This window comes from Paenibacillus sp. (assembly GCF_031177825.1).
Taxonomy (GTDB): domain Bacteria; phylum Bacillota; class Bacilli; order Paenibacillales; family YIM-B00363; genus Paenibacillus_AE.
Genome location: NZ_JAPSKE010000020.1, coordinates 56,284 through 103,403 on the forward strand (window position 1 = coordinate 56,284; position 47,120 = coordinate 103,403).

General features: G+C 63.3%; 48 protein-coding genes and 1 pseudogene (1 of these 49 running past the window's edge). 33 read left to right on the plus strand and 16 right to left on the minus strand.

Annotation, left to right across the window (positions count from 1 at the left end; all coding sequences use genetic code 11):
- The 3 genes in view from RIN49_RS20200 to RIN49_RS20210 are tightly spaced (at most 18 nt apart) and all read left to right on the plus strand, a layout consistent with a single transcriptional unit that may run on beyond the window.
- Positions 1 to 79: the end of a WD40/YVTN/BNR-like repeat-containing protein gene (locus tag RIN49_RS20200; RefSeq protein WP_309121956.1), read on the plus strand. It extends 1,019 nt beyond the left edge of the window; only the last 79 of its 1,098 coding nucleotides appear in the window; the start codon falls outside the window, past its left edge; it ends in the stop codon at positions 77 to 79.
- Positions 80 to 84: 5 nt separating this feature from the next.
- Complete coding sequence (locus tag RIN49_RS20205; protein ID WP_309121957.1) at positions 85 to 360, plus strand: MoaD/ThiS family protein; 276 nt, start codon at positions 85 to 87, stop codon at positions 358 to 360.
- 18 nt (positions 361 to 378) lie between these two features.
- On the plus strand, positions 379 to 1,404 hold the full coding sequence (locus tag RIN49_RS20210) for a ThiF family adenylyltransferase (protein WP_309121958.1): 1,026 nt from the start codon (positions 379 to 381) through the stop codon (positions 1,402 to 1,404).
- Between the two features lie 278 nt (positions 1,405 to 1,682).
- Here RIN49_RS20210 and RIN49_RS20215 read toward each other — a convergent pair whose 3' ends face one another.
- Positions 1,683 to 2,951 (minus strand): MDR family MFS transporter, encoded by a 1,269-nt coding sequence (locus RIN49_RS20215; protein WP_309121959.1) that lies wholly within the window; start codon positions 2,949 to 2,951, stop codon positions 1,683 to 1,685.
- Positions 2,952 to 3,063: 112 nt separating this feature from the next.
- The gene (locus tag RIN49_RS20220) at positions 3,064 to 3,987 is read right to left on the minus strand and encodes an AEC family transporter (protein ID WP_309121960.1); all 924 of its coding nucleotides are present in this window, start codon (positions 3,985 to 3,987) and stop codon (positions 3,064 to 3,066) included.
- A 123-nt stretch (positions 3,988 to 4,110) separates the two neighbouring features.
- Between RIN49_RS20220 and RIN49_RS20225 the strand changes: the two genes are divergently transcribed.
- Genes RIN49_RS20225 through RIN49_RS20240 form a run of 4 tightly spaced genes read left to right on the plus strand, consistent with a single transcriptional unit; the run spans position 4,111 to position 7,797 of the window.
- Positions 4,111 to 4,773 carry a YIP1 family protein gene (locus RIN49_RS20225; protein ID WP_309121961.1) on the plus strand — a complete coding sequence of 221 codons (663 nt, stop codon included), beginning with the start codon at positions 4,111 to 4,113 and terminating at the stop codon, positions 4,771 to 4,773.
- Positions 4,774 to 4,832: 59 nt separating this feature from the next.
- A complete protein-coding gene (locus RIN49_RS20230) occupies positions 4,833 to 5,918 on the plus strand; it encodes an efflux RND transporter periplasmic adaptor subunit (protein WP_309121962.1) in 1,086 nt (361 codons plus the stop codon).
- Positions 5,915 to 6,601: an ABC transporter ATP-binding protein gene (locus tag RIN49_RS20235; protein WP_309121963.1), complete on the plus strand. Its 687-nt coding sequence runs from the start codon at positions 5,915 to 5,917 to the stop codon at positions 6,599 to 6,601. The genes RIN49_RS20230 and RIN49_RS20235 overlap by 4 nt, the downstream gene beginning before the upstream one ends.
- Positions 6,598 to 7,797, plus strand: coding sequence for an ABC transporter permease (locus RIN49_RS20240; RefSeq protein ID WP_309121964.1), 1,200 nt, complete (start codon positions 6,598 to 6,600; stop codon positions 7,795 to 7,797). The genes RIN49_RS20235 and RIN49_RS20240 overlap by 4 nt, the downstream gene beginning before the upstream one ends.
- 31 nt (positions 7,798 to 7,828) lie before the next feature.
- Here RIN49_RS20240 and RIN49_RS20245 read toward each other — a convergent pair whose 3' ends face one another.
- Complete coding sequence (locus tag RIN49_RS20245; protein ID WP_309121965.1) at positions 7,829 to 8,617, minus strand: class I SAM-dependent methyltransferase; 789 nt, start codon at positions 8,615 to 8,617, stop codon at positions 7,829 to 7,831.
- A gap of 271 nt (positions 8,618 to 8,888) precedes the next feature.
- On the opposite strand from RIN49_RS20245, the gene ppnP reads away from it, so the two are divergent.
- Positions 8,889 to 9,203: a pyrimidine/purine nucleoside phosphorylase gene (gene ppnP / locus RIN49_RS20250; protein ID WP_309121966.1), complete on the plus strand. Its 315-nt coding sequence runs from the start codon at positions 8,889 to 8,891 to the stop codon at positions 9,201 to 9,203.
- A 586-nt stretch (positions 9,204 to 9,789) separates the two neighbouring features.
- On the opposite strand, the gene RIN49_RS20255 is transcribed toward ppnP, so the two are convergent.
- Both RIN49_RS20255 and RIN49_RS20260 read right to left on the minus strand, forming a co-directional pair.
- Positions 9,790 to 10,824 (minus strand): anthranilate phosphoribosyltransferase, encoded by a 1,035-nt coding sequence (locus RIN49_RS20255; protein WP_309121967.1) that lies wholly within the window; start codon positions 10,822 to 10,824, stop codon positions 9,790 to 9,792.
- Positions 10,821 to 11,489 carry an ANTAR domain-containing response regulator gene (locus RIN49_RS20260; RefSeq protein ID WP_309121968.1) on the minus strand — a complete coding sequence of 223 codons (669 nt, stop codon included), beginning with the start codon at positions 11,487 to 11,489 and terminating at the stop codon, positions 10,821 to 10,823. The genes RIN49_RS20255 and RIN49_RS20260 overlap by 4 nt, the downstream gene beginning before the upstream one ends.
- A gap of 314 nt (positions 11,490 to 11,803) precedes the next feature.
- Between RIN49_RS20260 and RIN49_RS20265 the strand changes: the two genes are divergently transcribed.
- The 8 genes from RIN49_RS20265 to RIN49_RS20300 all read left to right on the plus strand — a co-directional run bounded on the left by RIN49_RS20265 (position 11,804) and on the right by RIN49_RS20300 (position 21,099).
- Positions 11,804 to 13,018, plus strand: a complete 1,215-nt coding sequence (locus tag RIN49_RS20265; protein ID WP_309121969.1) for an MFS transporter — start codon at positions 11,804 to 11,806, stop codon at positions 13,016 to 13,018.
- Positions 13,019 to 13,048: 30 nt separating this feature from the next.
- Positions 13,049 to 15,493, plus strand: a complete 2,445-nt coding sequence (nirB, locus tag RIN49_RS20270) for a nitrite reductase large subunit NirB (protein ID WP_309121970.1) — start codon at positions 13,049 to 13,051, stop codon at positions 15,491 to 15,493.
- 65 nt (positions 15,494 to 15,558) lie between these two features.
- Positions 15,559 to 15,891 (plus strand): nitrite reductase small subunit NirD, encoded by a 333-nt coding sequence (gene nirD, locus RIN49_RS20275; RefSeq protein WP_309122000.1) that lies wholly within the window; start codon positions 15,559 to 15,561, stop codon positions 15,889 to 15,891.
- Positions 15,888 to 17,999, plus strand: a complete 2,112-nt coding sequence (locus tag RIN49_RS20280; protein WP_309121971.1) for a molybdopterin oxidoreductase family protein — start codon at positions 15,888 to 15,890, stop codon at positions 17,997 to 17,999. The genes nirD and RIN49_RS20280 overlap by 4 nt, the downstream gene beginning before the upstream one ends.
- Positions 17,996 to 18,301 (plus strand): hypothetical protein, encoded by a 306-nt coding sequence (locus RIN49_RS20285; protein WP_309121972.1) that lies wholly within the window; start codon positions 17,996 to 17,998, stop codon positions 18,299 to 18,301. The genes RIN49_RS20280 and RIN49_RS20285 overlap by 4 nt, the downstream gene beginning before the upstream one ends.
- 86 nt (positions 18,302 to 18,387) lie before the next feature.
- Positions 18,388 to 18,984 (plus strand): TetR/AcrR family transcriptional regulator, encoded by a 597-nt coding sequence (locus RIN49_RS20290; RefSeq protein WP_309121973.1) that lies wholly within the window; start codon positions 18,388 to 18,390, stop codon positions 18,982 to 18,984.
- Between the two features lie 58 nt (positions 18,985 to 19,042).
- A complete protein-coding gene (gene fabF, locus RIN49_RS20295) occupies positions 19,043 to 20,287 on the plus strand; it encodes a beta-ketoacyl-ACP synthase II (protein ID WP_309121974.1) in 1,245 nt (414 codons plus the stop codon).
- A gap of 29 nt (positions 20,288 to 20,316) precedes the next feature.
- Complete coding sequence (locus tag RIN49_RS20300) at positions 20,317 to 21,099, plus strand: MerR family transcriptional regulator (RefSeq protein WP_375295268.1); 783 nt, start codon at positions 20,317 to 20,319, stop codon at positions 21,097 to 21,099.
- 275 nt (positions 21,100 to 21,374) lie between these two features.
- On the opposite strand, the gene RIN49_RS20305 is transcribed toward RIN49_RS20300, so the two are convergent.
- Positions 21,375 to 21,968 carry a TetR/AcrR family transcriptional regulator gene (locus RIN49_RS20305; protein WP_309121975.1) on the minus strand — a complete coding sequence of 198 codons (594 nt, stop codon included), beginning with the start codon at positions 21,966 to 21,968 and terminating at the stop codon, positions 21,375 to 21,377.
- A 168-nt stretch (positions 21,969 to 22,136) separates the two neighbouring features.
- Between RIN49_RS20305 and RIN49_RS20310 the strand changes: the two genes are divergently transcribed.
- Positions 22,137 to 22,766, plus strand: coding sequence for a DUF2306 domain-containing protein (locus RIN49_RS20310; RefSeq protein ID WP_309121976.1), 630 nt, complete (start codon positions 22,137 to 22,139; stop codon positions 22,764 to 22,766).
- A gap of 90 nt (positions 22,767 to 22,856) precedes the next feature.
- On the plus strand, positions 22,857 to 23,522 hold the full coding sequence (locus RIN49_RS20315) for a SanA/YdcF family protein (protein ID WP_309121977.1): 666 nt from the start codon (positions 22,857 to 22,859) through the stop codon (positions 23,520 to 23,522).
- A gap of 9 nt (positions 23,523 to 23,531) precedes the next feature.
- Here RIN49_RS20315 and RIN49_RS20320 read toward each other — a convergent pair whose 3' ends face one another.
- From RIN49_RS20320 to RIN49_RS20335, 4 genes are all read right to left on the minus strand, one after another.
- Positions 23,532 to 24,302 (minus strand): CPBP family intramembrane glutamic endopeptidase, encoded by a 771-nt coding sequence (locus RIN49_RS20320; protein WP_309121978.1) that lies wholly within the window; start codon positions 24,300 to 24,302, stop codon positions 23,532 to 23,534.
- Between the two features lie 110 nt (positions 24,303 to 24,412).
- Positions 24,413 to 24,574 (minus strand): hypothetical protein, encoded by a 162-nt coding sequence (locus RIN49_RS20325; protein WP_309121979.1) that lies wholly within the window; start codon positions 24,572 to 24,574, stop codon positions 24,413 to 24,415.
- Positions 24,571 to 25,455 carry a 3'-5' exonuclease gene (locus tag RIN49_RS20330; RefSeq protein WP_309121980.1) on the minus strand — a complete coding sequence of 295 codons (885 nt, stop codon included), beginning with the start codon at positions 25,453 to 25,455 and terminating at the stop codon, positions 24,571 to 24,573. The genes RIN49_RS20325 and RIN49_RS20330 overlap by 4 nt, the downstream gene beginning before the upstream one ends.
- A 126-nt stretch (positions 25,456 to 25,581) precedes the next feature.
- Positions 25,582 to 27,330 (minus strand): alpha-glycosidase, encoded by a 1,749-nt coding sequence (locus RIN49_RS20335; protein WP_309121981.1) that lies wholly within the window; start codon positions 27,328 to 27,330, stop codon positions 25,582 to 25,584.
- 204 nt (positions 27,331 to 27,534) lie between these two features.
- Between RIN49_RS20335 and RIN49_RS20340 the strand changes: the two genes are divergently transcribed.
- Entirely contained in the window at positions 27,535 to 28,170 is a 636-nt protein-coding gene (locus tag RIN49_RS20340; RefSeq protein ID WP_309121982.1) for a bifunctional 4-hydroxy-2-oxoglutarate aldolase/2-dehydro-3-deoxy-phosphogluconate aldolase, read from the plus strand.
- 90 nt (positions 28,171 to 28,260) lie between these two features.
- Here the strand turns inward: RIN49_RS20340 and RIN49_RS20345 are convergent, their stop codons facing one another.
- Positions 28,261 to 28,629, minus strand: a complete 369-nt coding sequence (locus tag RIN49_RS20345) for a hypothetical protein (protein WP_309121983.1) — start codon at positions 28,627 to 28,629, stop codon at positions 28,261 to 28,263.
- 163 nt (positions 28,630 to 28,792) lie between these two features.
- On the opposite strand from RIN49_RS20345, the gene RIN49_RS20350 reads away from it, so the two are divergent.
- Genes RIN49_RS20350 through RIN49_RS20360 form a run of 3 tightly spaced genes read left to right on the plus strand, consistent with a single transcriptional unit; the run spans position 28,793 to position 31,405 of the window.
- Positions 28,793 to 29,575 carry an ABC transporter permease gene (locus tag RIN49_RS20350; RefSeq protein WP_309121984.1) on the plus strand — a complete coding sequence of 261 codons (783 nt, stop codon included), beginning with the start codon at positions 28,793 to 28,795 and terminating at the stop codon, positions 29,573 to 29,575.
- Positions 29,572 to 30,363, plus strand: coding sequence for an ABC transporter permease (locus RIN49_RS20355; protein WP_309121985.1), 792 nt, complete (start codon positions 29,572 to 29,574; stop codon positions 30,361 to 30,363). Before RIN49_RS20350 ends, RIN49_RS20355 begins: the two co-directional genes overlap by 4 nt.
- Positions 30,364 to 30,406: 43 nt before the next feature.
- Entirely contained in the window at positions 30,407 to 31,405 is a 999-nt protein-coding gene (locus RIN49_RS20360) for an ABC transporter ATP-binding protein (protein WP_309122002.1), read from the plus strand.
- Here the strand turns inward: RIN49_RS20360 and RIN49_RS20365 are convergent.
- Entirely contained in the window at positions 31,378 to 32,040 is a 663-nt protein-coding gene (locus tag RIN49_RS20365) for a LysE family transporter (protein ID WP_309121986.1), read from the minus strand. The two genes, RIN49_RS20360 and RIN49_RS20365, sit on opposite strands and share 28 nt — an antisense overlap.
- A gap of 78 nt (positions 32,041 to 32,118) precedes the next feature.
- On the opposite strand from RIN49_RS20365, the gene RIN49_RS20370 reads away from it, so the two are divergent.
- From RIN49_RS20370 to RIN49_RS20385, 4 genes are all read left to right on the plus strand, one after another.
- Positions 32,119 to 32,547 carry a hypothetical protein gene (locus RIN49_RS20370; RefSeq protein WP_309121987.1) on the plus strand — a complete coding sequence of 143 codons (429 nt, stop codon included), beginning with the start codon at positions 32,119 to 32,121 and terminating at the stop codon, positions 32,545 to 32,547.
- Between the two features lie 77 nt (positions 32,548 to 32,624).
- A complete protein-coding gene (locus RIN49_RS20375; RefSeq protein WP_309121988.1) occupies positions 32,625 to 33,476 on the plus strand; it encodes an RNA polymerase sigma factor in 852 nt (283 codons plus the stop codon).
- A 31-nt stretch (positions 33,477 to 33,507) separates the two neighbouring features.
- Positions 33,508 to 34,089, plus strand: a complete 582-nt coding sequence (clpP, locus tag RIN49_RS20380; protein WP_309121989.1) for an ATP-dependent Clp endopeptidase proteolytic subunit ClpP — start codon at positions 33,508 to 33,510, stop codon at positions 34,087 to 34,089.
- Between the two features lie 181 nt (positions 34,090 to 34,270).
- The gene (locus tag RIN49_RS20385) at positions 34,271 to 36,463 is read left to right on the plus strand and encodes an alpha-galactosidase (protein ID WP_309122003.1); all 2,193 of its coding nucleotides are present in this window, start codon (positions 34,271 to 34,273) and stop codon (positions 36,461 to 36,463) included.
- Between the two features lie 89 nt (positions 36,464 to 36,552).
- On the opposite strand, the gene RIN49_RS20390 is transcribed toward RIN49_RS20385, so the two are convergent.
- On the minus strand, positions 36,553 to 37,875 hold the full coding sequence (locus RIN49_RS20390) for a hemolysin family protein (protein ID WP_309121990.1): 1,323 nt from the start codon (positions 37,873 to 37,875) through the stop codon (positions 36,553 to 36,555).
- Positions 37,876 to 37,995: 120 nt separating this feature from the next.
- Positions 37,996 to 38,400, minus strand: a complete 405-nt coding sequence (locus tag RIN49_RS20395; RefSeq protein ID WP_309121991.1) for a CBS domain-containing protein — start codon at positions 38,398 to 38,400, stop codon at positions 37,996 to 37,998.
- Positions 38,401 to 38,547: 147 nt separating this feature from the next.
- Between RIN49_RS20395 and RIN49_RS20400 the strand changes: the two genes are divergently transcribed.
- The 6 genes from RIN49_RS20400 (at position 38,548) to RIN49_RS20425 (ending at position 44,630) form a co-directional block, all read left to right on the plus strand.
- Positions 38,548 to 39,099, plus strand: coding sequence for an NADPH-dependent FMN reductase (locus RIN49_RS20400; protein WP_309121992.1), 552 nt, complete (start codon positions 38,548 to 38,550; stop codon positions 39,097 to 39,099).
- Complete coding sequence (locus RIN49_RS20405) at positions 39,096 to 39,308, plus strand: hypothetical protein (RefSeq protein ID WP_309121993.1); 213 nt, start codon at positions 39,096 to 39,098, stop codon at positions 39,306 to 39,308. The genes RIN49_RS20400 and RIN49_RS20405 overlap by 4 nt, the downstream gene beginning before the upstream one ends.
- Positions 39,309 to 39,705: 397 nt before the next feature.
- Entirely contained in the window at positions 39,706 to 41,637 is a 1,932-nt protein-coding gene (locus RIN49_RS20410; protein WP_309121994.1) for an endonuclease MutS2, read from the plus strand.
- An 84-nt stretch (positions 41,638 to 41,721) separates the two neighbouring features.
- Positions 41,722 to 42,366, plus strand: a complete 645-nt coding sequence (gene rnhA, locus RIN49_RS20415) for a ribonuclease H (RefSeq protein ID WP_309121995.1) — start codon at positions 41,722 to 41,724, stop codon at positions 42,364 to 42,366.
- A gap of 37 nt (positions 42,367 to 42,403) precedes the next feature.
- Positions 42,404 to 43,210, plus strand: a complete 807-nt coding sequence (locus tag RIN49_RS20420; RefSeq protein WP_309122004.1) for a Cof-type HAD-IIB family hydrolase — start codon at positions 42,404 to 42,406, stop codon at positions 43,208 to 43,210.
- Positions 43,211 to 43,223: 13 nt separating this feature from the next.
- Positions 43,224 to 44,630, plus strand: a complete 1,407-nt coding sequence (locus tag RIN49_RS20425) for an NAD-dependent malic enzyme (RefSeq protein ID WP_309121996.1) — start codon at positions 43,224 to 43,226, stop codon at positions 44,628 to 44,630.
- A gap of 50 nt (positions 44,631 to 44,680) precedes the next feature.
- Here RIN49_RS20425 and RIN49_RS20430 read toward each other — a convergent pair whose 3' ends face one another.
- Positions 44,681 to 45,595, minus strand: coding sequence for an ArsR/SmtB family transcription factor (locus RIN49_RS20430; protein ID WP_309121997.1), 915 nt, complete (start codon positions 45,593 to 45,595; stop codon positions 44,681 to 44,683).
- 289 nt (positions 45,596 to 45,884) lie between these two features.
- On the opposite strand from RIN49_RS20430, the gene RIN49_RS20435 reads away from it, so the two are divergent.
- A complete protein-coding gene (locus tag RIN49_RS20435; RefSeq protein WP_309121998.1) occupies positions 45,885 to 46,445 on the plus strand; it encodes a hypothetical protein in 561 nt (186 codons plus the stop codon).
- Positions 46,446 to 46,651: 206 nt separating this feature from the next.
- Here RIN49_RS20435 and RIN49_RS20440 read toward each other — a convergent pair.
- A pseudogene (locus RIN49_RS20440) lies at positions 46,652 to 47,120 on the minus strand (hypothetical protein); the annotation flags it as partial.

Sequence of the window (47,120 nt, forward strand, 5' to 3'; positions counted from 1 at the left end):
CCGAGGGCGGACGTGGACGCGCCTGCCGGGTCAGCTGTCGCGCATCCTGTCGGTGAAAACCTGGGTGCTGGAGGCGTAGCGGGAATGCTCATCGAGGTCAGCGTGCCGATGCTGCTCAGCGACTGCACGAAGGGAAAGACGCGGTTCCCGCTGGAAGCGGAGACGCTCGGGGAGGCGCTCGATCGATTGGCTTCGGACTACCCTCTGCTGAAGCGCCACCTGTATACGGAGCAAGGGAAGCTGAGACAGCATGTGCTCCTCTTCCTGAACGATGATAATATAGAGTGGTTGGAACGGTTCGACGTCCCTCTGCAGGCGGGGGACAAGCTGCGCGTGCTGCAGGCCGTCTCCGGCGGATAAGGGAGGAGGCGCGGGACCGTGGCGGATTTGGAACGGTATTCGAGGCAGATGCGGTTCGCGCCGATCGGCGCGGCGGGACAAGAACGTCTCGGCGCTTCCGGCGCGTTGATCGTCGGCATGGGGGCGCTCGGCGCCGTCCTCGCGAGCCATATGGTTCGCTCCGGCGTCGGGCTCGTCCGGTTTGCGGACCGCGATTACGTAGAGAAGAGCAATCTGCAGCGGCAGATGTTATACGACGAGGACGACGCGGAGGCCGGGCTGCCGAAGGCGGTCGCGGCGGAGCGCAAGCTGTCGCGCATCAACTCCGGCGTCCGGCTCGAGCCGGTCGTGGCGGACGTGACGGGGGCGAACGCGGAGGCGCTGCTCGACGGCGTCGACATCGTGCTCGACGGGACGGACAACTTCCGCACGAGGCTGTTGCTGAACGACGCTTGTTATAAGCATGGCAAGCCGTTCGTGTACGGCGGCGCGGTCAGCTCGCAGGGCATGACCGCCGTCTTCGTGCCGGGCGAGACGTCGTGTCTGCGCTGCCTGATCGGGTCGGACCCGGACGGCGGGGGCGAGACGTGCGATACGATCGGCGTCGTCTCGCCGATCGTCGATATCGTCGCGTCGTTCCAGGCGATCGAAGCGCTGAAGCTGCTCGTCGGCGCCTCGGAGGCGCGGCGGAGGAGCTTGTTGTCGCTGGAGATATGGCGGCATCAGCTGTTCGACATGAAGCTTCCGCCTTCGAAGCTCGATTGCCCGACGTGCGGCGCCGCCGGTTCGCGCCGGTATCCGTCGCTCGACGCGGCGGAGAGCGAGACGACGACGCTGTGCGGGCGGGAGACGGTGCAGGTGCGCGCGTCGAAGCCGTTCGATCTGGAACGGCTCGCGGAGCGGCTGGCGCCGGTGTGCGCTTTGGAGCGCAACCCGTTCCTGTTGCGCGCGACGCTGCCGGAAGGGGAACGCCTCGTGCTGTTCCCGGACGGGCGGACGCTCGTGCAGGGCACGGAGGACGTGGCGCGGGCGAAGAGCTTGTACGACCGGTATGTCGGCGGATGAACGCGCAAAGACCCAGGGAGCTCGGATGGACCGAGCTTCGCCTGGGTCTTTGTTTTGCGTGGAGCGGGCGGGCAGTAGCGGGGATCTACGAACGGGAAAAGTTCCCGTTACTTTCATGGCCGATGCCGAAATTGGCCGCCTGAACGGGAAAACCTCCCTCTCATTTGCCTGAAATGGACCGATAAGCCCGGATTCAGCAAAATGAGTGGGAGGTTTTCCGTTTCCCAACGGATTTGACGGGCGAAACTCACGAATGAGCGGATCTGTTCCCTCTCGCCTCACGCCTCGGCGGCCGGCTTCAGCGCGCCCTTCTCCGAGGCGCTCCGCGGCTTCGAGATGCCGCGGACGAGTCCGTACTGCGCGACGCCCGCGACGAGCAGCAAGCCGGCGATGACGCCGAACGCGGCCGCCCCGCCCCACAGCTCGAAGACGACGCCGAAGGCGACCGGCCCGAGGCCGCGGGACAGCTGCATGTTCATGCTGTACACCGAGAAGTACCGGCCTCGCATATGTTCCGGAGCGATCATCGAGACGGCCTTCTGCAGATGCGGGCCGCTCAGCATTTCGCCGAAGGAGAAGAGGACCTCGGCGAACAGCAGCAGCGCGAACCACGGCGCGAAGCCGTACCCGAGCGCGACGCAGGCGAGGAGGCCGTACGAGAGCAGCACTACGCGGTGGGTCGCCCACGATTCGGTCCAACGCGCCACCGGAATTTGCAGCAGCATGACGATCAGTCCGTTCATCGACAGCATCGTCGTGAGCATCATCTTGTAGTCGTCCGCGAACGTCGTCTGCAGGTGCAGCGGCAGCACCGTTTCTACTTGCGCATACAGCAGGCTGATCGGAATGACCAAGCCGGTCATCGCGAACAGCAGCCCATGGCCGCGGAACGTCAGCCGTTCCGACGGTCCGGCCGCCGCCGCGCCCGCCGCGTCCGCGCCGGCTCCCGCCGTCTTCGGCGGCAGCGTCTCGGGGATGTACCGCAGCACGAGCGCCAAGTACGCGACGAAGGTGACGGCCGAGAAGGCGAATACGATCTTCGGCTCCCACGTGAAGACGAGCAAGCCGAGCATCGGCCCGAAGGCGGCGCCGACGTTGAACGCCGCGTGCAGCGCGGCGAACACCTCGGCCCGGCGCTCCGGCCCGACGATGTCGGCGACCTGGGCGTTCGCCGCCGGATAGAACAGGCTCATGCCCACGCCGTTCAGGATCGAAAACAACGCGAAATGCCACAGCTCCTCGGACGCCGCGAAGCCCGCCATCGCCGCCGCGTTGACGATCAGCGCGCCGACCATGAGCGGCTTGCGTCCGTATTTATCGGCGAGGCCGCCGCCCCATAAGCCGACGAACATCGATGTCAGCGGCTGCAGGCCGACGATCAGCATCGGCAGCAGCACCGAGCCCTCCAGCTTGTCGTACAAGTAAAGCACCATGAACGGGCGAATCATGAAATTCGCGACGGTCGTCAGCGCGGTGCCGACGAGGCGAATCCAGATCGCGCGGTCGTAGCGGCCGGCGAGGCCGGCGAAGCGTCCTCTTCTCCACATACTCTCCCACACCCCGTGTTCTCTCTATAAGCGATTCAACTATTGTGTTTCATTATATCGGGGCGGAAAGAAACAAAAAGAGTAATTTCGCGAACGGGGATTTCCCCTTTTTCTACAAGCCGCCGATCAGCGCAATGACGACGGCCACCGTAAAGATGCTGAAGACGGTCGACGAAAATACCGCTTGCGAAGCGAAGTCCGGTTCGTTGTCGAATTCGACGGCGAGCAGTACGCTGCTCAGCGACGTGGGCACGGCGCACGACAGGACGAGCGCCTGGGCCAGCAAACCCTCGTACCCGAGCAGCCAGACGGCGAGGAAGCCGAGCGCGGGCGAGACGAGCAGGCGCAGTCCGTTCGAGAAGAAGACGAGATCGAACTTCGAGAGGCTCCACTTCATGTTGCCGAGCTGGGCGCCGAGCGTGAGCAGCGCGGTCGCGATGAACGCCTGCGCGATGTATTCGAGCGGCGTATAGATCGGCGAAGGCACCGGCACGTCGAAGCCCTTCATCAGGAGCGCGACCGGGACGACGTAGATGGCCGGGAACGTGAAGACGACTTTGAGCGCTTGTTTCAGTTCCATTTTCCGAGCGTTGATCGTGAAGATGCCGAACGTGTTCGGCAGCAGGCTCTGGATGACCATGATAATGAGCTGAATCGACATCGTGAACGGGTTGCTGGCGAAGACGAGCTGGTTGAGCGGGATGGCGAAGTTGGCGCTGTTGTAGAAGATAACGCTGTTCCGCATCGCGGACGGCATGCCTTCCTTCAACCCGCGCAGGCGGATGAACAGCTCGACGACGGCCATCAGCATCGCATAGAACACGGCGAAAAAGAGCAGCGTCCGAAACGCGGTATCGGTCGTGAACGTAGATTCATAAAGCATCGTAAACAGCATGGCCGGCGAGAAGAAATAGAAGTTCAGCTTGGACAGCGTCCGGATATCGAGCTTGAACGCGCGCTGCAGCGCGACGCCGAGGCCGATCATAATGGACAACGGAACGACGTTATTGAGCAGGATGTGCGTAAAGATCGTCATGATGGGTTCTCCACGTTCTCTCGTTTGATTTGTAAGTGCCATTATACCATGGGTTAGCGGCGGGCGACGCCCGCTATGTTATAATTCTAGCAAGGATTGGTAGATTTCTATGGAGGGATGAAAATGGCATTTTTCCAAGTATTAATCTCCCCGACGGCGGCGTTCGAGCGGCTGCGGGAACGAGGGGGCTGGATCGTCGCGCTCCTGCTCGTGTCCGCGTTGTCCGTCGCGGCGACGTATTTGCAATGGCCCTTGATCGAAAAGGAAATGCTCGCGCAGTTCGAGGCGCAGCAGCAACCGCTTGGAGCGGCCGAGATGGAGACGATCCTGAATATTTCCCGCGTGACGGCCTGGATCACCGGAGCGGTCATGCCGGCCGCGCTCATGTTTTTCGTCGGTCTTCTGCTCTTCTTGCTGAACATGATCGTTCGCGGCGAAGGAACGTACATGCAACTGTCCAAGGTTTCCTTGTATTCGATGATCCCCGGTTTGCTCGGCGGGCTGTTGACGACCGCGCTGGCGAAGGCGTTCGACGCCGATTCGATCACCGACGTCATGCTCAACGGCGGGGTACTCTTCACGGAGAAAACGGGGTTCCTCTTCACGCTCGTCTCGTCCGTGCTGGATCCGTTCGGCCTGTGGAGCCTCGTGCTGACGGTCGTCGGGGCCGCGGTCATGATGCGGAAATCCCCGAAGTCGGTCGCATTCTGGATCGTCGGCGCTTGGCTGCTCGTTCGTCTCGGCACGTCGCTCTTCGCGCTCATTCCGGCCGCGCCGGCGGCGTAATTCGCGGTCGCGGAGCACTCGAATCCTACAGAATCCTACATACGAAAGGTTGACCCTTCATGCGGAAGAAATGGCTATGGCTGCTTGCGCTCGTCCTCGTCGTCGGCGGCCTCGCGGCCGTGAACGTCATGAGGCTCGGATCGAGTCTGACGGTGGAGCTGGCGACGGCGGAGACGGGCGTGATCGCGGAATCGGTGTTCGCGAACGGGCGCTTCCATCCGGCGTCCGAACGAACGGTGTACGCGGATCGGGCGGGACGGGTCGCCGAGGTGCACGCGAAGCCGGGCGACGCGGTGAAGGCGGGCGACCCGCTCCTGACGTACGACACCGCGGAATGGCGAAGGCAGCTCGAGGCGGAACGCAATCAGCTGGCGATCGCGGCGTTGACGCGGGAGGCGGAGCGCAAGCGCAGCTTCGAAGCGGTGCGCGGGCAGACCGACGCCGCGGAAGCGGAGAAGGTGATGGACGCCGAAGCGAGCGCCGATCGGCTGCACGCGCTGCAGACGGCGTCGACGGAAGCGAGCATCGCAGCGTTGGAGCGCAATATCGAGAGGTCCGTCGTCCTCGCGGAGGCGGACGGCGTCGTGGCGAGCGCCGCGGTGCAGCCGGGCGCTTACGTATCTCCGGGCGCCGAAGCGTTCCGGCTCGCCGACGTGTCGCAGCTGCTCGTGAAGGCGGCGCTGAACGAGCTGGACGCCGGCAAGGTGCGGCCGGGGATGAAGGCGATCGTCTCCGGCGACGCGTTCGAGACGACGTTCGAAGGCGAGCTGACGTACGTAGCTCCGGTCGCTAGGCCGGCGGGCGTCGACGGGCTCGATTACGAGGTCGAGATCGAAGTGTCGCTGCCGCGCGGCGAAGTGCCGCCGGAGGTGGCGAAGCCCGGCTTCGCGGCGACGCTGGAGTTCGTGCTCGCGGGGGAGGAGCGGGTTCTCGTCCCGATCGACGCGGTGCGCTACTCCGGGCAGGACGCTTATGTGTTCGGCGTAACGGACGGGGCGGCCGTGCGGCTGCCGGTGACGGTAGGCAAAGACGACGGCGAACGCATCGAAGCGCTGAGCGGGCTCGCGGCGGGCGACGCTTACGTCTATCCCGTGCCGGAAGGCTTGACCGAAGGCGACGCCGTGAAGACGGGTGCGGACGAATGATTCGGCTCGAAGGCGTCTCGAAGACGTATCGGAACGGGGCGGTCGAGGTGCTAGCCTTGAAGCCGCTCGATCTCGCGATCGAGAAAGGCGAATACGTGGCGATCATGGGGCCGTCCGGCTCGGGCAAGTCGACGCTGATGAACATATTAGGCTGTCTCGATACGCCGACGAGCGGGACGTATACGCTCGACGGCGAACGGGTGGAGACGCTCGACGAAGAACGACTCGCGCTGGTGCGCAATAAGAAGATCGGCTTCGTGTTCCAGAACTTCCATCTGCTTCCGCGGCAGAGCATTTTGCGGAACGTAGAGCTGCCTTGCGTATACGGCGGCGTGCCTCGTTCGCAGCGGACGGAGCGAGCGAGGGAGCTGCTCGGGAAAGTCGGCCTCGGCGATCGCGTCCACCACCGGCCGAACGAGCTGTCGGGCGGGCAGCGGCAACGCGCGGCGATCGCGCGGGCGCTCGCGATGGAGCCGTCCGTGCTGCTCGCCGACGAGCCGACGGGGAACCTCGACGCGAAGTCGTCCGAGGACATCATGCGGCTGTTCGGGCGGCTGCACGCGGAAGGGGCGACCGTCATCTTGGTCACCCACGAGGCGGACATCGCGGCGCACGCGAATCGGGTGCTCCGGTTCGGCGACGGCGACATCGTCTCCGATACGAGGACGGTGAGCGAGCGATGACGATTTTCGAAAATTTGGCGATCGCGCTGGACAATTTGCGCGGCAACAAAATGCGGTCGTTCCTGACGATCATCGGCATCGTCGTCGGCATCGCCGCCGTCGTGACGGTCGTCTCGATCGGCCAGGCGGGCCAGTCGTCGATCGTCTCCGACATCGCGAAGTACGGGAAAGGCTACTTCGTCGTGCTGCCGGGCGGCGAAGGCGGAGGGACGGATGCGGATCTATTGATCACTTCGTCCGATCTGGACGCCGTCCGCAAGCTCGACGGCATCTCCGCCGCCGCGGGCACGACGTCCGCCCGCCTGACGACGACGATCCGCTCGACGGATTATCGGCTGGACGTGACGGGGACGCCGGCGGAGTACGCGAAGCTGGCGGGGCTGGACTATGCGGCGGGCGGCTACTTCACCGCGGCGGAGGAACGGTCGCGGCAGCGGGTGCTCGTCGTCGCGGACAAGTTCGCGACGGAAGCGTTCGGCAGCGCTCAGGCCGCCATGAACCAACGGTTGAAATTCGGCGGGCGCGTGTACCGCATCATCGGCGTATACGTGACTGAGGAGTCGCTGCTGAGCGGACTGGGCGGCACGGTGTACGGCGCTTACGCGCCGTCCGGCTCCTTGCCCGGCGCCTCCGCCTCCGTTCGGTACGGGTATGTGGAGCTGCTCGCGAACACCGGGGATACGGAAGAGCTTCGGGATATCGTCGCCGATGTGAAGGAGCTGCTCGCGAAGCGGCACAACGCTTCGCCGACCGACTATTTGTCCCAGACCGGCGAGGAAGCGCAGCAGCAGGTGTCTCAGGTGTTCTCGATCCTGCAGGTCATTATCGGCTCGATCGCGGGGATCTCCTTGTTCGTCGGCGGCATCGGCGTCATGAACATCATGCTCGTCTCGGTTACCGAACGCACGAGGGAGATCGGCATCCGCAAGGCGATCGGCGCGACGCCGGGGCTCATCATGGCGCAGTTCATGATCGAGGCGGTCATCTTGACGGTATTGGGCGGCTTGCTCGGCGCCGCCGTCGGGCTGCTGGCGTCGTGGGCGTTCTCGGTCGCGACGCAGTGGCCGTTCCTCGTGTCTTGGTGGGCCTTGCTGCTGGCCGTCGGCTTCTCGACGGTCGTCGGCGTCTTCTTCGGTCTGTATCCGGCAAGCAAGGCGGCCCGCATGCAGCCGATCGAATCGTTGCGCTACGAGTAAGTACCGGTCGGCCGCGGCGCTTGCCGCGAGGTTAGCTGCGGGACGGCTTGCGGGCGACGACGCGGATGCGACGGTACGGGGCCGTCCATACGCGTCGTTCTTCGTCGTACAGCCGGGGCGCCAGACGTTCGGCGATGTCGTTCTTCATATCGGCCGCGTCCGCCTCGGCGAAGGCCGCGAAGAACGGCGTCGCGAAGACGGCGAGCCAGGCGTGCAGCCCGTCCGGACCGTCGAGCGCGGTCGGCCGATCGTACAATTCGGCGTATTCGACGTCCCAGCCGCACGATTCGAGCACGGACGCGTATTCGCCGACCGTCGGGAAATACCACGGGTCGAGCGGGGCGGCGTCGACGCCTCGCTCCGCGAGCGCGCGCTTGATCGCCTCGGCGATTGCGCCGACATTGCCCTTGCCCCCGAATTCGGCGACGAGGCGTCCGCCGGGCTTCACCGCGTCGAACATACGCGCCGCCGCGCCTCGCGCGTCGGTCACCCAATGGAGCGCCGCGTTCGAGAACGCGGCGTCCGCTTGCTTCTCGAGGGCGAACGCCTCCGCCCGCGCGACCCGGAAGTCGATCCCGGGGTGCTTCGCCTTCGCGGTCTCGATCATGGCCGGCGACGCGTCGATGCCGACGACGGCCGCGCCGCACTCGGTGATCCTTCTCGCCAGATCGCCGGTGCCGCAGCCGACGTCGAGCACCGTCTCGCCGGCCTGCGGTTGCAGCAGCCGGATCAAGTCCGCTCCGTATTCCGAGACGAAACCTAACTTTCTGTCATACAGGGAAGCGTTCCAATCGGTCTTGTTCGTTCTTCGATCGCTCATTCGTTCATTCGCTCCTTCGCGTACCGTCGTACGGTAATGGTAAACGATGGAGTGATGATAGGTGAAATATATAAAACCTATGTTGGTTATAGGTATTATGAATATGAAGCGATGTTATGCACGGATCGGTTCGACGTTTCGGCAGCCCGCTCTCTTTCAGCTTGGCCGCGACGGCGTCACCATTCGTAACATGCAGCATGACAGGATTCCTCACTTGTGGTAAAGTTAGCGGATACGCGCGAAAATCGGCGAATGGGAAAGGATGAGCGACATGACGCAGTTTACGAACGTGACGGTGGAGAAGAAGGCGAACGTGTACTTCGACGGGAAGGTGACGAGCCGGACGGTGTTGTTCGCGGACGGCACGAAGAAGACGCTCGGAATCATGCTTCCGGGCGAATACGAATTTTCTACTTCCCAGAAGGAAGAGATGGATTTCTCGGCCGGCAAGCTCGAATATAAGCTGCAAGGACAAGAGTGGAAGTCGATCGACGGCGAAGGCGTATTCATCGTGCCGGCAAACGAGAGCTTCCAGCTGAAGGTACATACGGTAGCCGACTACTGCTGCTCCTATTTTAACGAATAATCGGGAAATCTTCCCGTACAAGTTCCCGCCTGCGCTTTCTTGGCTCGGGCGAACCGAAAAGCCTCCCACTGATTCCGCGCCAATGCCCGATTGTCGGCCTTGGTGCGGAAGGAGCGGGAGGTTTTTCCTTTTCATCCGGGGGTTCCGCGAGGAGGAAGGGGGCTCTCTTGGCGGCTCTTGTCCTCGATTTCCCTTCGCTCAGCTAATTCCGCAATTGGGGAGGAGTTCCCCAATTTTCGACCCGCGCCGCCGCGAAATTCGAGGAGCCCCGCCACAATTGAGCCCCCGCGCCGACCGCCGCGACATGCTACTTCGGTGAAGTGGGGTGGAGTTCTCAATAAACGAATTGCATCGTCCCGATGTTCGAGGATTGCGCTACAACGTTGGAGGCGAAGCGGCTGAGCGAAGGGAAGACGGGGAGAAGGACGGCGGGAAGAGAAGGGCCTGCCCGGGGAGCGGGGCGGCGTGGAGGCAGGGGCTCGGCCAGGGGCGGGCCTGACTCCGAAGTAGAAGGCGCCTAAACGCAGTACAAGAAAAGCCGCCCCGACGGCCCGCCGTAGCAGGCCGCGGAGCGGCGGCAAAAGACTTACGAAGGACGCGCGAGGACGATTTCCTTCCACTGCATGAATTTCTTGTACGCTTGCCCGGAGGACAAGGTGACTCGAGCGAGGTCGAGTCCTTCTTCGATCGTGCCGGCCGCGCCGGTCAGCCACAGTCGGACGCCGGCGTTCAGAATCGTCATGTCGGTGTACGGCAGCGCCGCGGCGCCCCGGAGTACGGCGAGGCAAGTCGCCGCTTGGCGCTCCGCGGTCCACTCCGTATCGTCGTCGGCTTCGCCCTGCAGCTGATACACCTCCGGGTCGACGATCATCAGCTCGGAGACGCCGCCCTGCACGAGGAACAGGCGGGAGCGCTTGTGCACCGGCAAGTCCTCGGAGCCTTCGCTGCCCTGTACGATGATGACGCGGCGGTAGCCGAGGCTCGAGACGAGCTGCGCCATCTTGTCGAACACGGTGCCGTGGAAGACGCCGAAGACGAGATAGGGCGCTTCGGAGTAGCGGACGAGCTTCTCCGCGCTGTTGAACACGGTGCGTAAGCCCAGCTGCGTCCGTATCTCGCGCACGCGCGCCAGCTTCGGACAGCCGAGCTCCGCCGGCACGAACAGGAAGCCGCTCGCGTCCGCCGCGCGGAGGAGTCGCTCGAGTCCTTCCGGCGTCTCGACGTCCACGCCCCATTGCGCGACGACGTCCGGCAGCGTCACGCCCCACTTGGGCGGCAGCGAGCGCGAGCCATGCAGCGTCGACGGGACGCCGCAGGCGGCGAGGACGAACGACGTCGGCAGCGTCGCATAAAACGACTTCGTCCGGCCGTCGTACGGACCCGCGCAATCGATGGCGCCGTCCATCGGATGCTTCAGGCTGCCGCGCCGCAGCGCCTCCGCGAACGCCGCGATTTCGTCGGTGCTTTCCATCTTGATCCGTTCGGCCACGAGGAAGGCGCCGATCTGGGCGTCGGTCGCTCCTCCTTCGAGAATCAGCTTCGCGGCGCCGGCCGCTTCGTCATACGTTAGATCTCTAGCGCCGCGTTTGCCTCTGCCGACTTCCTTTAAGTATTCGATCATCGCGAACGCCCCCTGGGATTTTGCTCTCGGAGTAAAGAATATACTTTCACGATCGAGACGGCAACATCGACCAGACGCCGCCGCTCGTTCATCGCTTGCTTGCGAAGGAATTCGTACGCCTCCGCCTCGGTAATGGACTTCACCTCGCTCAGAATCGACTTCGCCCGGTCGATCCACTTCCGGTCCTCGAGCTTGGCGATCAGCTGCTCGCGTTCCTGCTTCCACTGCGTCCGCGACAAGTAATGCTTGGAGGACAGCAGCAGCGTCCAATGCAGCTCCGCCGTCGTCATGCCCGGGTACAGGATGCCGTCCACGGAATCGGCCAAGACGCAGTTATGCACGACCGGTTCGTTGTCGCACCACCAAAGCAGCGGAGGACCGGTGGGGGCTTCCAATGCCCGCGTCCAAGCGAGCAGGTTCGGATACGACGTGCAAAACAAGATGGCGTCAACATTCTTGACACCGAGTTCGGGCGACGGCTCCGGAAGATTCGATTCCTGCGTGCGGAGCCCGGCGGCGTCGAGCAGCGCGGTCGGCGAGTCGAAGCGGGCGCCTTCCGCGTAGGCGGGCTCCTCGTCGTCGAAGCCGAACGGAAAGCCAAGAACAGGCGCGGGAGACGATTTCGCCGCGGGGCGGTCGCGTACGATAAGGAACGATTGCAGCATAAAATTCACTTCCTATCCGCAAATAAATGTATATGTGACATTATAAGTAACGCAAATATAACATAAAACGCCGAAAACTTCGACCAAAATTTTTGTTTGTGATAGTAGTTGACATGTAAGGTCGTCCGCTTCTATAATTAAGCCAAGTCACAAAGGTGTGGCGACGCAAACAATCGAATCCAAGGCGGGCACAACGATGTGCCGCCATAGGCAATGAGGCCGTAGATCGCTCCGGGGACGTTCCCCCGGATGCGGTGTGCGGCCTTTTTTCATCCAAAAAGAGAGAAACGACAAATCAAGGGAGTGGAGAAACGATGGAAGCGAAAGGGTTTATGAAAGCAGGGCATAAGCCGTCCTTGTTCAGCGCGTTCTTATACTTCGATGTGAGCTTTATGATTTGGGTATTGCTCGGACCGCTCGCCGTCATCATCGCTTCGGATTTCGAGATGGACGCCGCGCAGAAGGCGAATCTGGTCGCGCTGCCGGTGCTCGGCGGTTCCATCCTGCGGCTCGTGCTCGGCTGGATGACCGACTTCATCGGCCCGAAGCGGACGTCGCAGATCGGCATGATCCTGACAATGATTCCTCTCGTCTGGGGCTGGCTGTTCGCGTCGACGCTCGGCGAGCTGTACGTCGTGGCGCTGCTGCTCGGCGTCGCCGGCGCCAGCTTCGCGGCGGCGCTGCCGCTCGCGAGCCGCTGGTATCCGCCGCAATATCAAGGGCTCGCGATGGGCATCGCGGGCGCCGGCAACAGCGGCACCGTCTTCACGACGCTGTTCGCGAACCGGATCGCGCAGCATTACGGCGACTGGCACGTCGTGTTCGGCTTCGCGCTCATTCCGATCGCGATCGCGTTCCTTCTGTTCACGTTTCTTGCGAAGGACAGTCCGAACCAGCCGGCGCCGAAGAAGCTCGCCGATTACGCATCCGTCTTGAAGCTGAAAGACACCTGGGTGTTCTGCGTCTTGTACAGCGTTACGTTCGGCGGGTTCGTCGGGATGACGAGTTACTTGACCATTTTCTATAACACGCAATACGGACTCGACGCGGTTCGAGCGGCCGACTTCACGACGCTTCTCGTCATCGCCGGCAGCTTCTTCCGCCCCGTGGGCGGCTGGCTCGCCGACAAGCTCGGAGGCATCCGCATGCTGCTCGTCTTGTATGGCATCGTCGCGCTGATGATGGCCGGCATCTCGACGCTGCCGGCGATCGGGCTCACGACCGCGATGCTGTTCGTCGCGATGATGGCGCTCGGCATGGGCAACGGCTCGGTGTTCCAGCTCGTGCCGCAGCGCTTCGCCAAGGAGATCGGCGTCATTACGGGCATCGTCGGCGCCGCCGGCGGGCTGGGAGGATTCTTCCTGCCGAAGATTCTCGGCAACTTAAAGCTTGCGACCGGCTCCTTCGCGCCGGGCTTCCTGACGCTGAGCGCCATCGCCTTGACGTGCATCGTCGTCGTCGCCGTCGCGCAAGTTCGATGGAAGCGGACGTGGGTCGGCGAAGGCGGCCGGGCCGCGGCCGAAGCGTAATTTCATTCAACGAGAGGGGACGGGGACGTCATGGGAAAAGAGAAGCTGCTGCTCATCGGCAACGGGATGGCGGGCGTGAACGCGATCGAACATCTGAAGAAGCTCGCGCCGGACAAATACGACATCACCATCTTCGGCGCGGAGCCGTATCCGAACTATAACCGGATTATGCTGTCTTACGTCCTGGCGGGAGACACGAAGCAGGAAGACATCTATATCAACGACTACGACTGGTACGAAAAGAACGGCATCCGTCTATACACCGGACAGCGGGTAAGCTCGATCGATCCCGCCGCGAAGACAGTGACGAGCGAAGGGGCGGCGGGCCCGATGACGACGTCCTACGACAAGCTCGTGATCGCCACCGGCTCGAACGCTTTCGTCATCCCGATCCCGGGCTCGCAGCTGCCGGGCGTCATCGCGTACCGGACGATCCGGGATACGGAGCTGATGCGGGAAGCGGCGAAGAAATATAAGAAAGCCGTCGTCATCGGCGGCGGCCTGCTCGGCCTCGAAGCCGCGCGCGGCCTGCTGAATCTCGGCATGCAGGTCGAGGTCGTCCATATCGGCGACAGCTTGATGGAGCGCCAGCTCGACAAGACCGCTTCGAAGCTGCTGCAGGCGTCGCTCGAACAGCAAGGCATGAAGTTTTTGATGGAGAAGTCCTCCGCCGAAATTCTCGGCAAGGAGCGCGCGACGGGCCTGAAGTTCGCCGACGGCACGTGGACGGAAGCGGACCTGATCGTCATGGCGGTCGGCATCCGTCCGAACGTGTCGCTCGCGAAAGAAGCCGGGCTCGACGTCGTGCAAGGCATCACCGTCAACGACTGGCTCGAGACGAGCGCGCCGGACGTGTACGCGGTCGGCGAATGCGCGCAGCACCGCGGCGTCGCGTACGGCCTCGTCGCCCCGCTTTACGAGCAGGGCGCGGTGCTGGCGAAGCGGCTCGCCGGCGTCGACGGCGCCCCGTACGAAGGCTCCGTCGTCTACACGAAGCTGAAGGTGTCGGGCGTCGACGTGTTCTCCGGCGGCCAATTCATCGAAGACGCGGAGACGAAGGCGATCCGCGTGCACGACGACTGGTCCGGCATCTATAAGAAGGTGCTCGTGAAGGGCTCCAAGATCGTCGGCGCGGTGCTGTTCGGCGACACGTCCGAGAGCACGCGGCTCATGCAGCTCATCAAGTCCCAAGCGGATATTACGAAAATGGAAATCACCAAGCTGCTGCAAGAATCCGGCGCGGAAGGCGGAGGAGGCGGCGGCACGGAAGGCATGGTCGCCGCCATGGCGGACGACGCGGTCGTCTGCGGCTGCAACGGCGTCAGCAAGGGCACGATCTGCTCCGCGATTCGCAGTAGCGGCCTGACGACGGTCGAGGGCGTCAAGGATGCGACGACGGCGTCGCGCTCGTGCGGCGGCTGCAAGCCGCTCGTCGCGGCGCTGCTCAAGACGACGCTCGGCGACGAGTTCGACGCCGCGGCTTCGGCGAAGGCTTCGATCTGCGGCTGCACGACGCTGTCGCGGGAAGAGGTCGTGGCGGGCATCAAGGAGAAGGGGCTCACCCACGTTCGCGAGGTCATGCACGTGCTCGGCTGGAAGGAGCCGGAAGGCTGCTCCAAGTGTCGCCCGGCCGTGAACTATTACTTGTCGATGATCAACCCGTCGACGTACAAGGACGATCGCACGTCTCGATTCGTGAACGAACGGATGCACGCGAACATTCAGAAGGACGGCACGTATTCGGTCGTGCCCCGGATGTACGGCGGCGTGACGACGCCGTCCGAGCTGAAGAAGATCGCCGAGGTGGCGGAGAAGTATAACGTCCCGACCGTCAAGCTGACGGGCGGCCAACGCATCGACCTGCTCGGCGTGAAGAAGGAAGATCTGGTCCCGATGTGGACCGATCTCGATATGCCGTCCGGCTACGCGTACGGCAAGGCGCTCCGCACGGTGAAGACATGCGTCGGAGCGGACTTCTGCCGCTTCGGCACGGCGGATTCGATGGGCATGGGCATCGCGCTCGAGAAGAAGTTCGAGCGGCTGAACACGCCGGCGAAGGTGAAGATGGCCGTCTCCGGCTGCCCGCGCAACTGCGCGGAGTCCGGCATCAAGGACATGGGCATCGTGGCGATCGACGGCGGCTGGGAGCTGTACGCGGGCGGCAACGGCGGCGTGAAGGTGCGGGCCGGCGACCTGCTCGCGACGGTGAAGACGGAGCAAGACGTGATGGAGTACATCGCTGCGTACCTCCAGTACTACCGGGAGACGGGCAATTACGGCGAACGGACGTCCGAGTGGATCGTGCGGGTCGGCCTCGACCACGTTCGAAGCGTCGTCGAGGACGGAGACCGCCGGCGCGAGCTGTGCGAGCGGATGGACGAAGCGCTCGCCGCGACGCGAGACCCATGGAAGGAAGCGGTCGAGACGGCGGCGATTCGCAAGGATTTGTACGAAGTGATCGAGACGGCGAAGTAAGGGGAAGTCGTTTTCGGAAGAGATAGAGAGATTTCGGACTGGAGAGGGAGGCGCTGAGCATGGCGATGGGGAGCGTAAAGCAGGTCGCGGCGAGCCGCGTAAAGCTGGCGAGGTTGGACGAATTGCCGCTGGGCACGGGCAAGACGGTGAGGCTCGGCGCTTTGGAGCTGGCGGTGTTCCGCCTCGGGGACGACACGGTGCGGGCGGTCGAGAACCGGTGTCCGCACAAGAACGGCGTATTGGCGGAGGGCATGGTCAGCGGCCACTACGTGTTCTGCCCGATGCACGATCGGAAGATCGACTTGAACGACGGACTCGTGCAGAAGCCTGACGACGGCTGCGTCAAGACGTTCGGCACATGGATCGAAGACGGCGTCGTATGGGTGGACGTGGGATGACAGGCGCGGCGCTGAACTCCCACTGTCCGTTCTGCAGCATGCAGTGCGGCATCGAGCTCACGCTGACGGAGAAGGAACCCGGTTGGGCGGTGCGCCCGAGCGGGTCGTTCCCCGTATCGACGGGGCGCCTCTGTCAGAAGGGGTACCATTCCCCGCGCCATGCCGTACACCCCGATCGCATTACGATGCCGCTCGTGCGCCGCGTCGTCGGCTCTCGCAGCTTGGAAGCGACGCCGTGGCAGCCGGAGAGCTGGGACGCCGCGTACGCGGAAATCTCGGACCGCATCCTGTCCATCCAAGCGAAGCACGGCGCGGACGCCGTCTCCGTCTTCGGCGGCGGCTCTCTGACCAACGAGGTGTGCTACTTGCTCGGCAAATTCGCCCGGGTCGCGCTGAAGACCCGGTACATCGACTACAACGGACGGTACTGCATGTCGTCCGCCGCCGCGGCGCAGATGCGCGCGTTCGGGCTCGACCGGGGCCTCACGCTGCCGCTCGACGATATCGCCGGCACGAAATACATCATTCTGGCGGGAACGAACATCGCCGAGTGCCAGCCGACGATGATGCCGTATTTGCTTGCGGCGAAGAAAGCGGGCGCCACGATCGTGACGATCGATCCGCGCCAGACGATGACGTCCAAGATCGCGGACATTCACGTCAAGCTGCAGCCGGGGTTCGACTCCGTGTTCGTCAGCGGTCTATTGAACGCGATCATAAACGAAAAGCTGTACGACGAAGCGTACGTCGCCGAACGGACGAGCGGTCTGGAAGCGGTGGCCGAGGCGGTCCGCGAATTCACGCCGGAGTACGTGTCGCGGATTACGGGCATCTACGAGGAGAAAATCCGGGCGATCGCGCGCGGCTTCGCGAAGTCGGAGAGCGGCGTCGTGCTGACCGCCCGCGGACTGGAGCAGCAAGTGAACGGCGTCGAGCATACGCTCAATTACATTAACCTTGCGCTGCTCTGCGGCAAAGTCGGCCGGCCGAACAGCGGCTTCGGCGCCGTCACCGGGCAGGCGAACGGCCAAGGCGGCCGCGAGCACGGGCAGAAGGCCGATCAGCTGCCGGGGTACCGCTTGATCGAAGATCCGGAAGCGCGGCGGAAGGTGGCCGAGGTGTGGGGCGTCCATCCCGACACGCTGCCGGGCAAGGGCGTCTCCGCCTTCGAGCTGTTCGAGAAAATCGAGGCGGGCGACATCAAGGCGATGATCGTCCTCGGCTCGAACCCGATCGTCTCGAGCCCGAACGCCTTGCGCGTCGAAGCCGCGCTGAAGAAGCTCGAGCTGCTCGTCGTCGTCGACCTGTTCGAGACGGAGACGGCGAAGCACGCGGATTGGTTTCTGCCCGGCTCGTCGTTCCTCGAAGCCGAAGGGACGCTGACGAACGTGGAGGGCCGGGTGTTCCACCGCGCGAAGGCGCTCGATTTGCCGGGCAGCGCGAAGCTCGACATGCACATCTTGTGTGAGCTGGCCGAACGGCTCGGAGCGGGCCGGTACTTCAAGTTCAAGACGCCGAAGGACGTGTTCGAGGAGCTGCGCCGCGCGACGATCGGCGCGCCGGCCGATTATTCCGGCATCACGTACGACCGGCTGAAGCGGGAAGGCGGCGTCTTCTGGCCATGCCCGTCCGAGGACCATCCGGGCACGCCGCGGCTGTACGCCGACCGGTTCGCCCATGCGGACGGGAAGGCGAAGCTGCACGCGATCCGGCCGGGACTGCCCGCGGAGACGACGAGCCGCGAGTATCCGTACATCTTGACGACGGGCCGCGTCGGCAGCCAATACCTTAGCGGCGTACAGACGCGCCGGACGGAGCCGCTCGACGCGAAGGCGCCCGCGCCGGTCGCGGAGGTGCATGCGAGCGTCGCCGAGCGCATCGGCCTTCGGGCGGGCGACCGCATTCGGCTCACTACGAAGCGGGGCACGGCGGTGTTCCCGGTGCGCGTCTCGGACGACATTCACCCGACGACGATCTTCGTGCCGTTCCACTGGGGCGGCGAGCAGTCGATCAACCGGCTGACGAACGACGCGCTGCACCCGATCAGCCGCATGCCGGAGTTCAAAATTTGCGCCGTTCGACCGGAACGGGTAGGGGGAGCGACATGACGAACGAATCGCTGCGAATCGTAGGCGCCGACGAAGGAACGAGACGGGACGTGCGGCGGCGGATGCCCGCTTGGGCCGAAGGGACGGTCGCCCTCGTGCGAAGCCGGGAAGACTGGGCGCGGCTCGACCGGTTGGAAGGTCCCGCGGTCCTCCTCGTGTACGACCGGGGATACGCCGATGCGGAAGCGGGCGGCTGGCCGACGTTCCATATCGACGACTTGGCATCGGCCGTCGAGGCGTTGACGTCGTCCTTCGCCTGGAGGCACTGGACGCCGGACTTCTTCGAGGAAGAAGCGTGGTAAGCGCGGCGCGGGACGTTGCGTATTTTCCGAACGAGTGCTACAATGGCGAAAAACAAACCGATTGGTCTGAAAATGGAGGACGTACCGTGCGTAAAGGCGAGGCGACGAAAGAGCATATCATCGAGAAGGCGGCGCACGTGTTGAACCGCAGAGGATATTACGCCTCGTCCCTGTCCGAAATCATGGAGGCGTCCGGGCTGAAGAAGGGCGGCATCTATAACCACTTCGAGAGCAAGGAAGAGATTATCGCGGAGGCGTTCGCGTATAACGTCAAGGCGATGAGCGAGCGGTTCGACGAGGCGGGGGCCGGCATCGCGCACGCGATCGATCGCGTGCTCGCGATCGCCGCAGTCGCGCGGGAGCTGTATCGCGGCGAACCGATCCCCGGCGGCTGCGCCATCATGAACGCCGCCGTCGAAGCCGACGACGCCTACCCGTTCTTGAAGGCGCAGGCGCGGGCGTCCATGGAGCGGTTCGTGTCCAGGGTGCGCACGATCCTGGAGCAAGGCCAGCGGGACGGTCAGGTCGACCCGGAGGCCGACGCCGCGGAGGCGGCGCTGTTCGTCGTCTCCGCCATCGAAGGCGCGTTGATGATCAGCAAGCTGACGGACAGCGGCGAGGCGGTGGACGCGGCGCTCAAGCGGATCGCATCGTTTTTGAATCGGGAGCTTCGGCGCCCGTAATTTTTTTGCTTATTTACAGACCGATCGGTCTTAAAGTTGACGAGGGAGATGATTTGGAATGGTAACGAGACGAGTCGTCGTCACGGGCATGGGCGTCGTATCGCCGATCGGCAGCGACGTGACGGCTTTCGGGGAAGCCTTGGCCGAGGGACGTTCGGGCATAACGACGATCCATGCCTTCGATCCGACGGGGTACCCGACGCGGATGGCCGGCGAGGTGCGCGATTTTCGCCCGGAGGCGTATATGGGCGCGAAGGAGGCGCGCGTCTACGACCGGTTTCTTCAATTCGCGGTCGCGGCGGCGAAGCAGGCAGTCGCGGCATCCGGCCTCGACGTCGGGGCGGACGCGGATCGCGTCGGCGTCTACGTCGGGAGCGGCATCGGGGGCATTCATACGCTGCTCGACAACCACCGCCAGTTCGCGGAGCGGGGGCCGAAGCGCGTCAGCCCGTTCATGATTCCGATGATGATCGGCAACATGGCGGCGGGCCAGCTGTCGATCCTGACCGGCGCCCGCGGCCCGACGTTCGCGCCGGTGTCGGCGTGCGCGACCGGCAACCACGCGATCGGCGAGGCGTTCCACGCGATCCGCGCCGGCCGGGCCGACGCGATGATCGCCGGCGGCGCGGAGGCGCCGATCCATGAGCTCGCGTTCGCCGGGTTCTGCAACATGCACGCGATGTCCGGCCGCAACGACGACCCGACGCGCGCGAGCCGTCCGTTCGACGCGAACCGGGACGGCTTCGTCATGGGCGAAGGGGCGGGCATCCTCGTGCTCGAGGAGCTGGAGAGCGCCCGCGCCCGCGGCGCGGCCATCTTGGCGGAGGTGGCGGGGTACGGGGCGTCGTCGGACGCGTACCATATCACCGCGACCGACCCGGAAGGCCGCGGCGCGTATCTGGCGATGAAGGCCGCGCTCGAGGACGCCTCGCTGCGCCCGGAGGAGATCGACTATATTAACGCGCACGCGACCGGCACGCCGGTGGGGGACGCGTCGGAGACGAAGGCGATCCTTACCTTGTTCCCGCGGGAGGACGAGCGGCCGCCGGTCAGCTCGACGAAGTCGATGACGGGCCATCTGTTCGGCGCCGCGGGCGCCGTGGAAGCGGTCGCCTCCGTGCTGGCGATTCGCCGGGGGCTGCTGCCGCCGACGATCAACTACGAGACGCCCGATCCGGCCTGCGCGCTGGACGTCGTACCGAACGTCGCGCGGCCGGCGGCGGTGAACGCCGTCTTGAGCAACGGCTTCGGCTTCGGGGGGCATAACGCGATGTTGGCGTTTCGAAAATATTTTCAAGAATAAGCATTGACCCTCACGTTACGTTAGGCCTTATGCTGATTCTCGAAGGGGGGCAGGCGAAGGCCATGATGAAAGTAAAGGAAGTGTCGGAGCTGGCCGGTGTCAGCGTGCGCACGCTGCATCACTACGACGAGATCGGACTGTTGTCCCCGGAGCATACGACGGAGGCCGGTTACCGTCTATACTCCGATCGGGATCTCGAGACGCTTCAGCAAATCTTGTTCTTCAAGGAGCTTGACCTTCCCTTGAAACAAATCAAGGACATTCTCCGGGATCCGAGCTTCGATCGGCAGGAGGCTCTGGAGCTGCATCGGAAGATGCTGCTCGTGAAGCGAAGCCGCATCGACAAAGTGCTCGGCACCTTGGAGAAGACGATCCGGCAAGCGAAGGGAGAGTTCGAAATGACGAACGAAGAAAAATTCGAAGGCTTCGACTTCAGCGTCAACCCGTACGAGCAAGAGGCGCGGGAGCGGTGGGGCGACAAGGCGATCGACGAATCGAAGAAGAAGCTCGGGAGTTTGTCGCAGGACGAACGCAAGGCGATGGAAGACGGAATGAACGCGATCTACGCGAAGCTGGCGGCGCTCCGCCACGGCCCGGCCGACAGCGACGAGGCGCAAGCCGCGATCAAAGAGTGGTACGACTTCTTGAACGGCGGCAACTTCGGGGTCCATTACTCGCTCGAAGCGTTCAGAGGGCTCGGACAAATGTATGTCGACGACGAGCGGTTTACCCGCAACATCGACAAGTTCGGCGAAGGGCTCGCGAAGTTTCTGCGGGACGGCATGGCCGTCTATGCGGATCGCAACGCCTAATTCGCGATCGGAGGAAGAGAGGAGGTCGCCGGAGGGCGGCCTCCTCTTTTTGTCATGTGTTCCGTCGATGCCTGCTAATAGGGAACAGGAAAATTCCTTATTCTCGACGAACATGGCGGAAAGAGACGAATAGGGAACACGAAAGTTCCTTATTCGCGGGAGAAACGGTCCGAAACGGCGCTCTTGAGCGAAATAGAGAAATTTCATGTTCCCTATTCAGGCAAATTCGAGGGATGGCCCGCGAATAGGGAACAATGGTTTTCCCTATTTTCGCTCTATTCGACCATGCAGCTCCGGAGCAGAGCCTCCGTATACTTCATGTTTCGAGCGATCGGAGCGTTGCTGCCCGTCAATCGGCTAGCCATAATGGCGCCTTCCATCGAATCGACCAGGTACGAAGCGAGCTCGGCGGCGTCGACGGTAGGGCGCAGCTCCTTGTCGCGAATACCGCGCTCGAGGATCGACGCGACGAATCGGACCATGTCCGCATACGCTTCGGCGGCCTTCTGCCGCAGCTCGGGGAACGTGCCGTCGCTTTCCACCGCCGTGTTCAGCAGCGGGCAGCCGCCCGGAATCGGCGGGTCGTCGACCGCGTCCTGGTAGATCGCGGCCAGCTTCATCAGCTTCTCGAGCGTGCTCGTCCCCTCGCGTTCGGCTTGCACGAACGCCTCTTGCAGAATTCGGCCCGCTCGTTCGAAGGCGGCCAGCACGATCGCTTCCTTCGTGTCGAAACGGCGATAGATGGCTCCCTTCGGGAGTCCGGTCGCCGACATGATGTCCCCGATGGACGTTGCGGCGATGCCTCTCGTGTTAAACAAAAGCATGGCCCGATGAATAATGAGTTCTCTGGTATCGTCCGGCTTCTTCAAGCATTCCATCCTCCCGTCGGGCGACTGTATCCATAATATTGTCACGAATCGCGCGGAGTTGTCTATTTTCAATCGGTCGGCGGTGACCTATAATGTAAGCTATACCGGACCGGACGGTCCGGTCCTAACCATAGTATACATAAAATTTACGAAGGATGGTATGCCCTTATGAAAACTCGAACGGAACGGAAACCCGCCGCCGCCGTCGCCCTTGCGGTCGTCGCGTTTCTGTGGATCATGCACACGCTCACGAAAAACTTCGTGTCCGATCCCGAATTCGTCAAGCTGATCGCCGCGAGGGACGCCTTCGCCGCCGACCCGTCGGTGTGGCTGTTCATGCTCCGAGCGCATATCCTGCTCGCCGTCGTCTCGCTCGTCACGGGACCGATCGGCGCGATGCGGCGTTTCCGCCGAAAGTCGATCGCCTGGCATCGATGGAACGGCCGGGTGTATGTCGTCTCCGTCGCTCTGAATTTTATCCCTGGGCTGTACGTCGCCTGGTTCGCGCCGGGAGCGCCGACGATCGCGGGCTTTCTTGTCCTGAACGTGCTCTGGCTGGCGACCACCGGGCTAGGGTACGTCTATATTCGCCGCGGCGATATCGCGAAGCATTCGCAGTGGATTACGCGCAGCTTCTTTCTCACGTACGCCAACCTGACCATTCACGTGCTGCTGCCGATCGGCCAACACGCTGCGGGTCTTCCTTACGCGACTTCCTATGCGATCGCCGTCTGGGGAAGCATGGTCTTTAATTTGGCGCTGGCCGAGGTCGCACTCCGCAAGAAATGGCTGACGTAACGGAAGACGCTCCGCTCGCGGCGAAACTTTCCGGTCGGACGCGGCGTCTGTTACTTACGACAAGATACGGACGGAGAGGGAGAACCGGGAATGAAGAAGCTTTGGAAAAGGGTCGCGCTCTTAGCGGTGATCGCAGGCGTGGCGGGCGCCGGGGCGCTGGGCGCGGCGAACGCGCGGGTCGACGAGGCGACGAAGGCGTATAGGACGGAGCCGGAACAAGCGCCGGAGGCGGAGGCGATCGTCATTCTCGGCGCGCGCGTGTATTCGGAGACGCAGGTGTCGCCGATGCTGCACGATCGACTCGAGCAAGGGTTGGCGTTATACCGCGCCGGCAAGGCGCCGAAAATCATCGTCAGCGGCGATAACGGACAAGAGGAATACGACGAGGTGAACGCGATGAAGCGGTTCCTCGTCGATCGGGGCGTACCGGAGGAGGACATCTTCATGGATCATGCCGGGTTCAGCACGTACGAGAGCATGTATCGGGCGCGGGACGTGTTCGGCGTGAAGAAGGCGATCGTCGTGACGCAGAGCTACCATCTGAAGCGGGCCGTCTACGTCGGTCGGGCGCTCGGCGTCGACGCGTACGGCGTCGGCAGCGACCAACGCGAGCACTCCGGCGCCGAACGGCGCGAGGCGCGCGAAATCCTCGCGAGAGCGAAGGACTTCCTGCTTGTGCATACGACGCGCCCGGAACCGACGTACCTCGGGGAGACGTACGCGATTACGGGCGACGGCCGGCAAACGCACGACTAGGCAAGGCGCTTACCCGAGGATCGCGTGCAGGACGATATCGCCGACCATATGGGCGATAATAGCGTACTCAAGCCCCTTCTTCCAATATAACGCCCCGAAGAACATCCCGGCGATCGCATTGACGAGTATGATGCGGACGACGAGGACGGTCGTCACCTCGGCGAACATCGCCGGGGCGGCCGCCAGATGGCCGACGCCGAAGAGGGCGGCGGCGAGGACGATGCCGGCGACATAGATCCAAGCCGGCTTCTTCTCCTTCGTTCTTGCGAACAGCGCGCTCAACAGCCACACGACGAACGACATGACCCCGAACCGCATCCACAGCTCTTCGTTAATCCCGCCGTAGAACATCGTGAGTACGCCCGCCCAGAACGGAACGACGTCTTCTCCTGACGCGCTCGCGAGCGCCGCGGGCAAGTACGGCCGGAACAGCGCGTCGACGCCGACTGTGAGCGCGATGGCGACCGCGCCGACGCCGACGCTGAGCAGCAGCGCCTTGGCGGTGAACGGCGCGCGGGCGCCGCCGGCGAGCCAGCCGGTCAAGTGAGGCGCGCCGAGACCGACGCGGCGGCCGAGCGTCAAGCCGACGGCGATCGCAAGCAGGCTGTTGATCGTCGAGTTGATGACGGTCGTGACGTACAACAGCTCCTTCGTGAGGCCGGATTCCGGCGGGACGACGGTCGTGTAGCCGAGGTAAGGAAGGACGGCGAGGCTGCCGATCCAAGTCAAGGCGAGCAGAAATAAGATGAGCTTGCCGTTGGTGCGAAGGAACGTCTTCATAAAGAGGATCACTCCGATCTATTATTATCAGTATTCATATTATTATCATAAACGATAATAATAATCAACCAAAAACCCGGCTGCTTTCGTTCGCGGCCGGGTTCGAGGCGTTATTTTTCGTTTTTGATCTTATAGTCCGCGATGATCTTCTCGTTCACGAGGCCCTTGAGCGCGTTCCGGAGCTCGTCGGGGGAGACGTCTTGTTTCAGCCCCAGCCTCTCCTTCAACAAGGCGTATTCTTTGTCGTATTCGGCATCGGTTTTCTTCTTCAACGTCTCGCCTCCCGGCTTTCCGTCGTCGTCGTCTCCGCGGATGTCGCGGAGGTTGCGGATGTCGCGGCCGCCGCGCTGCTCGCGCTTTCCGCGGTCTTCTGGGACGCCGCCGGCGCCTTGCGCGGCTTCTGCGCTCTCGCGGCGACCTCCGACGCGAAATACGCTTCGAGCTCCGCCGCCTTGCGCGGGTCGTCCAAGTTCACCTTATCCTTCAAGAACTTCTCGACGAGCACGTCCCACGTCTGCGGTTGCTTCTGAATCGCCATCGTCCGCACCGCGTTCTTCACCATTCTGCGTTCCTTGGCGTTCGAGTATACGTCCTTATAATACTGGACGCGCTCGAAGTCCAGATGCTCGAAGACGGCGCGGAAGATGTCGCCGGTCATGCGCGCGTCGTCGAGCGCCCGATGCGCGGAGCCTTCGTTCGCGATGCCGAGTTCGGCGAGCGCCGCTTCCACGCTGACGTCGTTCGTGACGTTCTTGTACCGAATGTATCCCTTCAGCAGGTCGAAATACGGGATGGCCGTCCAATACGCGTCGTCGAGCTTATGCATGCGCGCGTCGAGCACGATGCGCTTCATGTCCTCGCCGCCCCAGGTGACGAAGATGAACGCCTCGCTGCGGGCGAGCCATTCCCGGAATCGCGCCGCCACGGCCGGGAAGCCGGGCGCCGCGTCGATCCCTTCCTGCGGGATGCCGGTCTTCTCCTTAATGAAGCTGTTCAGCTTCGAGAAATAGACCGGTTTAACCAACGACGTGAACTCGTCCTTATATCGCAAAGCTTCGTCGAGCCGGACCGCGCCGATTTCGATGACTTCCATCGGCAGGTCGCTCGCGAACTTCCGCCCGTTGAATTCGATGTCGAGGATGATGTAATCCATGCGGGTGCCTCCGATTCTCTTTGCCCTAATTCCTGCGTAACCCCTATATTGTAACAGAAAATCGACGGTTTTAGGGGATTAATGGTAGGGTTCGCAAAAAGGCGGAAAACCAACCGCGCCCGCTCGTTACTCCGCGACGAAACGCAGGACGGCGTATCCGTACGCCGGCACGGTCAGGCGCCCGGCGACGAGCGCGGCGCCGGAAGCGGCGAAGGCCGTCGCAAAGCGGCCGCCCTCGAGCTCCGGAAGCGGGAACGCCGCTTCCGCCTCGCCGCGGTTCAGCGCGACGACGAACCGCTCGTCCGCGTCGGCGCGCTCGTAGAGCACGCGCCCGTCGCCCGGTTCCGCGAGCAGGAACCGGATCGAGCCCGCGCGCAGCGCCGCGTGCGCGCGCCGCAGGCGAATCGCGTTCCGGTAGAACGCGAACAGCTCCCGATCCTGCGCCGCAGGATCCCAGACCATGCACCGTCGGCAGTCGGGATCGCCCTCGCCGACCATGCCGACCTCGTCGCCGTAGTAGATGCACGGCGCCCCGAGGAAGGTGAGCTGGAACAGCACGGCCAGCTTCAGCTTCCGCGCGTCCTCGCCGCAGATCGTCAGCAGGCGAGGGGTGTCGTGCGAGTCGAGCAGGTTGAACATCGCCTCGTTCACCTGCCGCGGATACGACGCGAGCTGCCGCTGGATCGCATCCGCGAAGCCGCGCGCGTCCAGCTTCTCCCGGGCGACGAAGTCGAGCACGGTGCCCGTGAACGGATAGTTCATCGTCGCGTCGAACTGGTCGCCTTGCAGCCACATCATCGCGTCGTGGAACATCTCGCCGAGAATGTAGCAGTCCGGCTTGGCGCGCTTGACGACGTCGCGGAACTTGCGCCAGAACGCGTGGTCGACCTCGTTGGCGACGTCGAGCCGCCAGCCGTCGATGCCGACCTCCTCGATCCAGTAGCGCGCTACGCCGAGCAAGTAGTCCTGCACCTCGGGGTTCGCCGTGTTCAGCTTCGGCATATGCGGCTCGAAGGCGAACGCATCGTACGTCGGCATGCCGTCGATCCGCTCCAGCGGGAACTGCCGTACATGGAACCAGTCGGCATATTTCGAGGCCGCCCCCTTCTCCTTCACGTCCAGGAACGGTCCGAACGTGCCTCCCGCGTGATTGAAGACGGCGTCGAGCATGACGCGGATACCGCGGTCATGGCAGGCGTCCACCAACCTTTTCAATAACGCGTTGTCGCCGAAATGCCGATCCACTCGAAGGTAATCCTCGGTGTCGTACTTATGGTTCGTTCGCGCTTGGAACAGCGGCGTGAAGTAGATCGCATTGACGCCGAGCTCCGACAAGTGATCCAGATGGTCGAGCACGCCTTGCAGATCGCCGCCGAAATAGTTGTACCATTCCGGCTTCCCGCCCCACGGCAGGACGTCATCGGGGTCGTTCGACGGATCCCCGTTCGCGAACCGCTCGGGGAAAATTTGATAAAACACCGCGTCCTTCACCCACGCCGGCGGGCGGAACAGCTCCGACGCGTGCAGGAACGGGAATTCGAACAGGCCGAAGTGCTCGTCGGGGGCCGCGGGGGAGATCCCCTTTTCCGAAAACCACCACGTCTCGCCGTCCGCGTCCGTCAGCGCGAACGCGTACGCGAGTCGCCGGTACTCCGGCAGCACGTCGATCTCCCAATAGTCGAACAGCTCGTCCGCATACGCGAGGCGCATCGGCGCCGACCGCATCGCCTCGAACGGCTGGAACTTGTCCCCGTACATCGTCTCGACGCTCGCCGCGTCGCCGCGCTTCGCGCGCAGCCGCAGCACGACCGTCTTTTCGTCGTACGCGAACGACCAATTCAGCTTCGGGCGATGGTATACCGCTTCTTTCAACATCCATACCGCCTCCTTATCGAGTCGGGCAACGCCAGACGCGCGAATCGCGCGTAAAACGCGAAAAACGCGACAAAGCACAACCGAAGCCGCATGAACGACGACGAGGTTGTACCTTCCCGCGAAGGTAGCATTGCCTTCAAATTGCTTTCATCATAGCACAACCGCATGGTAAGATATAGTCACTTATAAGGAGGCGCTGGACTCATGGATTTGTTACAGGTGATCGAGAACAACAAGATCGTAGCTATCTTTAGAGGGGTGTCGGGCGAAGGCGCGGATCGGGGAGCGGAGGCGCTCATCCGCGGCGGCATTAAGGTGCTGGAAGTGACGATGAACACGGAAGGGGCGATGACGTCCCTCGCGAATTGGCGGAAGAAGTACGAGGGCGAAGCGTTCCTCGGCGCGGGCACGGTGTTGGATCTGGAGATGGCGAAGGTCGCGGTCGCGTCGGGCGCGCAGTTCCTCATTTCGCCGAATCTCGACGAGGACGTCGTTCGATACGGCATCGAACAAGGCGTCGACGTATTCCCGGGCGTCATGACGCCGACGGAAATCGTGCGCGCGTGGAAGGCCGGCGCGAGAGCGGTCAAGCTGTTCCCGATGGCGTCGCTCGGCATTCAATATTTGAAGGACATCCGCGCGCCGCTGGACAACATTCCGATGATCGTCACGGGCGGCGTCAACCTCGCCAACATCGCCGACTTCATCAAGGCGGGCGTGGCGGGCGTCGGTCTCGGCAGCAATCTGGTGGACAAGAAGCTGGTGGCCGAAGGGAAGTTCGACGAGCTGGAAGCGAACGCGCGCAAGTACGTGGACGCGGTCGCGGCGTCGATGCGCTGATTTTCGGAAAATAGATAGAGAAAGCCGCTCAAGCGGGGGAACGGTTCCCTGCGCTTGAACGGCTTTTTTTTTGCTGCGCCGATTCGTCGATTAAGAGCGGACGAACAAGATGCCGAGCGGCGGACGGCGGTTCGCGATGATGCGGGCGACTTGGTTGTCGTTCAACCGGCGCCCGACGACGATCAGGGACGACGCTTGGTCGTTGAAGTCGCCGAGGGCGTTGACGACCGTGTTGCCGCGGTAGACGCGAGTCGCGCCGCGGAAGTTGTTGTCCGCGAACAGAATCAACGTCACGGCGTTGCTGTCCACGACGTTACGGAGCCGGAAGCTCGACAATTGGTCGTTGAAGCGGAACGCGTCGAAGTCGCGGATCGCGATTCCGCCGCGTCTGAACACGATGCGGCGGCCGCTCAAGTTATTGTCGGCATGCAAAGAAAGTCTTACGTCTCTGTTTACCATAGTGCATAATCTCCCCTTTCGTTGCGAGATAGTGCATTGTATGCGAGGTTGCTAGGTTGGTATGGACGCATCATGCAGTGTATCCGGCTATCTTTCCTCTTGCGGCGCCCGCCGGGGTTTGCTATGATGTTCTTCCGTTAGTTTCCAGTTCAGGGGGGTTGCCATGCTCTTCGCCACGCTGTTTCGGAAGTCGTACCGCGTCAATTTGCAATACCGGGCCGCCCATGCGGTGCGTTCGGTCACCAGTCTCATCTTCGGTTACGTCTACATCTCGATCTGGATCGGCCTCGGCGCCGACCACTCGCTCGGGGAATACGGCACGGAAGGCATGATCGCTTACATCGCCGCCAATCAGTCGATCCTCGTCCTCACCTTGTTTATCACCTACGGTCTCGGCATCGAGACGCTCGTCCGCTCCGGAAACATTTCGACTGAACTCATTCGTCCCGTCCATCTGTTCCCGCAGCTCGCCGCGAGGGAGTGGGGCAAGATCGGCTACAACTTCATCTATCGGGCGCTGCCGATTTACGCCTTCTTCGCCGTCGTCTTTTCGATTCCGTTGCCGGAGCGCTTGATCACGTACGCGTCTGCCGCCGCATCGCTGTTGATGGCGAGTTACATCAGCATCTGCATCAACTATTTGATCGGGGCGGTGTCGCTGTGGACGGGGGAGGCGCGGTTTCTGTATTGGTTGCATTACGCCGTCGCGATGGTCATCTCCGGATTTTTCATTCCGATCGAATGGCTGCCCGGGCCGTTGCAAGCGGTTGCGGCATGGACGCCTTATCCGTACATTCAATACGCGCCGGTGACGATCTGGCTGGAGACGAACGACGCGCCGGCCGCGGCGCTGGCGACGGCGTTCGGCTGGTGCGCCGCGTTCACGGCGCTCTGTTACGGGGTTACGGCATGGATGCGGCGGAAGGTGGAGGTGCAGGGCGGATGAGCGGATTGTCGCTGTACTTCAAGCTGTTGCGCGCCAGCGTCCGAAGCCGGATGCAATACCGGTTCAACTTCGTGTTCACGTCGCTCGTCGCGGCGCTCATCTCGGCCGCGGACTTCCTTATGGTCGCGGTCGTGCTGCTGCGGTTCGACCACGTGAAGCAGTGGAACGTGTACGAGATCGGGTACCTGTACGCGGTCATCATCTTGGCCAAGATGCTGTACCGGACGTTCACCTCGGATATGCATCATATCGAAAAGTATCTCGTCACCGGCGACCTCGACCAGCTCATGGTCCGCCCCGTCCCCGTGTTGTTCGGGCTCATGACGGCGAACGTCAAGCTCCTGCCCGGCGAGCTTGTGCAGGGCACGGCCGTGCTGAGCGTCTGCATCGGCGCGATGCTGCGTTCGGGGCAGCTCGAGCCGTGGGCGATTCCGCTGACGATCTACAGCATCCTCGTCGGCGCGGTCATCCTGTCCGCAATCGGCCTCGCGACCGCGACGGTCGGCTTCTGGACGACGCAGGTCGACGATCTGCAGTCGTTCACCGAGGACGCCGCGCGCAACGCGGGGCAGTATCCGCTGACGCTGTACCCGGATTGGCTCAAGGGCATACTGCTCACGCTGCTGCCTGTCGGGTTCGTCAACTACTTGCCGGCGCTGTATCTATTGAAGGGAGAGCTCGGCCCGTGGGTGTTCGCGGCGACCGGGGGCGTCGCGATATTCGCGATGGGGCTGGCGCTGCGGTTTTGGCGGTTCGGCATTCGCCGGTACCAGAGCACGGGACATTAGGAACGTTTTCGGAAAAGGGAAGGGAGATTCCAATCGCATGGTCATGATCGCAGCGGAAGGGCTCGGCAAGACGTTCCGCCGGCCCGTCGTGAAGGAAGGGGCGTTCGCGGGGGTACGGTCGCTGTTCGCCCGGCAATACAAGGAGACGGCCGCGGTGGCGGACGTCAGCTTTACGATCGAGCGGGGAGAATTCGTCGGGTATATCGGGCCGAACGGCGCCGGCAAGTCGACGACGATCAAGATGCTGACGGGCATCCTCCACCCGACGGCGGGGGAGGTGCGCGTCGCGGGGCGGTCGCCGCAGCGGGAACGCCGGCAGGTGGCCGGGCGGATCGGCGTCGTGTTCGGGCAGCGCAGCCAGCTGTGGTGGGACTTGCCCGTGCGCGACTCGTACGACGTGCTCGCGGCGATGTACAAGGTCGAGCCGGACGTCAAGCGGAAGCGGCTCGCCGAGCTGACGGAGCTGCTGCGCCTTAGCGAAGTGATGGACTTGCCGGTGCGCAAGTGCTCGCTCGGCCAGCGGATGCGGGCCGACCTCGCCGCCGCGCTGCTGCACGATCCGGACGTGTTGTTCCTCGACGAACCGACCATCGGACTCGACGCGTTCGCGAAGCGAAGCATTCGAGAGTTCTTACGGTCGCTGAACCGGGAGTTCGGGAAGACGATTCTGCTGACGACGCACGATATGGACGACATCGAGACGTTGTGCAGCCGGGTGATGGTGCTGAACGGAGGGACGCTCGCGTACGACGGATCGCTCGAGGAGCTCCGGGAGCGGATCGGCCTGCCGAGCCGCATGACGCTGACGTTCGCGGGGGACGTCGACGCGGCCGCCTGCGCCGCGGCGTTCGGCGACGAGGTCGCGGTCGAACGCGCGGACGGACCGCGCGTCGCGCTGGCGTTCCAGCGCGAGCGCATCCGGCCGAAGCGCGTGCTGGACGCGGCTTCGGCGCTCGGGGACATCGTCGACATTCATATGGAGGAGCCGGAATTCGAAGACGTGATCCGGCGCATCTACAGCGGGGCGACGAACGACCGATAGCCGTCCAGGAACACGTCGACGGCGAAGTACAAGAACAGCGCCGCCGAGACGATCGAGATCGCGCGCACGAACGACGGCCCGAGCCGCTTGCCGCTCGTCGAGGCGAGCAGCGCCATGCCGAACGACCAGACGATCCCCGCGCTGAAGAAGCCGGCCAGGAACGACGCGAGCGCGAGAGCGCCTTGGACGGGCGACTTCGCCACGACGCTGCCGCCGACGGTCGCGAACCATAGAATGGCGGTCGGCGACGCGATGGCGAGGCCCCAGCCCCAGAGGAACGAGCGCAGCGAGGAGCGGCGCGGGGCGGCTTGGCCGTTCGCGGAACCGTCGTCGGCGTCCATCGACTTCGGCCGAACCGCGGCTCGAATCATCGCGAAGGCGAAATACAGCAGCATGATCGTACCGCCGATCCAGAGCGCCCAGCGCACCTCCGGGATGCCGAGCAGCAGCGCGACGCCGGTCGTGGCGAGCACGGCGTACGTCAGATCGCCGAACGAGGAGCCGACGCCGATCAGGAACGACGGCCAGAAGCCGCGCTGGACGCCCTCTCGCACGATCGCCACGTTGACCATGCCGAGGTCGAGGCAGAGGCTTAAGGATAAGGCGAAGCCGGAGAAAAATAAGTGCCAGAGCATAAGTTGATTTTCACGGGCCTTTCATGACAGAATGGACTCATTATACATGCGGCGACGGAAGGGGACAATCGAAAAAAGATGGCGGACGCGTGGAAGAAATTGATGCTGCACAAGGCGCAGCGCCCGCTGGCGCTGAACGTGCCGGGCGGCGATTACGAGAAGCTGCTGGGGGGCTTGCCGGAGGGCGCGACCGTGGAGACCGAGCCGAGCGGGGAAAACGGGGCGTACGACTTCGTCCACCTGTTCGTGACGAGCGTCGCGGAGCTCGAAGCGAAGGGGCCGCTCGCGCTCGCCGCGATTCGGCACGACGGGGTGCTTTGGTTTTCGTATCCGAAGAAGACGTCGAAGATCAAGACCGACATCAACCGCGACGCCGGCTGGAAGGTCGTGCGCACAGAGGGCTACGAAGCCGTAACGCAAGTCGCGATCGACGACACGTGGTCGGCGCTGCGCTTCCGGCCGGCATCGGCGATCCCGACGCTCACCCGCAGCTTCGCGAACGATTAAATTTTCGCCGCCCGTATCTTTTCGGGCGGCGTTTTCGTTACTATAAGCGTAACAGCAACTTTAAGGAGGGCCCTCCGATGATGCACGCTCTTGGCGCCAAAGAGACATCGTCGACCGGCGCCGCCGCCGCGTTCGACCGCGCGGCCGCGCCGCTATTGCCGTCGCTTCAAGCATACTGCCGTTCCGTGGCCCGCAATCGCTGGGACGCGGACGATCTGATGCAAGACACGTTGGAGAAGGCGTTCGCCCGGTTCGCGCGGACCGGCGGCGCGCCGCTCACGAAAGCTTATTTGTACCGCATCGCATCGAATGCGTGGATCGACCGGCTGCGCCGCGCGCGGGAGAGCGTCCAGCCGGCGGAGTGGGCCGGCTGGGAAGCGCCCGCCCGCGCCGCCTCGGCCGAGGACGCCCGGGCCGACGAAGCGCTCGACGCCGCCGCGCGGCGGCTCGCGTCGCTTACGCCGAAGCAGCGCACGGCGCTGCTCCTCAGCGAGGCGTTCGCGCTGCCGCTGCAGGAGACGGCCGACCGGCTCGGCATGACCGTCGGCTCGGTGAAGTCGCTGCTGCATCGGGCGCGCGCGCGCCTCGGCCGCGCGTCCGACGCGGAAGCGCCGCCGTCCGCGTCCGACGCCGCGGCGGTCGACGCGTACATTGCCGCGCTGCGCCGCGGCTCGATCGACGCGGTCGTCGCGCTCGGCGCCTCGGCGGAGGCCGGCGCGGGGCCGTCCGCGTCGGCGCGGCTCGACGCCGGGCGCTTCGCCCGCTCGCGGGCTCGCGCCGCGCGGACCGGCCGCCGCTCCGCCATCGCCGGCGGACGGGTCGTCGGCTTCGCCGCGACGAGCGACGGCGCCTGCGCCGCAGTGGCTCGGCCGGGCGACGCGGCGGTGCGCGTCCTGTCGTTCCGCGCGGGGGATGCGATCGCGGTCTGATTCCATTTTCCCGAAGGAGTTGACCGCCGTTATGGCTGCATATGTGCCGATCGTCGTGGAACAGACGAATCGCGGGGAGCGATCGTACGATATTTACTCGCGGCTGCTAAGGGATCGCATCGTATTTCTCGGCACCGAGGTGGACGACGTCTCCGCCAACGCCATCGTGGCGCAGCTGCTGTTCCTCGCCGCGGAGGATGCGGAGAAGGATATTCACCTGTATATCAATTCGCCGGGGGGCAGCGTTTCGGCCGGGCTGGCCGTGCTCGATACGATGCGGCACATCAAGCCGGACGTCTCGACGATCTGCATCGGCATGGCCGCTTCGTTCGGCGCGATGCTGCTGCTCGCCGGGACGAAGGGCAAGCGCTTCGCGCTGCCGCACGCCGAGGTGATGCTGCATCAGCCGCTCGGCGGCGCGCGGGGGCAGGCGTCGGACATCAAGATCCACGCAGAGCACATCCTGCGGACGAGAGAGCGGTTGAACGCGATGATCGCCGAAGCGACCGGACAGCCGATCGAGCGAATCGAGAAGGATACCGATCGCGACTTCTACATGAGCGCCGAGGAAGCGCTCGAATACGGAATTATCGACAAGGTGCTGCGCCCGTAGCGCTCTTGTCGATCGGTGCGCCGCGCGCCGTGGGGGTAATCGCCCCTGCGGCGTTTTTGGCGTGCGGGCGGGTTCTCTTCGAGGAGAAGAGGAATTGTACGGTCGGCGACCGTTTTGCCCGCTGTTCTCCGTTCGGCAGCTGTGCGATAATAGGCCCAGAGAAGAGGAGGAAGAGATGACAATGCCGATCATGTACGACGAATCTCAACGATTGTTCCACCTGCAAACGAAAGACTCCAGCTACATTCTCCGGATCGCGAAGGACGCGTATCCGTCGCACGTCTATTGGGGCCCGAAGCTCGACGCGGCGCGGTTCCGCGGGCGGGTCGAGGCGACGGAGCGCTGCTCGTTCCACCCGAACTTCATCGCCGAGGACCGCACGTTCGCGTTCGACACGCTGCCGCAGGAGTATCCGTCGTACGGGACGGGCGATTATCGCGAGCCCGCCGTGCACGTCGCGTTCCCGAACGGAACGACGGTGACGGATCTGCGCTACGAGTCGCACGCGATTACGGCGGGGAAGCCGGCGCTGCCGGGGCTGCCCGCGACGTACGTCGAAGACGACGCCGAAGCGGAGACGCTCGAGCTTCGGCTGCGCGACGCGGTGTCCGGCCTCGTCGTCGTCCTGCAATATAGCGTCTTCGCCGGCTTCGACGCGATCGCGCGCTCGGCTCGCTTCGAGAACGAGGGCGCGGCGCCGGTCGTGCTGCAGCGGGCGCTCAGCGCAAGCGTCGACTTCGCGACGGACGACTTCGACGTCCTGCAGCTGTCGGGCGCGTGGACGCGGGAGCGCTACCCGCACCGCCGGCCGCTCGCGCCGGGCATCTTACGCGTCGACAGCAAGCGGGGCTCGAGCAGTCACCAGCAAAATCCGTTCCTCGCCCTGCTCGCGAAGGACGCGACCGAGCGCCACGGCGAGGTGTACGGCTTCAGCCTCGTCTACAGCGGCAGCTTCGTCGCGCAAGCCGAAGCGGAGCAGTACGGCACGTCGCGCGTCGGCATCGGGATCCAGCCGTTCGACTTCAGCTGGAAGCTCGAGCCGGGCGAGACGTTCCAGACGCCGGAGGCGGTGCTCGTCCGCTCGTCGGAGGGGCTCGGCGGCATGTCGCGCACGTACCATAAGCTGTACCGCACCCGCCTGTGCCGCGGCGCGTTCCGGGACAAGGCGCGGCCGATCCTCGTCAACAACTGGGAAGCGACGTACTTCGATTTCAACGCCGAGAAAATCAAGCGCATCGCCGCCGCCGGCAAGGAGCTCGGCATCGAGCTGTTCGTGCTGGACGACGGCTGGTTCGGCCGCCGCGACAGCGATAACAGCTCGCTCGGCGACTGGGTGCCGGACAAGCGGAAGCTGCCCGAAGGGCTGGACGCGCTCGCGCGCGACATTACGGCGACCGGCATGGAATTCGGCCTCTGGTTCGAGCCGGAGATGGTGTCGCCGGACAGCGACCTGTACCGGGCGCATCCGGATTGGTGCTTGCACGTGCCGGACCGGAGCCGCACGATGGGACGGCAGCAGCTCATTCTCGACCTGTCGCGCCGGGACGTGTGCGATTACATCGTCGAATCGGTGAGCGCGATTCTCGAATCGGCGCCGATCACGTACGTGAAGTGGGACATGAACCGCAATATGACGGAGATCGGCTCGGCGCTCTTGCCGCCGGATCGCCAGCGCGAGACGGCGCACCGATACATGCTCGGCTTGTACGACGCGCTCGAGCGCATCACGTCGCGGTTCCCGCACATCCTGTTCGAGAGCTGCTCCGGCGGCGGCGGACGGTTCGATCCCGGAATGCTGTATTACATGCCGCAGACGTGGACGAGCGACGACACGGACGCGGTCGAGCGGCTGAAAATCCAATACGGCACGAGCATCGTCTATCCGGCGAGCGCGATGGGCGCGCACGTCTCCGCAGTGCCGAACCATCAGGTGCATCGGTCGACGCCGATCGAGACGAGAGGCCATGTGGCGATGTCCGGCAACTTCGGCTACGAGCTCGATCTGACGAAGTTCACGGAAGACGAGAAGGACGCCGTGCGCGGGCAAGTCGCCCAATACAAGGCGCTGCGGGAGCTCATTCAATTCGGCGACTTCTACCGACTGAAGAGCCCGTTCGAAGGGAACGAGACGGCGTGGATGTTCGTCTCTAGCGACCGGAACGAAGCGTTCGCGGCGTTCTTCCGCGTGCTGGCCGCGCCGAACGCGCCGCTCCACCGGCTGACGCTGCAAGGGCTCGACCCGCGCAAGGCGTACCGGCTCGAGGAGACGGGCGAGACGTTCGGCGGGGACGAGCTGATGCATTTCGGCTTGCCGGTGACGGGGCTGCGCGGCGACTTCCAGAGCAAGCTGTTCGTGTTCAAGGCCGTGGAGTAGGCAAGCGGTTCTAACGAAAAAGGTCCTCCGGTTCGAGAAGCCCGTTCTCGGACAGGAGGACCTTTTTCGATCGGAAGAGCCGACGCCCTCTACCCGACCCCCAGAGCGCGAACCGGCTCGGCGCGCCGCCGCCGCACGAGAATGCGCGAGACGCGCAGGTTCTCGGTCTCCTCGACGACGAACTCGTATTCGCCGACGATGACCTTCTGGTGGACGCGCGGCGGGCTCTCCACGTTGGCGTACATCCAGCCGCCGATCGTGTCGTAGACGTCGGTGTCGATGGCCAGGGCGAAGTAATCGTTCACGTCTTCGATCAATAGCAGCCCGTCGATGGAGAACGTGTCGGGTTCCCTCTTTTCGATCGAGGCGCGTTCTTCGTCGAACTCGTCGTGCACTTCGCCGACGAGCTCCTCGATAATGTCCTCGAACGTAACGAGGCCGGCGGTGCCGCCGTATTCGTCGATGAGGAGCGCCATATACGATCTCTTGCGCTGCAGCACCTTCATCAGCTGCGAGATCGGCATCGATTCCGGCACCTTCATGATCGGCCGGAGGAACGGACGAAGGTCGGTCGCGCCGGACGTGTCGAGCAAATCCTTGATATGCACCATGCCGATGACGTTGTCCTTCTCCTCCACGCATACCGGATACCGGGTATGCTTCTCCTCGACGACGATGCGCATGTTTTCCTGGAACGGACGGTCGGCGTACAGGCACACCATCTCGGTTCGAGGGATCATGATCTCGCGCGCGGTCGTGTCCGCGAAGTCGAAGACGTTATGGAAGAGCGCCAGCTCGGTATTGTCGATATGTCCGCTCTTGTTGCTCTCCTTCACGAGAATGCGGATTTCGTCTTCGGTATGGGCCGTCTCGCTTTCGCTCGCGGGCTCCGTGCCGAGCAGCCGCAGCAGCCGGTTGGCCAGGCCGTTCAGCAGCCAGATAAACGGGTACATGAAGCGATAAAACAGATGGAGCGGCAGCGCCGTGACGAGCGTGACGCTTTCGGATTTGCGGATCGCGAGGGACTTCGGCATCAGCTCGCCGAGTACGATATGAAGGACCGTTATGAGGGAAAAGGCGATGGCGAACGCGAGCGGATGCAGCAGCGGTTCGGGGATGCGGCCGGCGAAGGTCGTCTCCAGCCAGTTGGCGATCGTCGGCTCGCCGATCCACCCGAGGCCGAGCGAGGCGAGGGTGATGCCAAGCTGACACGCGGAGAGGTAGGCGTCCAGGTTCGAGGTCAACCGCCTCGCGATCCCGGCGCGTCGATGGCCTTGCTGTACGAGCGTGTCGATGCGGGAGCCGCGCACTTTGACGATCGCGAACTCCGCGGCTACGAAGAAGCCGTTTACTAACACTAAAATCGCAACCAGCGTCAAACCGAGCCATAGCGGTAAGGGGGAAGGGTCCACTCGCGTTTCCGCCCGCGCGTCGCATCTTCCTGTCCCGCGCGGACGGATCCACCTCCTCTAAGATAGTTACTATTCAGCCTATTCGGTCCATTGTCGTCCTATGTGCCGGAATCGGCGAGATTACCGCGCCATTTTCCCATAACAGTATTCGATAATATCGCTTCTGCGGACGATGCCGATGAATACGTCCATGTCGTCGACGACGGGGACGAAGTTCTGCGTCACGGCGAGCTTGATCAGATCCTCCATGACGGCGTCGATCTTGACGGGTACGACGTTGCGCCGCTGAGGCACGTCTCGCAGCGCCACGCGGTGGGTATCGGTAAACTTCAGCTCGGGTTCGTTCTTCATCTTGAACAGAAGGTCGCCCTCGGTGATCGCGCCGGCGTACTTGCCTTGTTCGTCGACGAGCGGAACGGCGGTGTACCCGTGCCGGTCCATCCGCTCCAGCGCTTGTCGCATCGTGTGGGAAGGCGTAAGCGTAATGACTTCGGTTTTCGGTAATATGAAAAATGCTACGTTCATAAGTAAGTCGTCCTCCCGTTCGATTCGCCTCTATTGTACCATGTTTAGCTCGAATGGGATAAATGGTACATGTCGGTCGGGAGACGGAAAGCGTGCGAACGCGACCGAATGCGGTATAATAGGAGAAGCGAAAAAGGAGGGCGACTCGTGAATATCGTCTTGATTGCGGGCAGCAACCGGCCGGACGCGACCAGCGCGAAGCTCGCCGCCTGCGTCGGCAAGCGGCTGCGCGAGCTGGGGGCGTCCGTGGAGCTGTTCGAGTTGTATCGGAGGCCGATTCCTTTCTACGAGCCTGATTACATTCCAGGCGGGACGTCCGCCGACGACAACCTGGCGGAGCTGCTTCGCTTCGCGGAAGGCGCCGACGCCTTCGGGTTCAGCACGCCGGAATATCACGGCGGGCCGACCGGTCTCATGAAGAACGCGATCGATTGGCTGGAGAAGCGGCATGTGTCCGGCAAGGCGGTGCTCGCGATGGCGTCGGCGGGCGGCGCGGTGGCGGTGTCCACGCTGCAGCAGCTCCAGACGGCCGTTCGGTACGTGCACGGCATCAATTGCCCGGAATGGATTTCGCTCGGGGGACCGCAGCGCGCGTTCGCGGACGACGGCGAGCCGACGCATCCGGACGCGGCGAAGCGCATCGATCACGTGGCGAGGTATTTTCACGATTTCGCGAAGAAACAGGCAGGTGTCCAATGAACAACCTATACTTATTATGCGGCGCCGTCGTCTTGATCGCGTTGATCGGCTTTCTCGCCACGATGTGGATCGGAGGCTCCCGGGAAAACAAGGAAGGCAATCCGCAGTACGACAACAATTCCGTGCCGAACTGGATTCGACTGTCCGCCATCTATACGGTGACGACGGTCGTCGCGCTCGGCGCGTTGATTTGGTACGTGCGAAGCTGATCGGGCGTCGGCCCTTGACAACGGGCCGTTGGCCGGATACGATGGAAATATCCTACATAGGGGAGAGATTTTGATGTCTGCAGGGGTTCTTAACTGAGCAATTGAATAGAGGCGTTACGGGAAGGAATTCGGTACGAAGACTCTGTCGATCCGGCGGAGCCTTGTTTGCGTACGTTCCTTGACACCGTCCCTCGATCAGTTAAGAACACGCGGAACGACATCTTACGCCGCCGGCGTACTCCATCGGCCTAAACCCGCGCTGTGTTTCAGCGCGGTTTTTTTATGGTCCGGATCGATCGGAGTGCCCTCGTCGACAGGCAAAGCTGCGTCGTGTTTTTTGACGCCGGCTTTGCCTTTTTGTGTTTTCACCCATTTTCCCTATGAGGAGCGATTACGAATGAACGAACGTACGATGGCGCGATTGGAATATATGCAAGTGGTCGAACGATTAACGGAATATACAGTTACGTATTTGGGGAAGGCGCTCGCCGAAAAGCTGCAGCCGATGACGGAGCTCGGAGCGGTGCGGTCGCTGCTCGCGGAGACGGCCGAAGCGAGCGAGCTGCTGAAGCTGGGAGCGAGCGTGCCGCTGCCGTCGCTGGAAGGAATGGAGACCGTGTTCCAGCTGATCGGCACGGGGTACGTGTTCACGGAGGCGGACTTCGGCGCCATTCTTACGTTCCTCACGGGCTGCGGGCAGCTGCGCCGGTACATGGACAGCAAGAAGCAGCAGGCCCCTCGCGTGACGTCGTACGCGAACTCCCTCTACGATTTGGCGGAGGTGCGCCGGGAGATCGACCGCTGCATCCGCCACGGCCGGGTGGACGACGCCGCGAGCGGGGAGCTCGCGAAGATCCGTAAGCATATCCTGATCGCCGAGGATCGGATGAAGAAGCGGCTCGACGCTTTGATGACGAAGCATAAGAGCATTCTTCAAGAGGCGATCGTCGCGAAGCGCGGCAACCGGTACGTGCTGCCGGTGAAGAAGGAGCATCGCCGGCTCGTGCAAGGCGCGGTGCTCGACGAGTCCGCGAGCGGGCAGACGGTGTACATCGAGCCCGCGGAGCTCGCGGCGCTGCAATACGAGCTCGGCGACCTGCGGGCGGAGGAAGCGCGCGAGGAGACGAAGGTGCTCGCGCTGCTGACCGGCCTCGTCGAGGATCGCGAGGCGGAGCTGCGGCTGAACGCGGAGACGGTCGGCGCGTACGACTTCTTGTTCGCGAAGGCGAAGTACGCCCGCGCGATCGACGGCGTCTGGGTCGAGGCGAACGACGCCGGCGTCGTCGACGTCCGCGGCGCGCGACATCCGCTGCTCGGCGGCGGCATGGTGCCGCTCGACTTCTCGATCGGCCAGACGTATCGGGCTTTGATCATCACAGGACCGAATACGGGCGGCAAGACGGTCGCGTTGAAGACGATCGGGCTGCTGACGCTGATGGTTCAGTCCGGATTGCTCGTCCCGGTCGCTGCGGGCAGCACGTTCGCGGTGTTCCGCCGCTTCTCGGCCGATATCGGCGACGGGCAGTCGCTCGAGCAATCGCTCAGTACGTTCTCCGCGCATGTGAAGATGCTCGTCGAGACGCTGCGGACGGCGAACGGCTCTACGCTCGTGCTCATCGACGAAATGGCGTCCGGCACCGATCCCGGCGAAGGGGTCGGCCTCTCCATCGCGGTGCTCGAGGAGCTGTACCGCAAGGGGGCGACGGTCGTGGCGACGACGCATTTCAACGAAATCAAGCGGTTCGCGGCGGCCGCGCCGGGCTTCGAGAACGCGCGCATGGAGTTCGATACCGAGACGCTGGAGCCGCTGTACCGGCTTCGCATCGGCGAAGCGGGACACAGCTACGCGTTCGCGATCGCGAGCAAGCTCGGCATGCCGGCGCAGGTGCTCGTCCGATCGCGGGAGCTGACGGAAGGCGCTCGCCGCCGCGGCGAGGACGGGTCCGCCGCCTTCGAGGGCGCGATCGACCTGCCGGCGTTCGTACCGGGCAAGACGGCGGAGCAGCAGCCTAAGCCCGCCGCTTCGAACGAGACGGAAGCGGAGTTCGACGTCGGCGACTGCGTCTATATTCCGTCGCTGGACAAATACGGCATCGTCTACGCGGCGGCGGATAAGGTCGGGGACGTCGGCGTGCTGGTGCAGAAGGAGAGGCTGAAGCTGAACCGCAAGCGGCTCAAGCTGCACATCTCGAAGACGGAGCTGTACCCGGACGATTACGACTTCGATATCGTGTTCGACACGAAGGAGAATCGCAAGAAGAAGAAGCTCATGAGCAAGCGCCATGTCGAGGGGCTGACGATCGTCCGTTCCGCGGAGGACGAGGTTTGACCGGTCGGAGCACGGGCCCGGGCCGGGGGACATATGCTCTTGGCCCGCAGGTGTGATAAAATCTTGAATTGGTGATTGAAACTTATGGCAAACTCGAAGTGGTACGTCGTATGGGTCGGGAAAACGCCCGGCGTCTACACGTCATGGAACGACTGCAAGGCGCAAGTGGACGGCGTGCCCGGCGCGAAGTACAAATCCTACCCGACCCGCGCGGAAGCGGAGAAGGCGTTCGAGCAAGGCTTCCGCAAGTCGTTCGCGGCCGCGGGCGTCAAGGCGGCCGGCGCATCCGCCGGCAAGGGCGGAGCGAAAGCCCCCGCGGGCGATTACGACCGGAACAGCATCTGCGTCGACGCCGCTTCCAGCGGCAATCCCGGCATCGTGGAGTATCAGGGCGTCGATACGGCGACGGGCGAGCGGCTGTTCCATCAGGGCCCGATCCCGAAGGGGACGAACAACTTGGGCGAGTACCTCGCGATCGTGCACGGACTCGCTTACTTGAAGCAGCAAGGGAGCGACAAGACGATCTACAGCGACTCACAGACGGCGATGAAGTGGGTTCGCGACAAGAAGCCCGCGACGACGCTGGTCCGGGACGCCTCGACCGAGGACATCTGGCGCCGGGTCGACCGGGCGACGGCATGGCTGCAGGCGAATTCGTATTCCAACAAGATCGTGAAGTGGAATACGGAGGCATGGGGGGAAGTAAAAGCGGATTTCGGGAGAAAATGAGAATAGAGAAGCGGAGGGAGAACCGCACGTGGAAAACATGGAGAGCAAACGATACCGCTTGATCGCGATCGACGTCGACGATACGCTCTTGACGGACGATCTCGTAGTGACGGAGGGGACGAAGCGGGTGCTGGCGGCCGCGGTCGCGCAAGGCTGCGTCGTGACGCTGGCGACGGGGCGCATGTTTCCGTCCGCCGCGAAAATCGCGGCGCCGCTCGATCTGAACGTGCCGATCATTACGTACCAAGGCGCGTTGATCAAGAACCTGCTTGACGGCGAGGTGCTGTACGAGCGGCCGGTGCCGGAGGACGCCGCGCTCGAGGTCGTCGCGTTCGCGGAGGAGAAAGGGCTGCACATCCAAGCCTACGAGGACGACCGCTTGATCGCGAGGGAAGACAACGACAAGGCGAAGGCGTACTCGGCTTTGACGAATGTGCCGTACGAGGTCCAGTCCGACTTCCAAGGCATTGCGAAGCGGGGGACTTCGAAGCTGCTCATGATCGACGAGCCGGCGACGCTCGACTTGTTGCTTCCCGAGCTGCGCGAGCGGCTGGGCGGACGCGCGCATGTCACGAAGTCGAAGCCGCATTATTTGGAAGTCGTGCATCCCGAAGCGACGAAGGGCCATGCGCTGCTTCATCTGGCGGCGCATTACGACATCCCGCGGGAGCAAACGATCGCGGTCGGCGATTCGTGGAACGATCATGAGATGATCGAGGCGGCGGGGCTCGGCGTCGCGATGGCCAACGCCGTGGATTCGCTGAAGGCCGTCGCGAACTACGTGACGGCGAGCAACAACGACGAAGGCGTCCGCAAGGTCGTCGAGAAGTTCATTCTACGATAAGGTCGGTGTCGATATGGCAATCGGGACGAGCGTCATCATGCGGATCGAGATGGACAAGACGAAGACGGGATTCGGACAAGTGATTTCGGAAATAACGAACGCGGGCGGGGACGTCGTGGCGATCGACGTCATCCGCGCGTCCAAGGAGTTGACGGTCCGCGACGTTACGATTAACGTAAGCGACGCGGAAGACGCCCGATTGACCGAAGCGGTCGCCTCTCTTCCCGGCGTGCGGGTCGTCAACGTGTCGGACCGCACGTTCCTCGTCCACCTCGGCGGCAAAGTCGAAGTGCAGCCGAAGGTGAAAATCACGAACCGCGACGACTTGTCGCGGGTGTATACGCCGGGCGTGGCCCGCGTCTGCATGGCGATCCACGACGATCCCGGAAAGGCGCACACGCTCACCATCAAGCGCAACACGGTGGCGGTCGTCTCCGACGGCACGGCGGTGCTCGGGCTCGGCGACATCGGGCCGAAGGCGGCGATGCCGGTCATGGAAGGCAAGGCGATGCTGTTCAAGCAGTTAGCCGGCGTCGACGCGTTCCCGATCTGCCTCGACACGAAAGATACCGAAGAGATCATCCGGACGATCAAGGCGATCGCGCCCGGCTTCGGGGGCATCAACCTGGAGGATATCGCGTCGCCGCGCTGCTTCGAGATCGAGGAACGGCTGAAGGCCGAGCTCGATATTCCCGTGTTCCACGACGATCAGCACGGCACCGCCGTCGTCATGCTCGCGGGACTCCTCAACGCGCTGCGGCTGGTGGGCAAGCCGATGGAGCGGGTGAAGGCGGTGCTCGTCGGCTGCGGCGCGGCGGGTACGGCTTGCTCGAAGATCCTCATGTCCGCCGGCATCGGCGAACTCGTCTGCGTCGACCGGATGGGCGCGCTCGTGCCCGGCGAGAGGTACGACAATCCGAACTGGACTTGGCTCGCGGAACGGACGAATCCGCGCCGGCTCCGGGGCGGCGTCTCCGACGTCATCCGCGGCGCGGACGTCTTCCTCGGCGTATCGCGACCGAACGTTCTGACCGTCGAGGACGTGCAGTCGATGGCCCAGGATAGAATCGTCTTCGCCATGGCGAATCCCGAGCCGGAAATTTCGCCGGAGGCCGCGGAACCGTACGTACGGGTCATGGCGACCGGCCGCGGCGATTACCCGAATCAGATTAACAACGTGCTCTGCTTCCCGGGCATCTTCCGAGGCGCGCTCGACTGCCGTGCGACCTCGATCAACGAAGAGATGAAGCTCGCGGCCGCGCGGGCGATCGCCTCCGTCGTCTCCGACGACGAGCTCAACGAGTATTACATCATCCCGAGCACGTTCAACGACAAGGTCGTCGAACGCGTCAGCCGAGCGGTCGCCGAAGCGGCGATCCGCACGGGCGTCGCGCGGCGGATCCCGAACGACCTTCGGTAAAGAAACGTAAAACCTCGCCTTCGGCAACCGCCGGGGCGAGGTTTTTTTATCTACGTACTCATATAAGCGCGGAGCGCGTTCGTGCACTCTTCGACGCCGTCCAACCGGATGCTGAACCGCTCCTGGCTGTACTGCTCCCCGACGAAATGCGTCCGGATCAAGCCGGCGGCCCGCAGCGCCATCATATGATGGTGTACCGTTCCCTTGGAGAGGCCGGTATAGGCGACGACCTCCGTGAAGCTGCGCGGCGACGGCGCCAGAAACCGCAAAATGCGAAGGCGGCTGTCGTCCGACATCGCCCGCGTGGCGCGAAGCACCATCGTCGGCGGCGCGTCCGGCGCGGCGGGCGGATCTACGGGATACAAAATGATGACAAGGGACCGATAGGTGGCCGTTAAATTCAACGGGCGGAAATGCTGCCCCGGAATGAGCACGATCGTCCGGATGCGGTCGTTCGGCTCGAGCACCAATCCGCCCGTCGTCAGCTCGACCTGAGAGACCGCGTCCGGCGCGACGGCCGCTTCCTTCTCCGCGAGGCTCGCGCGGGCGAGCCCGTCCCATCCGGTCTGAACGAGAAAGTCGTCGAAGTACAGCTCGTTCCAAGCTCGAAGCAATGTCACGGCGCGTTCGATGTCTTCTCCGAGGTCGCTCGGCAGCGAGCCCAACGCTTGCGGAGAGAGAAGCTCGTACAGCTGGCCGGGGCTTTGATCCGAGAGCCAATCCAAGAACGAGTGCACGTCTTCCTTATTCGGACATACGTAAGCGAGCAAGAACAACCGGTCGAACGTATCCTCCGAGCAGGCGCCGCTAGCCGCTTTCCGCTTCGGGCCGAACAGATCGTCGGTTTCCTTCAACCAGGCGTTCCCGATATCGAGATTGCGCGTCCACTTTCGGCGGCTGTAAATCATAAAGCTCAGCAATAGCTCGTAAACCGGCGAGTAGTCGAACTGAACGCGATACGTCATGCGGCCGCCTCCTTTAAATTTAATTCTTATCATAAACGAATCCTACGGTTCGATCAAACTCGACATCGAGCTGTCGTTCACAAAAACGCCAAATTTCTAGAGTTTGCACAGTAACCTTATGGCCCTGAATATCGTTAATGTATGTTGTTGGAAAAAATGATAAGCGGAGGGGCTTGTAATTATTTAGGCGACTCACTATAATAGGGAATCGAACGATTAGTTTGATAAATATAAAACCATAACATCTATTTGATGGATATGGAAAAGAGAGACAAGGGGATGGAGATCCATGTTGAAAAAGTTTGCGATCGGTTTGTTTGCGCTGATGTTGGCCCTTGGCGCCGTTGCCTGCTCGAACGGCGGCGAAGAGACGCCCGCGGCCGAGACGCCTGCGGCTGAAGCGCCTGCGACGGAAGCGACGCCGGCCGAAGAAGCGGCTCCGGCGGAAGATCCGGCCGTCGAATCATTGAAAGCCGTGAACGCGATCGCGATCGCGGAAGATAAAGTCAATACGCTGTTCCACCACGACGCCGCGGAAGACGGTACGCCGCTGCTCAACCCGACGACGGGCACGCCGGAAGCCGCGAAAGAGCTGCTGCTCGGTTACTTCGACGCAGCGGTCGCGGACCGCATCGTCGCCCACTACGTGACTGCGCCGGCAACGGACGCGGGCGTCGTCGTCAACGCGGACAAGTTCTTCGCCTCCTCCGTCGTCGGCGTCGCTCCGGAAGAGCTGACGATCGTAGGCAGCAAGGCGGACGGCTTTACGATCGCAACGAAGGACGGCGTGACCTACACCGTAACTTGGAGCGAAGCGCAAGGTCGTTACATCGTCTCGAATATCGAATAAGCCATGTGCAGCAGGCGCCCTCGCGCGAATCCCGGGAACACGGGACTCGGCGGGGGCGTCGTTCGTTGGCGGAAGGTGTGTGCGCGCCGGCAACTGTCCGACGGACGTCCGTCGATCGCTCCCTGGCCTCTTGCTCCGCCGGTCCTTTCTTCCGCCGTTCCTTTCTAAGGTGATGTCCTCTGCTCAGGTGGAGGGAGAGAGAGCGCCTAAGCGGCTTGGAAGCAAAGTTTATCCCATGCCTCCCGCAAGGACGTTCCCTTGGCGGCGGCGTTCCAACGGAAGCAGAACTCGTCGAGGTAGCTCTGAAGGTACTTCGTGCCGACGCCGTTGAACAATCGGTTCATCCAACTGCGAGCCTCTAGGATGCAGTCCCGCAGCGGGCTGCGGTGCATCCTGTCGGAATTGAGCCATAACGCGTCCGCGCTCGGATCGACGTGTTCTTCGAGGATGCGAGCTTTCCCGTGCGCGGTCGGTTCTTTGAAGCCGCGGGCGAGACGGTCCCGAGGCACGAACCCGAGCTTCAGCGCGGTCGGCTTGCCGTCTCTTCTCACGGAAGCCGAGACGGACACGACGCGCTCGCAGCGATAGTGCCGGTGGGGCAGGAAGATGAAAATATAGTTAGGCGCCAAGAAATGAAGCCCGGTATGTACGGTCCCTTGCAGCTTGAAGGCGTCT

Coding starts and splice junctions, on each gene's coding strand:
- RIN49_RS20360 (WP_309122002.1), top strand. CDS start 30,407: ATGATCGCAGCGGAAGGGCTCGGCAAGACGTTCCGCCGGCCCGTCGTG.
- RIN49_RS20310 (WP_309121976.1), top strand. CDS start 22,137: ATGAAAACTCGAACGGAACGGAAACCCGCCGCCGCCGTCGCCCTTGCG.
- RIN49_RS20300 (WP_375295268.1), top strand. CDS start 20,317: ATGCTGATTCTCGAAGGGGGGCAGGCGAAGGCCATGATGAAAGTAAAG.
- RIN49_RS20370 (WP_309121987.1), top strand. CDS start 32,119: ATGGCGGACGCGTGGAAGAAATTGATGCTGCACAAGGCGCAGCGCCCG.
- RIN49_RS20420 (WP_309122004.1), top strand. CDS start 42,404: ATGGAGAGCAAACGATACCGCTTGATCGCGATCGACGTCGACGATACG.
- RIN49_RS20320 (WP_309121978.1), bottom strand. CDS start 24,302: ATGAAGACGTTCCTTCGCACCAACGGCAAGCTCATCTTATTTCTGCTC.
- RIN49_RS20215 (WP_309121959.1), bottom strand. CDS start 2,951: ATGTGGAGAAGAGGACGCTTCGCCGGCCTCGCCGGCCGCTACGACCGC.
- RIN49_RS20265 (WP_309121969.1), top strand. CDS start 11,804: ATGGAAGCGAAAGGGTTTATGAAAGCAGGGCATAAGCCGTCCTTGTTC.
- RIN49_RS20280 (WP_309121971.1), top strand. CDS start 15,888: ATGACAGGCGCGGCGCTGAACTCCCACTGTCCGTTCTGCAGCATGCAG.
- RIN49_RS20375 (WP_309121988.1), top strand. CDS start 32,625: ATGATGCACGCTCTTGGCGCCAAAGAGACATCGTCGACCGGCGCCGCC.
- RIN49_RS20260 (WP_309121968.1), bottom strand. CDS start 11,489: ATGCTGCAATCGTTCCTTATCGTACGCGACCGCCCCGCGGCGAAATCG.
- RIN49_RS20205 (WP_309121957.1), top strand. CDS start 85: ATGCTCATCGAGGTCAGCGTGCCGATGCTGCTCAGCGACTGCACGAAG.
- RIN49_RS20405 (WP_309121993.1), top strand. CDS start 39,096: ATGAACAACCTATACTTATTATGCGGCGCCGTCGTCTTGATCGCGTTG.
- RIN49_RS20330 (WP_309121980.1), bottom strand. CDS start 25,455: ATGGATTACATCATCCTCGACATCGAATTCAACGGGCGGAAGTTCGCG.
- clpP (WP_309121989.1), top strand. CDS start 33,508: ATGGCTGCATATGTGCCGATCGTCGTGGAACAGACGAATCGCGGGGAG.
- RIN49_RS20340 (WP_309121982.1), top strand. CDS start 27,535: ATGGATTTGTTACAGGTGATCGAGAACAACAAGATCGTAGCTATCTTT.
- rnhA (WP_309121995.1), top strand. CDS start 41,722: ATGGCAAACTCGAAGTGGTACGTCGTATGGGTCGGGAAAACGCCCGGC.
- RIN49_RS20425 (WP_309121996.1), top strand. CDS start 43,224: ATGGCAATCGGGACGAGCGTCATCATGCGGATCGAGATGGACAAGACG.
- RIN49_RS20430 (WP_309121997.1), bottom strand. CDS start 45,595: ATGACGTATCGCGTTCAGTTCGACTACTCGCCGGTTTACGAGCTATTG.
- RIN49_RS20350 (WP_309121984.1), top strand. CDS start 28,793: ATGCTCTTCGCCACGCTGTTTCGGAAGTCGTACCGCGTCAATTTGCAA.
- RIN49_RS20395 (WP_309121991.1), bottom strand. CDS start 38,400: ATGAACGTAGCATTTTTCATATTACCGAAAACCGAAGTCATTACGCTT.
- RIN49_RS20220 (WP_309121960.1), bottom strand. CDS start 3,987: ATGACGATCTTTACGCACATCCTGCTCAATAACGTCGTTCCGTTGTCC.
- nirD (WP_309122000.1), top strand. CDS start 15,559: ATGGGGAGCGTAAAGCAGGTCGCGGCGAGCCGCGTAAAGCTGGCGAGG.
- RIN49_RS20235 (WP_309121963.1), top strand. CDS start 5,915: ATGATTCGGCTCGAAGGCGTCTCGAAGACGTATCGGAACGGGGCGGTC.
- RIN49_RS20365 (WP_309121986.1), bottom strand. CDS start 32,040: ATGCTCTGGCACTTATTTTTCTCCGGCTTCGCCTTATCCTTAAGCCTC.
- RIN49_RS20255 (WP_309121967.1), bottom strand. CDS start 10,824: ATGATCGAATACTTAAAGGAAGTCGGCAGAGGCAAACGCGGCGCTAGA.
- RIN49_RS20410 (WP_309121994.1), top strand. CDS start 39,706: ATGAACGAACGTACGATGGCGCGATTGGAATATATGCAAGTGGTCGAA.
- RIN49_RS20245 (WP_309121965.1), bottom strand. CDS start 8,617: ATGAGCGATCGAAGAACGAACAAGACCGATTGGAACGCTTCCCTGTAT.
- RIN49_RS20335 (WP_309121981.1), bottom strand. CDS start 27,330: ATGTTGAAAGAAGCGGTATACCATCGCCCGAAGCTGAATTGGTCGTTC.
- RIN49_RS20230 (WP_309121962.1), top strand. CDS start 4,833: ATGCGGAAGAAATGGCTATGGCTGCTTGCGCTCGTCCTCGTCGTCGGC.
- RIN49_RS20345 (WP_309121983.1), bottom strand. CDS start 28,629: ATGGTAAACAGAGACGTAAGACTTTCTTTGCATGCCGACAATAACTTG.
- ppnP (WP_309121966.1), top strand. CDS start 8,889: ATGACGCAGTTTACGAACGTGACGGTGGAGAAGAAGGCGAACGTGTAC.
- nirB (WP_309121970.1), top strand. CDS start 13,049: ATGGGAAAAGAGAAGCTGCTGCTCATCGGCAACGGGATGGCGGGCGTG.
- RIN49_RS20315 (WP_309121977.1), top strand. CDS start 22,857: ATGAAGAAGCTTTGGAAAAGGGTCGCGCTCTTAGCGGTGATCGCAGGC.
- RIN49_RS20285 (WP_309121972.1), top strand. CDS start 17,996: ATGACGAACGAATCGCTGCGAATCGTAGGCGCCGACGAAGGAACGAGA.
- RIN49_RS20225 (WP_309121961.1), top strand. CDS start 4,111: ATGGCATTTTTCCAAGTATTAATCTCCCCGACGGCGGCGTTCGAGCGG.
- RIN49_RS20355 (WP_309121985.1), top strand. CDS start 29,572: ATGAGCGGATTGTCGCTGTACTTCAAGCTGTTGCGCGCCAGCGTCCGA.
- fabF (WP_309121974.1), top strand. CDS start 19,043: ATGGTAACGAGACGAGTCGTCGTCACGGGCATGGGCGTCGTATCGCCG.
- RIN49_RS20435 (WP_309121998.1), top strand. CDS start 45,885: ATGTTGAAAAAGTTTGCGATCGGTTTGTTTGCGCTGATGTTGGCCCTT.
- RIN49_RS20385 (WP_309122003.1), top strand. CDS start 34,271: ATGCCGATCATGTACGACGAATCTCAACGATTGTTCCACCTGCAAACG.
- RIN49_RS20240 (WP_309121964.1), top strand. CDS start 6,598: ATGACGATTTTCGAAAATTTGGCGATCGCGCTGGACAATTTGCGCGGC.